This window comes from Nostoc sp. (assembly GCF_036918015.1).
GTDB lineage: Bacteria > Cyanobacteriota > Cyanobacteriia > Cyanobacteriales > Nostocaceae > Nostoc.
Genome location: NZ_JBALEO010000073.1, coordinates 1 through 57671 on the forward strand (window position 1 = coordinate 1; position 57671 = coordinate 57671).

General features: G+C 42.8%; 47 protein-coding genes and 1 pseudogene (1 of these 48 running past the window's edge). 33 read left to right on the plus strand and 15 right to left on the minus strand.

Annotated features, from left to right (window positions below):
* Positions 1 to 182: 182 nt before the first annotated feature.
* The 6 genes and pseudogenes from V7K61_RS19185 to V7K61_RS19210 all read right to left on the minus strand — a co-directional run bounded on the left by V7K61_RS19185 (position 183) and on the right by V7K61_RS19210 (position 9677).
* On the minus strand, positions 183 to 2207 hold the full coding sequence (locus tag V7K61_RS19185; protein WP_335055616.1) for a serine/threonine-protein kinase: 2025 nt from the start codon (positions 2205 to 2207) through the stop codon (positions 183 to 185).
* A 566-nt stretch (positions 2208 to 2773) separates the two neighbouring features.
* Complete coding sequence (locus V7K61_RS19190) at positions 2774 to 3868, minus strand: serine/threonine-protein kinase (protein ID WP_335055618.1); 1095 nt, start codon at positions 3866 to 3868, stop codon at positions 2774 to 2776.
* Between the two features lie 472 nt (positions 3869 to 4340).
* The gene (locus V7K61_RS19195) at positions 4341 to 4901 is read right to left on the minus strand and encodes a hypothetical protein (protein WP_335055620.1); all 561 of its coding nucleotides are present in this window, start codon (positions 4899 to 4901) and stop codon (positions 4341 to 4343) included.
* 121 nt (positions 4902 to 5022) lie between these two features.
* The gene (locus tag V7K61_RS19200) at positions 5023 to 6249 is read right to left on the minus strand and encodes a type II secretion system F family protein (protein WP_335055622.1); all 1227 of its coding nucleotides are present in this window, start codon (positions 6247 to 6249) and stop codon (positions 5023 to 5025) included.
* A gap of 172 nt (positions 6250 to 6421) precedes the next feature.
* A pseudogene (locus tag V7K61_RS19205) lies at positions 6422 to 7552 on the minus strand (type IV pilus twitching motility protein PilT); the annotation flags it as partial.
* A gap of 121 nt (positions 7553 to 7673) precedes the next feature.
* A complete protein-coding gene (locus tag V7K61_RS19210) occupies positions 7674 to 9677 on the minus strand; it encodes a GspE/PulE family protein (protein WP_335055626.1) in 2004 nt (667 codons plus the stop codon).
* A gap of 514 nt (positions 9678 to 10191) precedes the next feature.
* Between V7K61_RS19210 and grpE the strand changes: the two genes are divergently transcribed.
* Together grpE and dnaK are read left to right on the plus strand one after the other, a co-directional pair.
* Positions 10192 to 10938 carry a nucleotide exchange factor GrpE gene (gene grpE, locus V7K61_RS19215; RefSeq protein WP_335055628.1) on the plus strand — a complete coding sequence of 249 codons (747 nt, stop codon included), beginning with the start codon at positions 10192 to 10194 and terminating at the stop codon, positions 10936 to 10938.
* A 225-nt stretch (positions 10939 to 11163) separates the two neighbouring features.
* Positions 11164 to 13122: a molecular chaperone DnaK gene (gene dnaK / locus V7K61_RS19220; protein ID WP_335055923.1), complete on the plus strand. Its 1959-nt coding sequence runs from the start codon at positions 11164 to 11166 to the stop codon at positions 13120 to 13122.
* Positions 13123 to 13480: 358 nt separating this feature from the next.
* On the opposite strand, the gene V7K61_RS19225 is transcribed toward dnaK, so the two are convergent.
* Positions 13481 to 13759, minus strand: a complete 279-nt coding sequence (locus tag V7K61_RS19225) for a hypothetical protein (protein ID WP_335055630.1) — start codon at positions 13757 to 13759, stop codon at positions 13481 to 13483.
* A gap of 168 nt (positions 13760 to 13927) precedes the next feature.
* Here V7K61_RS19225 and dnaJ point away from each other — a divergent pair, with 168 nt between their 5' ends.
* The 6 genes from dnaJ to V7K61_RS19260 all read left to right on the plus strand — a co-directional run bounded on the left by dnaJ (position 13928) and on the right by V7K61_RS19260 (position 19289).
* On the plus strand, positions 13928 to 15058 hold the full coding sequence (gene dnaJ / locus V7K61_RS19230; protein ID WP_104909241.1) for a molecular chaperone DnaJ: 1131 nt from the start codon (positions 13928 to 13930) through the stop codon (positions 15056 to 15058).
* Positions 15058 to 15315: a sulfurtransferase TusA family protein gene (locus tag V7K61_RS19235; protein ID WP_099102520.1), complete on the plus strand. Its 258-nt coding sequence runs from the start codon at positions 15058 to 15060 to the stop codon at positions 15313 to 15315. The genes dnaJ and V7K61_RS19235 overlap by 1 nt, the downstream gene beginning before the upstream one ends.
* Positions 15312 to 16433 carry a small ribosomal subunit biogenesis GTPase RsgA gene (gene rsgA, locus V7K61_RS19240; protein WP_335055632.1) on the plus strand — a complete coding sequence of 374 codons (1122 nt, stop codon included), beginning with the start codon at positions 15312 to 15314 and terminating at the stop codon, positions 16431 to 16433. The genes V7K61_RS19235 and rsgA overlap by 4 nt, the downstream gene beginning before the upstream one ends.
* Before the next feature lie 820 nt (positions 16434 to 17253).
* Positions 17254 to 18843 carry a glycoside hydrolase family 57 protein gene (locus V7K61_RS19250; protein ID WP_335055634.1) on the plus strand — a complete coding sequence of 530 codons (1590 nt, stop codon included), beginning with the start codon at positions 17254 to 17256 and terminating at the stop codon, positions 18841 to 18843.
* Between the two features lie 73 nt (positions 18844 to 18916).
* Positions 18917 to 19108, plus strand: a complete 192-nt coding sequence (locus tag V7K61_RS19255) for a DUF6888 family protein (RefSeq protein ID WP_442936337.1) — start codon at positions 18917 to 18919, stop codon at positions 19106 to 19108.
* Positions 19092 to 19289, plus strand: coding sequence for a DUF6887 family protein (locus V7K61_RS19260; RefSeq protein ID WP_069070282.1), 198 nt, complete (start codon positions 19092 to 19094; stop codon positions 19287 to 19289). The genes V7K61_RS19255 and V7K61_RS19260 overlap by 17 nt, the downstream gene beginning before the upstream one ends.
* An 866-nt stretch (positions 19290 to 20155) precedes the next feature.
* On the opposite strand, the gene petA is transcribed toward V7K61_RS19260, so the two are convergent.
* Positions 20156 to 21157: a cytochrome f gene (petA, locus tag V7K61_RS19265; protein ID WP_181932931.1), complete on the minus strand. Its 1002-nt coding sequence runs from the start codon at positions 21155 to 21157 to the stop codon at positions 20156 to 20158.
* Between the two features lie 188 nt (positions 21158 to 21345).
* Positions 21346 to 21885, minus strand: a complete 540-nt coding sequence (petC, locus tag V7K61_RS19270; protein ID WP_335055642.1) for a cytochrome b6-f complex iron-sulfur subunit — start codon at positions 21883 to 21885, stop codon at positions 21346 to 21348.
* A 229-nt stretch (positions 21886 to 22114) separates the two neighbouring features.
* Between petC and V7K61_RS19275 the strand changes: the two genes are divergently transcribed.
* The 5 genes from V7K61_RS19275 (at position 22115) to V7K61_RS19290 (ending at position 27954) form a co-directional block, all read left to right on the plus strand.
* The gene (locus tag V7K61_RS19275) at positions 22115 to 22423 is read left to right on the plus strand and encodes a DUF3067 family protein (protein WP_335055644.1); all 309 of its coding nucleotides are present in this window, start codon (positions 22115 to 22117) and stop codon (positions 22421 to 22423) included.
* Between the two features lie 704 nt (positions 22424 to 23127).
* Positions 23128 to 26181, plus strand: coding sequence for an ATP-binding protein (locus V7K61_RS19280; RefSeq protein WP_335055646.1), 3054 nt, complete (start codon positions 23128 to 23130; stop codon positions 26179 to 26181).
* 325 nt (positions 26182 to 26506) lie between these two features.
* A complete protein-coding gene (locus V7K61_RS19285) occupies positions 26507 to 26674 on the plus strand; it encodes a DUF4058 family protein (protein WP_335055648.1) in 168 nt (55 codons plus the stop codon).
* 77 nt (positions 26675 to 26751) lie between these two features.
* Positions 26752 to 26952 carry a DUF4058 family protein gene (locus V7K61_RS34165; protein WP_442936338.1) on the plus strand — a complete coding sequence of 67 codons (201 nt, stop codon included), beginning with the start codon at positions 26752 to 26754 and terminating at the stop codon, positions 26950 to 26952.
* Positions 26953 to 26976: 24 nt separating this feature from the next.
* Positions 26977 to 27954: a GGDEF domain-containing response regulator gene (locus tag V7K61_RS19290; RefSeq protein WP_335055650.1), complete on the plus strand. Its 978-nt coding sequence runs from the start codon at positions 26977 to 26979 to the stop codon at positions 27952 to 27954.
* 186 nt (positions 27955 to 28140) lie between these two features.
* On the opposite strand, the gene tatC is transcribed toward V7K61_RS19290, so the two are convergent.
* Positions 28141 to 28935, minus strand: coding sequence for a twin-arginine translocase subunit TatC (gene tatC / locus V7K61_RS19295; RefSeq protein ID WP_335055651.1), 795 nt, complete (start codon positions 28933 to 28935; stop codon positions 28141 to 28143).
* 591 nt (positions 28936 to 29526) lie between these two features.
* On the opposite strand from tatC, the gene V7K61_RS19300 reads away from it, so the two are divergent.
* Both V7K61_RS19300 and V7K61_RS19305 read left to right on the plus strand, forming a co-directional pair.
* Positions 29527 to 29757, plus strand: coding sequence for a hypothetical protein (locus V7K61_RS19300; protein WP_335055653.1), 231 nt, complete (start codon positions 29527 to 29529; stop codon positions 29755 to 29757).
* A 57-nt stretch (positions 29758 to 29814) separates the two neighbouring features.
* A complete protein-coding gene (locus V7K61_RS19305; RefSeq protein ID WP_335055655.1) occupies positions 29815 to 30672 on the plus strand; it encodes an SDR family NAD(P)-dependent oxidoreductase in 858 nt (285 codons plus the stop codon).
* 19 nt (positions 30673 to 30691) lie between these two features.
* Here V7K61_RS19305 and V7K61_RS19310 read toward each other — a convergent pair whose 3' ends face one another.
* Positions 30692 to 31012, minus strand: coding sequence for a hypothetical protein (locus tag V7K61_RS19310; RefSeq protein WP_335055657.1), 321 nt, complete (start codon positions 31010 to 31012; stop codon positions 30692 to 30694).
* A gap of 839 nt (positions 31013 to 31851) precedes the next feature.
* On the opposite strand from V7K61_RS19310, the gene V7K61_RS19315 reads away from it, so the two are divergent.
* Both V7K61_RS19315 and V7K61_RS19320 read left to right on the plus strand, forming a co-directional pair.
* The gene (locus tag V7K61_RS19315; protein WP_335055658.1) at positions 31852 to 33183 is read left to right on the plus strand and encodes a P-loop NTPase fold protein; all 1332 of its coding nucleotides are present in this window, start codon (positions 31852 to 31854) and stop codon (positions 33181 to 33183) included.
* Positions 33159 to 38309 carry an nSTAND1 domain-containing NTPase gene (locus V7K61_RS19320; protein ID WP_335055660.1) on the plus strand — a complete coding sequence of 1717 codons (5151 nt, stop codon included), beginning with the start codon at positions 33159 to 33161 and terminating at the stop codon, positions 38307 to 38309. The genes V7K61_RS19315 and V7K61_RS19320 overlap by 25 nt, the downstream gene beginning before the upstream one ends.
* Before the next feature lie 192 nt (positions 38310 to 38501).
* Here the strand turns inward: V7K61_RS19320 and V7K61_RS19325 are convergent, their stop codons facing one another.
* Positions 38502 to 38774: a hypothetical protein gene (locus tag V7K61_RS19325; RefSeq protein WP_335055662.1), complete on the minus strand. Its 273-nt coding sequence runs from the start codon at positions 38772 to 38774 to the stop codon at positions 38502 to 38504.
* A gap of 242 nt (positions 38775 to 39016) precedes the next feature.
* On the opposite strand from V7K61_RS19325, the gene V7K61_RS19330 reads away from it, so the two are divergent.
* Positions 39017 to 39955 (plus strand): hypothetical protein, encoded by a 939-nt coding sequence (locus V7K61_RS19330; RefSeq protein WP_335055664.1) that lies wholly within the window; start codon positions 39017 to 39019, stop codon positions 39953 to 39955.
* 72 nt (positions 39956 to 40027) lie between these two features.
* Complete coding sequence (locus V7K61_RS19335) at positions 40028 to 40672, plus strand: Uma2 family endonuclease (RefSeq protein WP_335055666.1); 645 nt, start codon at positions 40028 to 40030, stop codon at positions 40670 to 40672.
* Here V7K61_RS19335 and V7K61_RS19340 read toward each other — a convergent pair whose 3' ends face one another.
* A complete protein-coding gene (locus tag V7K61_RS19340; RefSeq protein ID WP_335055668.1) occupies positions 40673 to 40801 on the minus strand; it encodes a hypothetical protein in 129 nt (42 codons plus the stop codon).
* Between the two features lie 427 nt (positions 40802 to 41228).
* On the opposite strand from V7K61_RS19340, the gene V7K61_RS19345 reads away from it, so the two are divergent.
* The 5 genes from V7K61_RS19345 to psb35 all read left to right on the plus strand — a co-directional run bounded on the left by V7K61_RS19345 (position 41229) and on the right by psb35 (position 44418).
* Positions 41229 to 42389: a KamA family radical SAM protein gene (locus tag V7K61_RS19345; RefSeq protein ID WP_335055670.1), complete on the plus strand. Its 1161-nt coding sequence runs from the start codon at positions 41229 to 41231 to the stop codon at positions 42387 to 42389.
* A gap of 65 nt (positions 42390 to 42454) precedes the next feature.
* Complete coding sequence (locus tag V7K61_RS19350) at positions 42455 to 42841, plus strand: SET domain-containing protein (RefSeq protein WP_335055673.1); 387 nt, start codon at positions 42455 to 42457, stop codon at positions 42839 to 42841.
* Positions 42842 to 42931: 90 nt separating this feature from the next.
* On the plus strand, positions 42932 to 43921 hold the full coding sequence (locus tag V7K61_RS19355; protein ID WP_335055675.1) for a D-alanine--D-alanine ligase family protein: 990 nt from the start codon (positions 42932 to 42934) through the stop codon (positions 43919 to 43921).
* Complete coding sequence (locus V7K61_RS19360; RefSeq protein WP_335055677.1) at positions 43915 to 44151, plus strand: hypothetical protein; 237 nt, start codon at positions 43915 to 43917, stop codon at positions 44149 to 44151. The genes V7K61_RS19355 and V7K61_RS19360 overlap by 7 nt, the downstream gene beginning before the upstream one ends.
* 39 nt (positions 44152 to 44190) lie before the next feature.
* A complete protein-coding gene (gene psb35 / locus V7K61_RS19365) occupies positions 44191 to 44418 on the plus strand; it encodes a photosystem II assembly protein Psb35 (protein ID WP_335055679.1) in 228 nt (75 codons plus the stop codon).
* 149 nt (positions 44419 to 44567) lie between these two features.
* On the opposite strand, the gene V7K61_RS19370 is transcribed toward psb35, so the two are convergent.
* The gene (locus tag V7K61_RS19370) at positions 44568 to 44984 is read right to left on the minus strand and encodes a cyclic nucleotide-binding domain-containing protein (protein WP_094347260.1); all 417 of its coding nucleotides are present in this window, start codon (positions 44982 to 44984) and stop codon (positions 44568 to 44570) included.
* 578 nt (positions 44985 to 45562) lie between these two features.
* Here V7K61_RS19370 and V7K61_RS19375 point away from each other — a divergent pair.
* From V7K61_RS19375 to V7K61_RS19395, 5 genes are all read left to right on the plus strand, one after another.
* The gene (locus V7K61_RS19375; protein WP_335055681.1) at positions 45563 to 46237 is read left to right on the plus strand and encodes a cadmium resistance transporter; all 675 of its coding nucleotides are present in this window, start codon (positions 45563 to 45565) and stop codon (positions 46235 to 46237) included.
* The gene (locus V7K61_RS19380; RefSeq protein WP_335055683.1) at positions 46227 to 46358 is read left to right on the plus strand and encodes a hypothetical protein; all 132 of its coding nucleotides are present in this window, start codon (positions 46227 to 46229) and stop codon (positions 46356 to 46358) included. Before V7K61_RS19375 ends, V7K61_RS19380 begins: the two co-directional genes overlap by 11 nt.
* Before the next feature lie 129 nt (positions 46359 to 46487).
* Positions 46488 to 47159, plus strand: coding sequence for a pentapeptide repeat-containing protein (locus tag V7K61_RS19385; protein ID WP_335055925.1), 672 nt, complete (start codon positions 46488 to 46490; stop codon positions 47157 to 47159).
* Between the two features lie 360 nt (positions 47160 to 47519).
* Entirely contained in the window at positions 47520 to 48500 is a 981-nt protein-coding gene (locus V7K61_RS19390; RefSeq protein ID WP_335055685.1) for a formylglycine-generating enzyme family protein, read from the plus strand.
* 392 nt (positions 48501 to 48892) lie between these two features.
* Positions 48893 to 52456 carry an AAA-like domain-containing protein gene (locus V7K61_RS19395; RefSeq protein WP_335055687.1) on the plus strand — a complete coding sequence of 1188 codons (3564 nt, stop codon included), beginning with the start codon at positions 48893 to 48895 and terminating at the stop codon, positions 52454 to 52456.
* 559 nt (positions 52457 to 53015) lie between these two features.
* On the opposite strand, the gene V7K61_RS19400 is transcribed toward V7K61_RS19395, so the two are convergent.
* Positions 53016 to 54701: a SulP family inorganic anion transporter gene (locus V7K61_RS19400; RefSeq protein WP_335055690.1), complete on the minus strand. Its 1686-nt coding sequence runs from the start codon at positions 54699 to 54701 to the stop codon at positions 53016 to 53018.
* A 404-nt stretch (positions 54702 to 55105) separates the two neighbouring features.
* Here V7K61_RS19400 and V7K61_RS19405 point away from each other — a divergent pair, with 404 nt between their 5' ends.
* The 4 genes from V7K61_RS19405 to V7K61_RS19420 all read left to right on the plus strand — a co-directional run.
* A complete protein-coding gene (locus V7K61_RS19405; RefSeq protein WP_335055692.1) occupies positions 55106 to 55339 on the plus strand; it encodes a hypothetical protein in 234 nt (77 codons plus the stop codon).
* Between the two features lie 6 nt (positions 55340 to 55345).
* Complete coding sequence (locus V7K61_RS19410; protein ID WP_335055694.1) at positions 55346 to 55606, plus strand: type II toxin-antitoxin system VapC family toxin; 261 nt, start codon at positions 55346 to 55348, stop codon at positions 55604 to 55606.
* 454 nt (positions 55607 to 56060) lie between these two features.
* A complete protein-coding gene (locus tag V7K61_RS19415; protein WP_335055696.1) occupies positions 56061 to 56924 on the plus strand; it encodes an alpha/beta fold hydrolase in 864 nt (287 codons plus the stop codon).
* A 95-nt stretch (positions 56925 to 57019) separates the two neighbouring features.
* A protein-coding gene (locus V7K61_RS19420) for a PspA/IM30 family protein (RefSeq protein ID WP_335055698.1) crosses the window boundary here: on the plus strand, positions 57020 to 57671 show its 5' portion. 8 nt of this gene lie beyond the right edge of the window; 652 of the gene's 660 nt are visible here — the first part of the coding sequence; it begins with the start codon at positions 57020 to 57022; its stop codon lies beyond the right edge, outside the window.

The window sequence follows — 57671 nt, forward strand, 5'->3', positions numbered from 1 at the left end:
GGATGAACGAGTCTTTTATATGGATTCATCCAGTTCAAAGGTGGATGAACGAGTCTTTTATATGGATTCATCCAGTTCAAAGGTGGATGAACGAGTCTTTTATATGGATTCATCCAGTTCAAAGGTGGATGAACGAGATTCTAACTCTCCTTCATCCCCAATCCTCAATCCCTAATCCCCATTCACTGAGACAACCGCCAAATCTTAATCGTGTTATCTTCACTACCGCTAACAAGGGTTTTGCCATCAGGAGTGAAGGTAACAGATGTGACGGTGTTGGTGTGCCCCGCCAATGTGAGAATTTCTTCTCCTGTTGCTGTATTCCACAGTTTGATAGTGCGATCGCGGCTACCACTAGCAATAATTTTACCATCGGTACTAAAGGCTACGGATGTGACAGTGTTGCCATGTCCCGCTAGGGTGCGAAGTTCTCTTCCGGTAGCTAAATTCCAAAGTTTGATGGTGCGATCGCGGCTAGCAGTGGCTAAAGTTTTACCATTTGGGCTAATAGCCACAGTTGTCACTGTTTGAGAATTTCCTTCTAGTGTGCGGATTGGGTATCCTTTTGCTAGATTCCAGATTTTGATCGTCTTGTCAAAACTGCCACTGGCTAGAATCACACCATTAGGACTAATAGCCACCGATCGCACCCAGAATGTATGCCCTGCTAGTGTCCGAATTTGCTCTCCTGTTGCCAAATCCCAGATTTTTATTGTGTTGTCATCACTGCCAGTCACTAGAGTCTCACTATCAGCACTGATGGCTAGGGCATGAACTGAGTCAGAATGCCCTATAAGAGTGCGAATTTGTTTGCGTGTTGCCAAATTCCAGATTTTAATGGTGTTGTCATCACTGGCACTAACTAGAAGTTTGCCATCTGGACTAATTACCACGACATTCACCTGCTGAAAATGCCCGTTGAGTGAAGCGATCAGTTTTCCGGTTGCGAGATTCCAAAGTTTGATTGTGCGATCGCCACTGCTGGCTATGGTTTTACCATCGGGGCTGATGGCGACAGATAAAACTGAGTTTTCGTGTCCTTGGAGGGTGTTATCTAAGGAAACCTTACCCAAGCTAATCTGACTCAAAATCGCGTCATTTTTACCAGGACTATTGTGTTGAATCAACCTGGAAACCAAACTGGTTTGAATCCGGCGAAAATTTTTATACCAAGATTCGCTGAATCCAAATAACAGAATGAAAGCACTTAACAAGATTAAAATTCTCAGTAAGGGATAACTTTTTGGTAAAACTGGTGCTTTAGTTGGTGGTAATTTCCCAGATGACTTACCCGCAGGTGGCAGGGCGAGGAGTTGTTTGGGAGTCAAGTCTCTCAGGACTTCTTCGGCTGACTGGTAACGTTCCTGGATATCTTTTTTTAAAAGCTTGTCAATGACAAAATCCAACTCAGGATTTATCGGACTCCGCAAATATTCCCGCCAATTACTTACCCAGGCGTATCCAGATTCCATCCACAACTGAAACGGGGAATTTCCCGTTAGCAGATGAAAGCAGGTAGCCCCCACACCGAACAAGTCGCTGGCGGGGAAAGCTTTCCCATCTCTAATTTGTTCTAGGGGAGAATAACCATGTGAACCAATGGATGTGCCAGATTTCTGCTGAACTTTGGCGGTAAATTGCTTTGAGGAGCCAAAATCAATCAGGCATAATCGCCCATCATTTTTATTGCGGATAATATTTTCTGGCTTGATGTCTCGGTGAATAACTTTGCGATCGTGGATAAATTTTAAGATGGGCAGTAAATCTAGCAAAATAGATTGAATGTCTCTAGCGTTATAAGTCTTGCGCTGTTGCAACTCCTTTAACAAATTATCTCCATTGATAAACTGCTGCACCAAATATAGGCAGCCGTCTTGCTCAAAGTAAGCTATCAAAGTCGGAATTTGGGGATGTTCCCCAAGGTCTTGTAGTCGCTGCGCTTCTTCGGCAAACAACTCCATCGCCTTTTTTTGCGACCAAGTTCCTTGGAATTTTGGAGCTAATTGCTTGATAACACAGCGTTCATTGAGTTTATCTACGTCTTCTGATAGATAGGTTCTGCCAAATCCCCCCTCATCTGAAAGGACTCGGATGACACGAAAGCGATTTCTTAAAAGTGACACCAGCGGGGTGCTACAACTTTGGCAAAACTTCTTTCCATTGGGATTCAGGGGATTTGAGCAATCGGGATTTAAGCAGCAGATCATGATCTGACAGGCGCGACTGCATGACAACTTAGGCTAAGTTTGCCCCGAACTTTCCCTTAAAATAATTGACTCTCGCTTACTTGTGGTAGATAAACCCTGTTCTGGGGATTGGGGAATTACTTATATAGTTAGCTTTTGTAAATAGTAGTCAGTCTTCCTCATCTGTGGAAAACTACGAGAGCCATAAGATTAATTATGCTATCGATTATATAATAATCTGAATAAAAATATTTTTTGGAACTTTTAAACCTAGTAATTTTGCTTGTATCTTGGCAAGCGAGAACTGACTAAGTATTGAAGATAAACCCCGATCAATTAATCATTACTGACTATCAAATATAGTTAAAATGCTTACTAAATTTGTTTTGGGTATTTTAAATTGCCCATAATTAATTATTCATTTGATACTTCAGGTAAAAAGGCTGCAACTTACAGCAGATTTCAAGTTGTTGAGGTACACAAGCTAAGTCTGTTACCCAGTTATAAAGCGTGTTTTACTCCTGTTAGCGCAGCGGGGCGTAGCCCATTCTGAATTCTGAATTCTGAATTCTGAATTCTGCTATATGTTATCTTGTTTCCTTGAATCTTGCTCTCCATTTCCGAATGGCACTAGCAGTTCTGGCTACAGGTGGCATATATACATCATAATTTTCGTGTTGTGTAATTTCATGTTGTGTAATTTTATTTTGTGTAATTTCGTGTTGTGTAATACTTTTATTATTTAATTTTTGGGTAGTTAGACAGTTAGCCAAAGTAGGCAAATAACTTTCACTACTTAAAGCTTTTATAACTTCATCGGCAGTCTTAAACCGATCCTCTAAAGTGATTTTCAGCATTTTTCCTAAAATCTGGGCAAAACTGTTGCTGATATTTACCTGTTTTTGCCAAGATATTTCACCAGTTTTTGGATCGTAGTCCAATTCTAAAGGACTTTTAGCAGTCAACATATAAATACAAGTTACACCCAGTGCATAAATATCACTGGCATAAACTGGACGTAGAGAGAACTGTTCTGGTGGTGCAAATCCTCTAGTCCCAATAAAGTTGGTATTTGCAGCTTGATTGATTGAGTTTTCACAAGCATCAACTAATTTCTCTTTCACCGCACCAAAATCAATCAGCACTATGCGCCCATCATATTCACACCGCAATAAATTCTGAGGCTTAATATCCCGATGAATCACATGATGTTTATGAAGATAGTGTAAGACAGGTAATAATTCCTGTAAGAACTGCTTAACTGAGGCTTCACTTTTAGGCCCATTTTGCCGCACTTCTCGCGCCAAAGTCAAACCCGGCACATATTCTTGAATTAAAAAGAACTCCCCATTTGCCTGAAAGTAGTCTAATAGCATGGGAATTTGCGAATGACTACCGAGTTGCCCCAAAGTTCTTGCTTCTTTTTCAAAGCGCATACACGCCCTTTGCCAACTTTGGGGACTAGTCACTTTTGGACAAAGCTGTTTAATGACACAAAGTGGATTCCCAGGTAATACGGCATTTTTGGCTAAAAATGTTACACCAAAACCACCTCTACCTAAAATTTGCAGTATTTCATAGCGATCGCGAAATAGCCGTTTGGAACCACACATCTGACTCAACTGAGTTTGTTGTGAAATGCTCTCTTGATAATTCGTTGTTTTTTGAGAAAAACGATTCATTAGTATAAAGTATCTGCTTTTAAATGTCTCTAATTCTATGACAATTCTTTATTGGCAACAGTAAGATTACTGAATCTTTGCCAAATCCTCATTACTCTTCAAAAAGTAGCAATAAATTTTTATAGAACTAGCCCTTTTACGGATGTGTCACAAGCTAATTTGTAGTTTGGTAGAGGTGAAAGTCTGTTGGTGGGTATTTATAACAATTTTGTATGAAGATGCACATAATAAAACCCCTCTAGTTTAGCAAAAGGGGGACGGCGTAGCCGGGGGTAAAATATGTAGTTTCACACTTAGTACATTTATAAAAATGCAAGTCCTTGCATTCTTTCGTTCGCGGAGCGTCCCGCAGGGATGGGATGTTTTTTTGACTATACAGCAGACTTCAAGTTAGTGAGGTACACAACGATTCGTCTGTTAGCTAGGTATAAAGCGTATTTTACTCTTGAATTCTGAATTCTGCTGTAAATACCTAAGCTGGTGGAGTTTGTGAAGAGAAAATATCTGTGAAATTATCTTCAACCAGCAAATCTGGTGTTTGTATAATAAATGGGAGTTCGGCTCCCACAAGACCTCTTTGGATGCGTTCTAAAGTCTCACTAAAAACGATAAACAGAGGATATATTGCATTAGCTCCTTCACTCAAAATATGACTGTGACGGAGAGGCATCAACCACTCATAATCGTTGTCCAGACAAACTTGGGTTTGTCGCCAACGTCCTAATAAATCAGAAAAATCTTCGTGAGCGCGATGAATAAAGACTAAAATTTCTGCTCCAGTTTTGATTTTCCACTCTGGATCGCACATCAAAATTGCCACATCACAGGGTAAGCAAATCGTTTGTGGGGCTGTTGTAGCAGTATTCCGAAGCCGGACAATTGGCAAAGGTATAGTGATCACACTTTCATCAGGACGGCGCAGACTGGGAATCATCTCCAAGTATGGCCGATATTGCTTTAATAAGGCGATCGCAGCTAGATGATTGCTGTACTCTGCCAAACTTGCTTCGTACTGAGATTTTTGCACAGTCATAGTTTATTAAATAGTGAGTAGTTAGCAGTTAAGAATAAAATTAATCAGTTAGAAGTTAAAAGTTATAAATAAAATGTTTCTATTCCTAACTCCTAACTTCTAACTCTTAACTATTAATCCTTTATCCCAGCTTTTCAAATACCGCAAACATCGGCAGATACATCGCTAGCAAAATGGTTCCCACCATTCCCCCTAGAACTACAATCATCACCGGTTCTAAAATACTAGTCATTGCTTTTACTGCTTGCTCAACTTCATCTTCATAGAAATCAGCAACTTTCATCAACATTGCATCTAATTCTCCAGTTTCTTCTCCGATACTAATCATCTGAATTGCCATAGCCGGAAAAACGCCATCACTTTGTTGTAAAGCAATGCTAATCATACCTCCTTGTTGAATTTCCATGCGGGCTGCATCTATGGCATTGGCAATTATTTGGTTTCCTGATGTATCTCGGACAATTTCTAAGCAAGTTAAAATTGGTACACCTGAACGAGTTAAAGAACCAAAAGTCCGGCTAAAGCGGGCAACTGAAGATTTTTGAATTAAGTCACCAAACAATGGCATCTTGAGGGAAAGACGATCAATTGTCATGCGACCAACAGGAGTTTTACCGTATTGTGTAAAGGCAATTTTCAGTCCTATAAGAGCAGCAAGCAGGACGAAAGCACCCGGACTTCTCAAAAACTTACTAGCATCCATCAAGAATTGCGTTAGAGGTGGTAATGAGATTCCAATTTGTGTAAAAATAGTGGCAAAAATCGGAATCAGAAAAATAGTCATGCCAAGAAAGATCGCAACTGCGATAAAACCCACAACCGTTGGATAAGACATTGCTGATTTAATTTGGTTTTGTAGACGAGCAACATCTTCTAACAACTTAGCTAAACGATTCAATACTTCGTCTAGAACACCACCAACTTCGCCAGCTTGAATCATACTCACATATAATCCATCAAAACAGTCAGGATGCTTCCGCATTGCCTCTGAAAGATTCATTCCACTTTGAACATCGGTGCTAATGTCCACAAGGGCTTGTTTCAATTTAGTATTACTACACTGTTCAGAAAGCACCCCCAGACTTCTAACGATCGCAACTCCCGCATTCATCAAAACGGCAAATTGACGCGAAAAAACGGCTTTGTCTTTCACAGAAACCTTAACTAAGGAATTCTGGAAATTTTTGAAGGCAACATCTGGCTGAAATCCCTGAGATTGCTTGAGTTCTTGGATTACAAAACCTTGATCTCTGAGATTAGTCCGAGCTTGTACCAAGGATTCGGCAACAATTTTTTCGGTTCGAGATTTTCCTTGCGAATCCCGAACACGGGCAACGAAGTTTGGCATAAAATAAATTCAAAATAGTTGTTATTAATTGGGCATGGGGCATGGGGCATTGGGCATTGGGAGGTGTGGGGGGTGTGGGAGGAGAGGGAAGCAAAATTCATCATCTCCCCACACTCCCCACACTCCCCACACTCCCTCATCTCTCCACACTCCCTTCTCATCCCCAGTTTCTTTAATGCGCTTTGGCAGCCGCACCAGGTTTCGCACCTGCTCCCTGTGGTGGCACAGAAGTACCGATGAGACGTTGGATTTCATCTGGCTTAGAAGTCTTAGACATGGCCGCTTCAAAGGAAATGGTTCCATTTTTGTAAAAATCGGCTAAAACCTTCTCTAGAGTTTGCATCCCCAATTTGCCACCAGTTTGAATAGCTGAGTAAATTTGAGATGTTTTGCCTTCTCGAATCAAGTTAGAAATAGCGGGAGTGACAATCAGAATTTCTTGAGCCATTACCCGACCATATTCACCAGGTTTAGGGCTTTTCTTGGACACTAAGGTTTGGCTAAATACCGCCACTAACGAGTTAGACAGTTGCACCCGCACCTGGGTTTGTCTTTCATGGGGAAAAACGTCAATAATCCGGTCAACCGTTTGTGCAGCAGAACTGGTGTGTAGCGTACCAAATACCAAGTGTCCTGTTTCTGCTGCGGAAATCGCCAAGGAAATCGTTTCTAAATCGCGCATTTCCCCTACCAGAACAATATCTGGATCTTCCCGCAAAGCTGCTTTCAAAGCATTAGCAAAGCTCTTAGTATCTTCACCTAGTTGCCGTTGGTGAACCAAACTTTTAATTGGTTCGTAGACAAATTCAATTGGGTCTTCCACCGTCAAAATATGCTCTGCTTTGGTGCGGTTAATCAAGTCAATCATTGCCGCTAGGGTCGTTGTCTTCCCGGAACCTGTAGGGCCTGTCACCAGAATTAGCCCTCTGGGCTTATCTGTCATTTCCCGCACGATATCTGGCAGACCTAACTTTTCAAAGTTAGGAATCTTAGAACTTAATGCCCGTAAACAAGCAGCATAAGAACCACGTTCTTTATAAACATTGACCCGAAAGCGAGCCAAACCCTTAACACCATAAGAACAATCCAACTCCCAGTTCTGCTCTAAGGTTTTACGCTGGGTGTTGTTGAGCATACTAAAAATCAGCCTTTGACATTGATCGGCTGTCAATACATGCTCACCTATGGGCGTAAGTTTGCCACTGATGCGGAAGTAGGGAGGCAAACCTGCGGATAAATGCATATCCGAGCCACCCAATTCAATCAACTGCTCCATCAAGTCTTCAATCATCATTTCCATAGTTCTGCTTCCTTTTAATGTTTTTTATTTGTCATTTGTCATTTGTCTGTTGTCATTTGTTTAAAGTTATTAAGCATTCACCAATGACTAATGACTAATGACCAATGACTAATGACTATTAGTCTTAAAACCGAGCTGTCATACAGTAAGGACAATCCAGCCATTCTTGTTTCAATGTGGCATCGCAACTCCGACAGGTAAGACCAGTCTTGCGTTTGGCTTTTAACTCTGCTTCCAAACCAGTATCAGTAAACGTCACTCGTTCTACTTCTTCTAAAGTGGTGGAACCTTGGCGCACTAAGTCTAAACTGTAAGACAGCAAGGTTTTCATCCCCTCTTCTATTGCCACTTCCTTGATGCGTTCGGTGGGTGCATCTTCGTTAATGAGAGTTTGCAGGTTTTCGGTGACTCGCATAACTTCATAAACACCACAACGCCCTTTGTAGCCGTTGCCATTACATTTTGGGCAAAGGTGATTTTTGGCTTTGGCATCTGCGATCGCATCTAATGTCAAGGTGTTAGCTTTGTAGAAGGTGACTCCGACATCAGAGGAAGCTGATAGACCATAACGAGCCAGTTCCTCAGTTGTGGGAGTGTAGGGAATGCGACATTCAGAACAGACACGTCGCACCAAACGTTGAGCTAGAACGCCAATTAGGGAACTAGAAATCATGAAAGGCTCAATCCCCATTTCTCCCAAACGAGCGATCGCACCTGGAGCATCATTGGTATGTAAGGTAGTTAACACTAAGTGACCGGTCAAGGCAGCTTCAATTGCTGTTTTTGCCGTTTCCTTATCCCGCGTTTCACCCACTAGTAGCACATCTGGATCTTGTCGCAAGAAAGCCCGCAACGCAGTAGCAAAATCTAGCCCTTTTTCCCGAATCACCTGTACTTGAGTAATCCCTGGAAGACTGTACTCGATTGGGTCTTCTACAGTACTGATATTAATTCCGGGATCGTTCTTTTCTGACAGTGCAGAATACAGCGAGGTTGTTTTCCCAGAACCAGTTGGCCCAGTTACCAAAATTAGCCCAAAAGGGCGGCTAACCATATCCTGGACAATATGTAAAGTCTCTGGATCGGTAATTAACTTATCTAATCCCAGTTGGGTTGAGGAGTTATCCAAAATCCGCAGTACCACCTTTTCCCCGTAGCGACTGGGTAAGGTATTCACCCGGAAGTCCACCTTACGTCCCTCAAACATCCGGCGGATACGTCCATCTTGGGGCATACGGCGTTCAGCAATGTCTAGATTGGAGATGATTTTAAATCGGGCTGTCACCGCCGGGATGATTTTTTTCGGTAGGGGATCGAAAGCTTCCTTCAGTACGCCATCTTTGCGGAAGCGAATGCGTAAGTTTTCTTCTTGCGGTTCGATATGAATATCAGAAACGCCCTCATGCAAGGCTTTAGCCAGGATTCTATTGACTAGGTTGATGACTGGGGCATCCTCTGCACCCTTCATCGCTGCCCCTAGATCGGCCTCCATTTCTTCAGGAGCATCCGAAAGATCGAGATTTCCGAGGTTTTCTAAATCCTGATTAATATCTGTAAACTTTTCTTGTTCCAGATGCTTCTGCTTAACAGCCATTTCATCCAAATATTGGTTGATTAGCTGCTGGTAATCTTCCTGGGTAATCACCATGCGCTGCAAGGCCAAACCTTGGGGGCGCAATATGCGGTTCAGGTCATCGGAAGCTTCTAGATTATCTGGAGCAACCATCGCCACTAAAACTGAGGGCGGGGTTTGGTCTTCGTGTTTCGACAGTGGTACTAAACGATGGCGACGGCAGATATCCACTGGGATGAGGGTTTCAATCAGGTTCCCCATCATCGTGTTGCCAACGGAATTGACTTCTGGATCGAGGAATTCAACTCCGTATAGTATTTTCAGTTCAAATAGCTGCTGTTTTTTGTATTGCCTGAGCAACTCAGGCGATAGTTGTTGTCCAGTAAGTGACTCTAATACTTCCGTTAAGGGTCTGCCAGATTTGCGGCTTTCAATTAATGCCTGCCTCATCTGTTCGGTATTGACATAGCCAGATTGTACTAGCTTGTTGCCGAAGGGCGAAAACTCTGTTCTGGTAGTTAGAGCGGTACTGCGCCGTTGTGGTGACGAGTTCATAAATGAGCGAATGAGTAGGGGGAACCTCTGCTTAAAGTATTCCCAGCCTGGGAGATAGAATTCTCATTTTCCAAAAAAGCGAGTAGAATTCGCTGCTACACAAACTCTCGTCCGCACAACTCTTGGAGACGCTGCGCGTAGCTTGCTTCCACGTTCGCGCAGCGAAGTGGTACGACAAGCTCAGTGACCACCTGCGCGGACTAAAGAAAAATTGAGTGTTTTAAGCCTCGTGTAGAGGCGGTTTCTAACTGCCCTTTTACTAAACCCCTACAGCGCGGATCTATTTACCAATTTCCCCAGTCCCTAATACCCAGTCCCCATTCCTACTCGTTCGGGTTCCCGCCTTAGTAGCGTCTGGGCTAACGTGTTCACCATTTGTCACAATAAGAGGACGGTTATATAACTTCCAGGAACTTGTCGGCAATAAAATCAGCCTCAGTTGCAAGTCGTGGATGACGACGGTTGCAAGCTGTAGAGATACACTGCCATAAATAGGATCTGGAATGAATAGACAATGATCGATGAAAATAAACAGATAAACAATACAAGCCAGCAATTGGGTGAACCAACAGAGGTAAAGCAAGCAATGAAGAGTGACTTCCCAGCCCAAACTAATTTCAATGAATCTGGCAGCGAGGTGACAGAGCAAGTGGCAGCCCAAACAAATATATCAGGCGATACTGCTGTCAATCCAGAAAATAGCGTCGCTGCAACTGAGAAAACTGAAGTAGAAAGGGCAGCTTTGGCAGAACTGAATCAACAAATCGAGTCCGTTAAAACGCAACTAGAAGAGCGTAGTACTCAATATATGCGGATTGCCGCTGATTTTGAGAATTACCGAAAACGCACTAGCAAAGAAAAAGAAGACCTAGAGTTGCAGGTGAAGCGGAATACGATTTTGGAATTGCTGCCAGTAGTCGATAATTTTGAGCGGGCGCGATCGCACCTCAAACCACAGTCTGATGGTGAAATGACCATGCACAAAAGTTACCAAGGCGTTTACAAACAATTAGTAGATAGCCTGAAACGCTTGGGTGTATCGCCAATGCGTCCCGAAGGTCAAGAATTCGATCCTAACCTGCACGAAGCAGTAATGCGGGAACCTACGGATGAACATCCTGAAGGAACAGTGTTAGAAGAGTTAGTGCGCGGATATTACTTGGGCGATCGCGTGCTACGCCATGCAATGGTCAAAGTAGCTGCTCCCAAGGAAGATACACCTTTTGCACCAGAAGATCAGTCGAGTTCAGCCAGCAGTTAGCTGTAGTCGCTCGCCTCGCTGACCTCAAGTGCCTGGGTTATAGCAAAGACGAGCATCGCGTACCTAAAACTTGGACAAGGCTTTGGATAACTCTCTGTGTTTCAACTTCTATCTTGCTATCAGCAACAGGGGTTCCACAGACGTTATCCGCTAGCCTTTGTTCTTAGCAAACAAGTTAGTCCGCGACATATTACAGCAGAAATTTCAGTAAAAATACTGGCAAATATGGGAAAAGTTATTGGGATCGACTTAGGCACTACTAACAGTTGCGTCGCAGTTTTGGAGGGTGGTCAACCACTTGTGATCTCCAATTCTGAAGGTGGACGAACAACTCCAAGTATTGTGGGATTTGGGAAGAGTGGCGATCGCTTGGTTGGTCAATTGGCAAAACGCCAAGCCGTAACCAATGCTGAAAACACGATTTACAGTATTAAACGATTCATCGGGCGGCGTTGGGAAGACACTGAAATAGAGCGCGATCGCGTCCCCTACAACTGTGTCAAAGGTCGAGACGAAACCGTTGATGTCCAAATTCGCTCAAAAAACTATACGCCACAAGAATTATCTGCGATGATCCTGCAAAAGCTGAAGCAGGACGCGGAAAACTTTTTGGGTGAAGAGGTTACTCAAGCAGTGATCACCGTACCAGCATATTTCACAGATGCCCAAAGACAAGCAACTAAAGATGCTGGCACAATTGCAGGTTTAGAAGTCCTGCGAATCATTAATGAACCAACAGCTGCGGCTTTAGCTTTCGGATTAGAAAAGCAAGACCAAGAGCAGCTAATTTTAGTATTTGACTTAGGAGGCGGTACCTTCGACGTATCGATCCTGCAACTTGGGGATGGCGTTTTTGAAGTGAAGGCGACTTGTGGTAACAACCACTTGGGTGGAGACGACTTTGATAATGCGATCGTCCTTTGGATGATGGAACGTTTCCAAGAACAAGAGAAAATCGACCTTTCCAAAGACAAGATGGCGCTGCAACGCCTGCGGGAAGCTGCGGAAAAGGCAAAAATTGAACTCTCCAATATGATGAATACCTCTGTCAACTTGCCCTTTATCACAGCGGATGACACCGGGCCAAAGCATCTGGAGATGGAACTCAGCCGCTCTAAATTTGAAGAACTGGCCGCGAAATTAATTGAAGCGACCATCGAACCACTGATGCAATCGCTCAAAGATGCGGATCTCAAACCAGAAGCCATAGATCGGATTATTTTGGTAGGTGGTTCTACCCGTATTCCGGCAGTCCAAAACGCCCTAATTAAGTTTTTCAACGGCAAAGCTCCCGATCGCTCCATCAACCCTGACGAAGCCGTAGCATTAGGAGCAGCTATCCAAGCAGGTGTGTTGGGTGGCGAAGTCGATAATCTTTTACTATTGGATGTCACCCCTCTGTCCTTGGGAATTGAAACTTTGGGTGAAGTGTTCACCAAAATCATTGAACGCAACACCACAATTCCTACGAGTCGGTCACAAGTTTTTTCCACCGCCGTTGATGGGCAAACCTCAGTGGAAATTCACATCCTCCAAGGTGAACGGGCAATGTCACGGGATAACAAGAGTCTCGGCAAGTTTTTGCTAGCAGGAATTCCCCCATCGCCCCGTGGTGTACCGCAAATTGAAGTATCCTTTGAAATCGATGTCAACGGCATCCTGAAGGTTTCTGCCCAAGATAAAGGTACTGGTAGAGAACAGAGTATCAGGATTACCAATACAGGTGGCTTGAGTACCAACGAAGTAGAACGGATGCGCCAAGAAGCCGAACTGTTTTCCGAAGAAGATAAAAGACGTAAAGAACTGGTTGAACTCAAAAACCAAGCAGATAATTTGTTATTCAGTTATGAATCCACCATCAAGGATAATAGCAACTTTATCGGCGACCAGATGAAAACCTTGGCCAGTGAAAAAGTTGAACAACTCCAAGCTGCAATGATTGACTCCAGCATTTCCACAGTGGAATTTAAGCAGCGCTTAGACGACTTCCAACAAACCTTATTTGCAATTGGTGCTGATGTTTACAATCGAGCTAACAGCCAAACTGATGAGATTGAGGGGGGTTCATCTGGTCACTTTACCCCAGAAGTAGACTCACCAATGAATGGCACACTAATACCACAATTCAACTTTGATTTTGACGAAGAAAGTACAGCTCAGGCTGATTATGAGGCGATAGATTAGGGGTTGGGCATCCCTTCGGCTTCGCTCAGGGCAAGTGGGTATTGGGCACAAGAGGCAGAGGGGCAGAGGGGCAGAGGGGCAGAGGGGCAGAGGGGAAAAACTTACTGCAACTTCTCCTCTGCTCCCCTGCTCCCCTGCTCCCCTGCTCCCCTGCTCCCCTGCTCCCCTGCTCCCCTGCTCCCCTGCTCCCCTGCTCCCCTGCTCCCCTGCTCCTCCAGTCCCCTGCTCCCCCAGTCCCCTGCTCCCCAATCCCCTAAGTTGCAAATTTTTATTAAGACATTTTTATATATCTAAATATTTAGCGAAGTTTCACAAGACCCCAGCGGTTTGCTAGATTGTAGAAGCAAATTACTTTGGGCTAGGCAATGTGCAAGTTCAGAGCCACTTCCATTGCATAAGGGTGGTTTTCCACACCTAATGGTGCGGCTAGCCCCTCTGGTTGATGGGCGAGGTTTTCCTCTCCTACGTAGCACAATTGTAAAAGAGACAGCCGACTCGGCAGTGAGAAGTCTGAGCAGAGGCTTCCCCTGTTCCTAACTTCTATAGCTTTTGTCGTCTCCCACGAGGAAAGCATCTGTTGCTCAAGATTTGTCGGTGATTTTTGTAAAAGGTAAAGGGTAAAATCAGTTATTAACAAAAATTAATTTTATCTTCTGCCTGCCTTCCGGCAAGCCACCCTCTAACAGGATAATGTATTGCTCTTGCATATCTGTAGGCAAAACACTTAATCCATAGGGTAGCAAGTGACCGTGAATGACGTTCTACTGACTTCTGCTTTCTTCCTTCTAACTTTTACCTTTGCTATATGGCCCGCGACTACTATGAAATCCTGGGTGTCTCTCGTGACACTGACAAAGAAGAAATCAAACAAGCCTATCGCCGTCTAGCCCGGAAGTATCACCCAGATGTGAACAAAGAACCGGGGGCGGAGGATCGCTTTAAAGAAATTAACCGCGCTTATGAGGTACTCTCAGAACCCGAAACCCGCGCTCGTTACGATCGCTTTGGCCCAGAGGGTGTATCGGGTGCTGCTGGCGCGGGCTTTCAAGATGTCGGCGATATGGGTGGTTTTGCCGATATCTTTGAAAGCATTTTTAGTGGCTTTGCTGGCGGTATGGGTAATCCCACCCAACAAAGACGCCGCAGTGGGCCTGCGAGGGGTGATGACCTGCGGCTAGACCTGAAGTTAGACTTTCGGGAAGCGATATTTGGCGGCGAAAAAGAAATTCGCATTTCCCATTTAGAAAATTGTGAAGTTTGTAGCGGTTCTGGTGCTAAACCTGGAACCCGCCCTCGCACTTGTTCGACTTGTGGCGGATCGGCTCAAGTACGGCGTGTGACTAGAACACCCTTTGGCAGTTTCACCCAAGTCTCGACTTGTCCCACCTGTAATGGAACAGGGATGGTAATTGAAGATAAGTGTGACGCGTGTGATGGTAAGGGCGCAAATCAAGTCACAAAGAAACTCAAAATTACCATTCCAGCGGGGGTGGATAATGGCACACGTTTACGGATTTCTAGTGAAGGAGATGCCGGTCAACGTAGTGGCCCTCCTGGGGATTTATACGTTTACTTGTTCGTGAATGAGGACGAGGAATTCCAACGGGATGGAATTAATATTCTCTCGGAAATCAAAGTTAGCTACCTGCAAGCGATTTTAGGTTGTCGGTTAGAGGTAGATACAGTAGATGGCCCGGTAGAACTAATCATTCCAGCTGGAACTCAGCCGAATACAGTGATGAAGTTGGAAAATCGCGGCGTACCCCGCTTGGGTAATCCCGTAAGTCGTGGGGATCACATGCTGAATGTATTAATTGATATTCCCAATAAAGTCACCCCAGAGGAGAGGGAACTGCTGGAGAAGCTAGCTAAAATTAAGGGCGATCGCACTGGTAAAGGCGGTCTAGAAGGATTCTTGGGAAATTTATTTAAGTGATGATGCCCTCTTCTGTTTTAACTCCCGATGCTCAACTTGATTTACGCGGCACCCCTTGCCCGATTAATTTCGTGCGGACAAAACTACGTCTGGAGAAAATGCCATTGGGAGGTTTGCTAGAAGTCTGGTTAGACCCTGGTGAGCCGATTGAGCAGGTTCCTGATAGTTTGACAATGGCAGGTTATCAGGTGGAACAAATTACAGACTGCACTAGTTATTTTTCTCTGTTAGTGCGCCGTCCAGTTGCTAGCCAATGACAGGGGAAAATTTTGCCGCAACTGGACAGTTATTGGGTACGGTAGTGGCTGTACAGGCTAATTTTTACCGAGTACAGCTGGATCAAGAGGCAGGGGAGCAGAGGAGCAGGGGAGCAGAGGAGAAACTGAATTTAAATGCCTCTTTGCCCTCGCCTCCTCTGTTGCTTTGTACCCGAAGAACACGGCTGAAAAAAATTGGGCAACAGGTGATGGTAGGCGATCGCGTTGTGGTAGAAGAGCCAGATTGGGCTGGAGGCCGCGGTGCGATCGCTGAGGTTTTACCCCGTCAAAGCGAGTTAGATCGTCCGGCGATCGCCAATGTCAATCAAATTCTATTGGTATTTGCCGTTGCCGATCCACCTTTGGAACCTTATCAGTTGAGCCGATTTCTAATTAAGGCTGAGTCTACTGGCTTGGATGTGCTTTTATGCTTGAATAAAAGTGATTTAATTTCACCGCAGGAGCAACAAAAAGTTAGCGATCGCCTGCTCGGTTGGGGCTATGAACCAATATTTATCAGTGTTAAAGATGGTATTAATACTGAGCAAGCAGCCAGATATTTGAGCAATAAAATAACTGTAATCGCTGGGCCTTCTGGTGTAGGTAAATCCAGCCTGATTAATACACTAATTGACACGGCGAAGTTGCGAGTTGGAGAAGTTTCTGGCAAACTAGCTCGTGGTCGTCATACCACTCGCCATACAGAATTATTTGAGTTACCTAGCGGTGGAATGCTTGCAGACACTCCCGGCTTTAATCAGCCGGATATGGATTGTGTCCCAGAAGAATTAATCCATTATTTCCCAGAAGCAAGAAAACGGTTAGCAGTTGCTAGCTGTCGGTTTAGTGATTGTCTGCACCGAGACGAGCCTGAGTGTGTGGTGCAGGGAGACTGGGAACGATACGAACATTATTTAGAATTTTTGGACGCTGCGATCGCTCATAAAACTCAGCTACATCAACAAGCCGATCCAGAATCTACCATGAAGTTAAAAAGCAAAAGCAAAGGCAAAGGGCAGAGTCAATACGAACCCAAGTTAGAAAGTAAAAAATATCGCCGAATTTCCCGAAAGACTCAGTTACAGGACTTGCAAGAGTTATATCGGGATGAGGAATAAAGGAGTGTGAGCGCACTTCTATGCAAAGGTTGGTCACGATAGCATAGATACAAATAGAAAAAATATCTTGTATGTCTCAGCCCCTTGCCATCACCCCTAGTTTAATTGGATTGCAAATTGGCAATTACAGCAGCTAGAAGTTTATCGCCGAGAAGCTGCCCAATTAAAACTGATCGCAACCTTGTTGGCTGATGACGAAATCACATCACCACTTTTACCAGATTTCGGCGTTCGAGTTCAGCGTTTTTTTGGATAATTTTAGCGTAGGCGTAGCCCGCTGTAGGCAAAGAGCAGAGCCAGTACAAACCCAAGTTAGAAAGTAAAAAATACTGCCAGATTTCTCGGAAGACTCAGTTATAAATGACGTTTTTTTAAACCTAAGTGAGTCTCTCACAGAAACGCACGTTAACCCAGAATATTGCCGGGAGAAGAAGCAAACCCGAAATTGAGTAAGTCGGCGCTCAAAAGTCAATGTATATGAAGAAATATAAACTTGAAGTAGGGTGTGTTACGCCGTAGGCTAACGCACCTTGAATTGTTGAGGTAAGTTGGCTGAAAAATTGGCATAACGCTTACTAGCCAAAGGTCTTGAACCGGAATAAATATTTTCAGTGCAGGATTATACAATAAACAAATAGGCAGATTTTACAACTAGTTAACAACAAAAGACGATGGAGGTATAACAAATGTTGTACCCTCACAAGCACTGTAATTAACTCAATTGAAAACTATTCTTACGATCCCCATAAAGTCTTAAAATATTGTTAATTTCAGCCAAACCTCTCGACCTTCAACTTACAAGTATCACCCCAAAATCACTATGGCTATCGGCTACGTCGCGCTTGTACTCCACGCACATCTACCCTTCGTTCGTCACCCGGAAAGTGACTACGTGCTGGAGGAAGAATGGCTCTATGAAGCCATCACAGAAACCTACATCCCCTTATTGAAAGTATTTGAAGGCTTAAAGCGAGACGGTATCGACTTTAAAATCACGATGAGTATGACACCCCCTCTAGTGTCGATGCTTCGCGATCCTTTGCTTCAAGAACGCTACGAAGCACACTTAGCTCAACTAGAAGAACTTATAGCACTAGAAGCAGAACATAATGTCAACAACGGGCATCTTCGTTATTTAGCCGAACATTACGCGACTGAGTTTAGCGAAGCGCGTCAGCTATGGGAACGCTACGGCGGGGACTTGGTAACAGCTTTTAAGAAGTTCCAAGATAGTAACAACCTAGAAATTATCACTTGCGGCGCTACTCACGGCTATTTACCGTTGATGAAAATGTATCCGCAAGCAGTGTGGGCGCAAATTCAGGTAGCTTGCGAACATTACGAACAAACTTTTGGAAAAGCACCCAGAGGCATTTGGTTGCCGGAATGTGCCTACTATGAAGGTTTAGAGCGGATGCTAGCTGATGCTGGGTTACGCTATTTTCTCACTGATGGGCATGGCATTCTTTACGCCCGTCCCCGTCCCCGCTTTGGTACTTATGCGCCAATTTATACAGAAAGTGGTGTTGCTGTCTTTGGTCGAGATCATGAATCTTCCCAACAGGTATGGTCTTCTGAGGTGGGCTATCCTGGAGCGGCAGAATATCGAGAATTTTACAAAGATTTGGGCTGGGAAGCAGAATATGAGTACATCAAGCCCTATATTATGCCCAATGGTCAACGGAAAAATACGGGCATTAAGTATCACAAAATTACAGGCCGTGGCTTAGGTCTATCAGATAAGGCACTCTACGATCCTTATTGGGCTAGGGAAAAGGCCGCAGAACACGCTGATAACTTTATGTATAATCGAGAGCGGCAATCTGAGCATCTCTATGGTATAATGCAGCGCCCGCCAATTATCGTTTCGCCTTATGACGCAGAGTTATTTGGACATTGGTGGTATGAAGGCCCTTGGTTCATTGATTACCTATTCCGCAAATCGTGGTATGACCAAAAAACATATCAAATGACCCATTTAGCAGACTATTTGCGAGATCAGCCAACTCAGCAAGTGTGTCGTCCTTCGCAGTCGAGTTGGGGTTTCAAGGGTTTCCATGAGTATTGGTTGAATGAAACGAATGCGTGGATTTATCCGCATTTGCACAAAGCTGCTGAACGGATGATTGAAATCTCCCATCTGGAACCAGAAGATGAGTTGGGGGAAAAAGCATTGAACCAAGCGGCGCGGGAATTGTTATTAGCACAATCTTCCGACTGGGCATTTATTATGCGGACGGGAACGATGGTACCCTATGCAGTTAGACGGACGCGATCGCACCTAATGCGGTTTAATAAGCTCTATGAAGACGTTAAAATCGGCAAAGTTGACAGTGGTTGGTTGGAAAAAGTCGAGTTAATGGATAATATCTTCCCCGAAATTAACTATCGCGTTTACCGTCCGTTGTAGTCTCACAAAAAATAATCAACAGCTGTAAGGTGGGCATTGCCCACCTTATATTAGTAGTGAGGAGCGTTCGTTTATTTTACCAACAACAGAGCAAGCCTTAGTCTGTGTAAGGGTTTGTCAAATGCTGTCAAATCTTTACAAAGACATCCGCTTATTTCGATTTGACGACAAAACAGGGCAAGTTTACATGCTAGCTGGAGATGAACTCCAAGTCATTGTACTAAGTAATGGAATCTGGGATTTTGTCAATGAACCAGAATTATGAGCAAATGAGTTTTACAGAGTTGAGAGCTTACGTGGTGGAAAATCGCGAAGACATTGAAGCTCTACGTTTTTTAATGAGCAAACGTGACCCTAATTCTAAAGGCTATCCTATGCCTGTGACAGAAGCTGATATGCAAGCCCAGATGGAAATTATCAGGCGTAAGATTAATGGAGAACTTTGAGATTATTGTCTAATTCACTGCTGCTTAGTCCAAGTTCCTGTCGTTCGGCACCCAAAAAACGCTACCAGTGCCATCCACCGAGGTTCTACGGAATCAACCGATCTGCGCGTAGTTGCTCGAACAGGTCAAAAAACGACTCGTCCATTTTCTGGTATATGGAGAAGCCGCCTTCTCTTCGAGACACTAGGTAAACGCGCAGCCTCTCGTAGAGAAGAGCGCCAAGAGAAGAAGGAAAGAAGTTCACTAATCATTTAGGACGGCTATATTTTACATCCAGATTTGGATATTATTGTACAAAATTTTTCCATATAACTACTCTTTAAAGGGTAATTATAGGGAAAAATTCCATATAATTCTTGGTGTTATGCATAATTTTATTTTTCTGTACAACATCCTGAGAGTATTAAACGGAAAAATTCTGGATAAAATTGCTTGGGAAAGTCGCCCAAAAAAGCTGCTGGCTGGAATATATGCAGAATTTTAATTGACATACATTAGTATGTTTAAAACACTATAGGATTACTATTTGATTTTTGAACAACACATAGGGTGTGTTATCGCGAAGCGTAACGCACCATTTTCAAGGGTTTGGTGCGTTAGACTAAAGTCATAATGCACCCTACAAATACTTAATTTTTTTCAGAAATAAAACCGGATTTCCATAGTACATTACTTATTAATAGATTTTATTTAAAACACTTATTCTTCCAGAAGTTATTTTTGAAAAAGGTTTATTTTGTTTGTGTTTTTAAAGCATTTACGCTCAAATACTAGCAGTTAAGCCCCAAATTTTTAGGCTTTGTGTAACTAACATTAAAAAAGACAGGCAAGATGCCTGTCCTACAAGTAATAATTTAGCAAAGAATTTAGAAATTCATTTCAGCAGCTTGAACTTTCTCAACCTGCTTCTTCTTCAGCACCAGCATAACTTGAGCTAACATTACAAGAGCGATGAATGCAATCATCCATTTGACTCTGGAAGCGTCTTGTAATACGATTTCTGCATCTATTTGACCGAATCCACCGACGTTCGGGTTGCTGGTCAAAGCATCACCAGTTTTAACTGCTTGCCCTTCGGAAACAAGCAAGTCTGGCCCTAAAGGAATCGTATCAACGACAACATCACCCGATTCCGGTTGGATGTTGACTAGATATTTAACGTTACCGTCTCCATCTTCCTCTTTGGCAATCTTGGTAATTGTGCCAGTAGCGGAAGCGTTGTAAACAGCGTTATTGCTCTTTTCGCCTGTGGGATAAACTTGTCCGCGTCCCCGATTACCACCTACGTGAACTGAATATTTACCGAAGTGGATGTTTTTGTCGGTTGCGGGGTTGGGAGAAAGAACTGGGAAGACGATTTCCTGATACTGTTCGCCGGGTAAAGGACCGACGATGACGACGTTATCTTTGCCTTCGCTGTAGGGTTGGTAGAAAGTGTCGCCAACTTCTTCTTTAAGTTCTTCGGAAAGACGGTCTTCAGGAGCAATCTTAAAGCCTTCGGGTAGCATCAGTACTGCACCGACATTCAAGCCAACCTTAGAACCATCGGCACCAACCTGCTGGGCGCTTAGATCGTAGGGGATTTTCACCACAGCTTTGAATACAGTGTCAGGTAGCACCGATTGGGGAACTTCCACTTCTGTAACCTTGGCGGCTAGGTGACAGTTGGCACAAACAATTCGCCCTGTTGGTTCGCGGGGGGTTTCGGGATAGGTTTGCTGTGCCCAAAAGGGATAGGCGGCAGCTGATTGGGGAAGGGCTAGATCGCTGGTGAAGTAAAATGTCACAGTAGCGATCGCTATGAGCAATGTTTTTACAATTGCTCTAGCACTGCGAGTTAACCTCGCTGTTAGGAAAACATTTCTCATCTCTAATAAGGGCGACGATTGAATTAGTCATTAGTCATTGGTCATTAGGAGTGCTGAGTACTTAGTGCTGAGTGCTGAGTTAGGAGTTAGCAGTTAGGAGTTAGGAGTTAGGAGTTACTATTATCTCCTCTGCCCCTCTGCTTCTTCACTCCCTTACTCAGCACTCAGCACTTTGCACTCAGCACTGATTAACCCCACCAAGGTGCATCACCTGTGCGGAAGTCGGTTTCAGTCCAAGGGGTTAAAACGATTTTGTCGTCGGTTACGTTGGTATGGGCTAAAGCCAGAGACAGAGGTGCTGGGCCCCGAACAACTTTACCAGTTTCGTCATACTGGGAACCGTGACAAGGACACTTGAATTTGTTCTCAGCAACGTTCCAGGGGACGACACAACCTAAATGGGTGCAGATGGCGTTAATGCCATAATCTTTGATCGCCTCTTTGCTATCTACCACAATATAGGTAGGATCTCCCTTTAGTCCTTGGACTAGGTTGCGATCGCCTGCATTCCGGTTTTCGAGAAATTTAGTGACGCTAACATCATTACCTAACTCATCTTTTGCCGTTACACCGCCACCTGCGCCACCTGCTGCTGGTGGAATAAAGTACTTGACAACGGGATACAATGCACCCAGAGCCACTCCAGTGACAGTCCCAAAAGTGAGCAGATTCATGAACTGACGACGCCCCATATCGGGCACGTCTGCTGATTCAGAAAATTGAGCCATAATCTACGCGCTCTTTGTGTATTTTGTTAAGCATTTTGACAAAAGTACTAGTACTTGAGCAACTCTTGTCTAAGTCGAAATGCTAGCGCTCACAACGATGCCATCATTCTTTGTTCCAAGATATAAAAAGCATCTTTTCTGTTAGCATTACATTTCTTTATATCCTTATCATACTGGAGTCACGGAACTTAACATCATAACTAAATGTAAAATCTGATTGAGAAAAGCTATGACAGGACAGGAATTACGTCAGATATTGCTTGAGAAGTGGGGATATTCTTACGATGTCCAGTTTCGGCGGGCACAGGGAAAGATATTTTTGCAAGTCATGTGGAAATATCTGGAGCAAGCTTCTTTTCCCTTGAGTGAGGCGGAGTACCAAGAGCATCTTGACACCATTGCCAATTATCTTCATGCCTTGGGCGGATCAACACAGGTACAAACTTTTATTTCCCAAACACGCGATCGCCCCCGACTCGGTAAAGCTGTCAGTATTCCTCTAGATTTGGGCGATCGCGCTTCGGAATGGATATTATGAAACTGATTCAAGGCAATTTTCGTTGTCTGAATTTTCAACTTAAGAATAAGAATTAAATAACACACAATTTATGTCCGGGACTTACCTCACCCTCAATCCCTCTCCTTATAAAGGAGAGGGAAGCTAGATACAGAATGAAGTTTTGCATTTTATTTAATCCACGTTCCTTAGCTGAACTTTATCCAAAATTAAGAACTCGGTTTTCTTTATCTGACTTTTCACGTTATGTGGAAAAGTCCACCAAAAACCTAACCCCCTAACCCCCTTCCCAACGCGGGAAGGGGGAAAATTCAAAGTCTCTCTCCTTTGAGGCTCGGTAATTACCCCCCTTAATCCCCCCTTATAAAGGGGGGAAACAAGAAATCTAGTTCCCTCCCCAATATATCGGGGAGGGTTAGGGTGGGGTAAAACCTTGGGTTTTTCATCTATTTCAGACTTGTGTGTACACCGTAGCCTTAAAGGAAGAGAGAAATAGAAGTGAGGTTTTCCAGATGACCTGAATTGTCAGTTTCTTTATCCGGTAAAAACCCTGGCTTTTTGGCTTTTTAGCAAATACTTTTTGAAGGTCATCGATTATCGATGAACTTCAAAAAGTAAAACTACTCTCCCACGGAGGTTTAGCGATCGCGATCGTGTAACGACTCCGCAGGAGTATCGCTCTGTTGAAAAAAAACTTTTTGATTTTTAAATTCACAATTTTAATTATGCAATCACCAAATCCGATCTCGCCCTCCTCGATCGCGTCTATATTGACGGCTTTAAAAGTGTGCAGTGATGAATCAGTGTATGCTCCCGGTTATATTCAGCCATACGGAATGTTGCTGATGCTGCAAGAGCCACAGCTAACAATCTTGCAGATTAGTGAAAATGTGGAACAGTTTTTTGGGATTTCGGCAGAAGCATTGCTGGGTCAACCTTTACAACGGTTGTTTTCCCGCGCTCAAGTGCAGCGACTTGCTGGCTATCTGGCTGAAGATAACTTAGAGTTTTGCAATCCGTTTGAGCTAGAAACGCGACGGGTTGCCGAGACTGATGGGCAACAGAAAAACCAGGCATTTACAGGTGTAATGTACCGGATATTAGATGGGTTGATCCTGGAACTAGAACCTGTGCGATCGCTCAAAAGCATCGATTCAATCCAATCATATCACCGGATGCAAGCCGTGATCGCCAATTTCCGTAATGCCACTAGCCTGACGAATCTAGCTCAAACCCTTGCCAGAGAAGTCAAAACAATGACTGGCTTTGATCGGGTTATGATCTACCGCTTTCTCGCAGATGACAGTGGCGTGGTGATTGCGGAGGAGAAACAGAGGCATCTAGAAAGCTACCTGGGACTGCACTATTTGGCCATAGACATTGCCGAACCAGCCCGCAAGTTGTTTTGCCGCAACTGGATGCGATTCATTCCCGATATCAATTACACCCCTGTCTGCCTGATTCGCACCAACCATGCTTCGACGGATACACCCCTTGATCTGAGTAATTCTGTGTTACGAGGAGTGTTTCCGTGTCATATTGAATACTTACAGAATATGGGCGTTACTGGGTCGATGACGATTTCGTTGATCAACGACAAAGGACTTTGGGGATTAATTGCCTGTCACCACTACAGCCCGAAACTAGTGGATTATGAAACTCGCAAAGCCTGTGAATTTTTAGGACAGTTTGCCTCGATCGAGGTGGTGCATCAGCAAGACCGAGAATCGGATGTTTACCGAACGCAGGTGAAAGCGATTCAGGATGAACTGCAACAGACGTTATTGCAGGAGTCCAATTTTATTGAGCAAGTGTTGATCCGAAATACTTCTTACTTGCTTTCTCTAGTTCATGCTCAAGGAGCCGCGATTTTACTTGATGGTCATCTGACATTAGTTGGTCAAACGCCATCGGCTACCCAGGTGCAGGAGTTGGTGATGTGGTTGGTGCAACACAAGGGGGAACGAGTGTTTGCTACCGATTCCGTCTCACGTTTATATCCAGAAGCGGAGGCATTTAAAGATCAAGCTAGCGGCATTCTAGCAATTTCAATTTTATTCAACCATGCCAAACGAAAGTCTTACCACATTATCTGGTTTCGACCGGAGCAAATCCAGACGGTGAATTGGGCAGGCAACCCCCAAGATACGATAACAATCAACGAAATTGGAGAGATGCAATTGTCTCCTCGGAAGTCCTTTGCAATGTGGAAGGAAACGGTGCGGGAAACTTCCTTGGCTTGGGAGGTTGCGGAAGTGGAAGCCGCTACTGAGATGCGAAATACGCTGATGCTGGCAGTGCTGGAGTTTTCCCAGATTGCTCTAGAACAAGCCGCAGAACAAGCCGCGATCGCTAACCGCGCCAAAAGTCAGTTCCTCGCTAAAATGAGCCACGAACTACGGACTCCCCTGAATGCCATTTTGGGATTTACTCAGTTGATGAACCGCAGCGACAAAATTCCATCGGAGTTTCAAGAAGATTTAGGCATCATCAGCCGCAGTGGAGAATACTTGCTAACTCTGATCAACGATGTGTTGGAAATGTCCAAAATTGAAGCGGGTCAGTTACACCTAACAGAAAACTCTTTCGATTTGCATCAGCTAATCCACTCCATCAGAGATATGGTTGCCCTCGAAGCTTTAGACAAAGGAATTGATCTCAGAACAGAACAGCATTCCAGCGTTCCTCGCTATGTGTATGGTGACGAATCAAAACTGCGCCAAATTATCCTCAACCTCTTAAGCAATGCGATCAAATTTACGACAACAGGCAGTGTCACCCTGCGATTACAAGCTTTGAACGGGAGAGTTGATTCAATTTCTACCGATGATTCCAAACCAATCATCACCCTTCATCTGGAAGTTGAAGACACTGGATGTGGTATCGCTCAGTCCGATATCGAGGCTGTATTTCAAGCCTTCACGCAAACAGAATCAGGTCGGCAGGCTAAAGGTACAGGCTTAGGCTTATCGATTAGCCGTCAGTTTGCCCGTTTAATGGGTGGTGATATTACAGCGCGAAGCATCCTGAATCAGCAGTCAACCTTCATTTGTGAGGTTTTACTGACTCTAGTAAACTCAGTGGATATCATCGTGCCGGAAACAACTGGCGCTGTTATTGGTCTGGAACCGGGACAGCCCACTTATCGGATTCTGGTGGCGGAAGACGTTAAAGAAAATCGTCTGTTGCTCGTCAGGCTATTAGAATTAGTTGGGTTTGAGGTTCGTGCAGTCGAGAACGGAAAGGAGGCGATCGCTCTCTGGTCAGAATGGCACCCTCACTTGATTTTGATGGACATTCAAATGCCCGTGATGGATGGCTATGAAAGTACCCGGCAAATTCGAGGGATGGAGGGAGGTAAAGAGGTGGTGATTATTGCGGTGACAGCTTATGCCTTTGAGGAAGACTACACCACCAGCATTCAAACAGGCTGCAACGACCACATCACCAAACCATTTATAGAAGCTATCCTATTTGATCGAATTGCTCACTACTTGGGAGTCCGCTATCGCTACAGCGAAGAAGTTTTACCAGGGTTAGACCAGCAAACCTTACTTCATAAATCCCTAAGCGCCAAAGATTTACAGGTAATGTCGCCAGAGTGGATGATTCAGGCACATCAAGCAGCCTTGGATCTCAACGATACCGAACTCTACAATCTCATTGCTCAAATCCCCAACCAGGAGCAAATTCTTGCTAACGATCTGAAATCTCTGGTGGATAACTTCCAGATGGAAGCGATCGCAACTCTGACCGAAACAGTGCTGAGTGCTGAGTAACGAGTGCTGAGTTCCGAGTTCCTCGGCTTAGAGTTAAAAGACCGCCCACGAACGCTAGTGCGTCTTGCAGAGAGGGGCGGGGCTTTGCCCATTGGTGTCAACTTAACGTAAAAGCCGTGTCCCGCAAGGAACTGAAGTTCCTTGCTAATAGCGAAAGTCATCTGAAGATGACTAAAATATACCCAAAATCCTTAGTCTACTTCAGTAGACTTTAGCTATTAGCCCTGAAATTTATTTCTGGGCGGGTATTGAACAACGTACTTATTTAATTGATGAACATACTACGGAAAATTACTTAGAAATTCGTGAAGTTTCTACAGGTTTTGTGCTGACATCTATCGAAATTTTATCGCCGAAAAATAAACGACTAGGCGAAGGTAGAAAAGCATATCGGCTGAAACGCAAACAAGTTTTAGCTCGTCTTTCTCACTTAGTCAAAATTAATTTACTCAGAATTGGAAAACCTATGTTAATTTTAGGGAAAATTCCGTAACCAATTATCAAATTATTGCTAGCAGAAGTGAAACACACCCTTAAGCGAAATTATACGTATTTAGTGTCAGAGAAAGGATTTCCGTATTTCCACTACCTTTACAATCAGAAGATATAGAACCGATTGTAGATTTGCAATTTTTATTGCATGGCATATACAATCGTGCAAGATATTACTTAGCAGTCAATTATAATAAAGAACCAGTACTACCCCTAGAATCGGAACATGCTGTATGGTCTGATACCCTTTTACGCAAACAAGGGTTAAGAAATAATTAGTTTTTTAATATTCCCCATTCTCCTATGGTTAATTTACTTAAATCCCCTTCGGAAACGAATATCCTCGTCGTAGACGATACCCCCGATAATCTACGGTTGTTAGCCAAAATGCTAGAGTTGCAGGGTTATACCATCCGTAAATCCCTCAACGGGAGAATGGCATTACAAGCTGCCGAGCGACATCCCCCGGATCTGATTCTGCTTGACATTAATATGCCCGGAATGAATGGCTATGAAGTTTGTCAACAGTTGAAAGCATCAAAAATAACAGATCAAATTCCGATTATTTTTATTAGTGCCCTTGACCAAATCAATGATAAATTGCAGGCTTTTGAACTGGGTGGACAAGACTATATCACCAAGCCATTTCAAGAACTTGAAGTGCTAATGCGAGTCAAAAATCAGCTACTCATCAAACAGCAATACCAACAACTTCTTGAACAAAATCAAAGCCTAGAGGGTGAAATTCAGGAACGCCTGAAGGCTGAAGCAGAGATAAGGCAGCTATCTTTAACTGATGAATTGACAGGATTATATAATCGACGTGGTTTCTTTTGGCTGGCAAATCATCAATTCAAAATTGCCCGACGCACAGAAATATTTTGCTGTCTTTTGTTTGTTGATTTAGATGGTTTAAAGCAGATTAATGATTCTCTAGGGCATGAAATAGGAGACAGAGCGATCTTTGACACAGCCCAATTACTAAAACAAAGCTTCCGTGAGTCGGATATTGTTGCTCGTATAGGAGGAGATGAGTTTGTAGTATTTGTTTCTGTCTGCTCCCCAGGCAATACAGATGAATTTCGTCCGCGATTGCAAGAAAATATTGATCGCTTTAATCAAGAGCATAATTACTCATATCAACTATCCATAAGTGTTGGTGCCACCCAATGTGCTTTAAATGAAAACGTTTCACTAGAAGAATTGCTAGAAGAGGCTGACAAGCTAATGTATGAGCATAAACGCGCTAAACGCCTTGTAGATTGGAAGCAAAGGGAATGACAATTCAAAATTCAAAATTCAAAATTAAAGACATTTTGCCGTAAGAATTCACGAGTCAGAATTCACAATTCAGAATAGTTAAAGAATCAGGAGAACATTTGATGAATAAATATACCAATCATTCTAGATTCCTGATAAATTCTGGCTCCTGACTCCTGGGTGCTGAATTCTTACTTATTCTAAATGTTATTTACCTGTGAGCTTCACCAGTCCAACACCGCCGAAATAAAGCGCTAAAACTGCTCCTGCTAAGAGACTTTGAGTCAAGGGGTCAGTAGAAGGCGTCAGGACGGCTCCTAAAACCACTGATCCCATAATTACGTAACGCCAACCAGAAACCATCCGTTCTGACGAGACAATGTTCAAATTACCGAGCAACAGTTGGATGATGGGAATTTGAAATGCTAAACCAGTGCTGAATAACAATAGCAGCACAAATTCAAAATATTTATCAATTGACCAAAGTTGTTCGACTACATCTGCTCCGTAGCTAATGAAAAATTTCAATGCGGCGGGGATAAGAAGTAAATAGGCAAATACTAAACCCGCTCCAAACAGCACACTCGAACCCAAAACCACAGGCCCCAGTAAACGGCGTTCGCGGCGAGTCAGTCCTGGAACCACAAACTGGATAATCTGGTAAAGAATGAAAGGACTAGTAAGTACGAAGCCAGTGTAGGCGGCAACTTTCAGGGAGACAAAGAAATATTCTCCAGGTGCAAGTTGGAGAAATTTTACTCCTTGTGCTGGAACCTCAAGTAACTGGACAATTGGCTTAACGGCAAAGAAACAGCCAATAATGCCCACCGCTACGGCAATCAACGAATAGAAAATTCGTTGCCGCAACTCTTCTAGGTGGTCGAAAAGGGACATTTCGATTTCACCTGGCAACTCATCAAGAGGATCGGTGTCTGAGTTGCCATATCCTTCTGGGTCGAGGTTAGGAACGTTTACAGTATCTACGTCTTGTGAAGGCGTCACGTCGCTTCGCTCCGAATTCAAAATTCAAAATTCAAAATTAACAATAGCCTAAATTTATTTATGGGCTTGTATCATGAGTGTTTGTCGGTCATCGACCATTTCGGTGACTCAGCATTCTTCATTATTTTATCTGGGGAATGCAGCTACTAAGATATGTTTTTGGGTGCTGTGGGTTTTTTGTCCTGTTTTTTGGGGTTGCTATCTGCATAAGTTAGTAGGAAGCCATCTTGTAGGCAATGCCTAACCTAAAAAAAGGTGGAACCATTGAAGAAGAATTCAGAAGTCAGAATTCAGGAGTCAGAATAAATCAGTCGGGGATTCAGACCCGTGACTTTCTTGTTGACCACCAAATTTTCAATTTGGTGGGGGTCTTAAACCCGATTATTCATCCGCCAGTCGCACAGAATTCATTCTGAATTCTGACTCCTGACTCCTGAATTCTGTTCGATAATTTAGAAATCACGTCTCTGCGGATAGTAGCGCTGCATAAATTAACACAACATCAACATTTAGTACTCAGTTTTAAAAATCCGGTTCGTCAAGGTGGCATCTATACATATCGTAATCGGAAATTGTTAGCTGAGGTTGGGTATGAACCGGATAATTTGCATTGTCCTTATGGCATTGCCTGTTTATTTATACAATGTTGAGCTGGGCAATACTTCTAGTAGTAACGTGACAATTGTTAAAAACCAGTTTCCCACAATAGCTGCTCTAATTGCTTATAGTACAAATGCTCAGTTAGGCATTTTGCCGTGGCAAATATCAGCTAGAGATGACCAAACTGAAGATTGCCTTCGGTTTGGTACTTGCAAAGATTGATACTAATTCGTAATTCGTAATTCGTAATTACGGCAGCCCCATCATCAAAGAAAATTAATGGTTGTAGAATATCAACGTACAGTAGTGGTTACAGGAGCCTCAACAGGAATTGGTCAAGCCACTGCTTTGCTTTTAGACCAGTTGGGCTTCTCTGTTTTTGCTGGAGTGCGTCAAGATATTGATGCTCAAACACTTAAACAGAAAGGATCGCCAAGGCTGATTCCAATTTTTTTAGATGTTACTGATGCTGAATCGATCGCAGATGCGGTTGATATGGTAACAAATGCAGTTGGTGGTACGGGAATTTTAGGTTTAGTGAATAATGCCGGAATTGCTGTGCCTGGGCCGTTAGAATTATTAGCGATCGCAGAATTTCAACACCAGATGCAGGTTAATGTCACTGGACAATTAGCTGTGACACAAGCTTTTCTGGGTCTTTTACGCCAAAGTCGGGGTCGAATTATCAATATGGGTTCCATTGCTGGTAGGAGTCCAACGCCGTTTTTGGGTGCTTATAATGCTTCTAAATTTGCCTTGGAAGCACTCACTGATGTGATGCGGATGGAGTTACGACCTTGGGGAATCTCGGTTTCAATTATTGAACCTGGTTCTATTGCTACCCCAATCTGGGAAAAGTCTCTTAGTCAATCTGAAGTAGCACAATACGATTTACCACAATCGGCACAAAATCTCTACGGTCAAGCGATGAATATTGTCCGCAAAAAAATGCAGATTCTCGCATCTAAGGGAATTTCTGCGGATATTGTGGCTCAAGTTGTTGTCCATGCGCTGACTGCAAAACAGCCCAAGACGCGCTATCTTGTTGGACAGGATGCCAAAATTGGAGCGCTGATCAAGCATATTTTGCCCGATCAGCTACATGACAAGATAATTTTATACTCAATGGGGTTGTAGATTACTGGTTGTCAATACTTCAGAGTTCGTCACTCTGAATGCAAAGGCTGTCATTAACAAAATCATGATTTTCATTGACAAAATCATGGTTTTCATTGACAAAATCATGATTTTCGTTAACAAAATCATGGTTTTCATTCACAAAATCATGATTTTCGTTCACAAAGTCATGATTTTCATTGACAAAATCATGACTTTCATTGACAAAATCATGACTTTCATTCACAAAATCATGATTTTCATTAGACCTCTTGCATAAATCAACAATAAGAAAGAACCCCACCCCGCCAAAGCTACGCTTTGTCTCCCCTCCCGAAGAGCGGCTACGGTGTACACACAAGTCGAATTACCCCCCTTAATCCCCCCTTGTAAAGGGGGGAAACAAGAAATCCAGTTCCCTCCCCTTTCTAAGGGGAGGGTTAGGGTGGGGTAAAACCTTGGCTAATCAGTATTTCAGACTTGGTGTACACCGTAGCTTGTAAGGGGAAACAAGAAATCCAGTTCCCTCCCCTTTCTAAGAGGAGGGTTAGGGTGGGGTAAAACCTTGGTTAATCAGTATTTCAGACTTGGTGTACACCGTAGCTTGTAAAGGGAAACAAGAAATCCAGTTCCCTCCCCTTTCCAAGGGGAGGGTTAGGGTGGGGTAAACCCTTGGCTAATCAGTATTTCAGACTTGGTGTACACCGTAGCCGCTCTTCGGGAGGGGTTGGGGGTGGGGTGTTAGGGACTTTTGCAAGAGGTCTATTGACAAAGTGACTCTAAACCCAAGTTGAATTAACCAATATTTTTGCTAAAAGTCTTATGCTACAAGAATTGTAGATTATTTTTTTGTAAAATTGACGAAAGCTCGTTAATAAATCAAGCTGATGATGAGTTCAAGAGAGCGACAAAATTGTACTTAACAGTACCTTTTTTTGTGTTGGATATTTTTAATATTCATAAGAGTACCTTATTTAAGCTTAGATATTTTTGCTATTTGTACTTATAGTAGTATTTCTGCTTACTTTAACTAAAACATCACCATTAATATGTGCTATATCGAACATAGATATAATTAATTATCCTGAATGCTGCTAGTTTAGTTAGTAGTTTGATTAAAATAAGGCATAAATTACCTTAAATCAATATATTTATCTAGTAAATTTTTGCATCCCCATTCCTGAGTGAACTTGATTAGTTATGCTCCTAGATTTAGAAAGATTTTATCAGGCTTGCAATCCGAGCAGACCTCTAATTATAGGAAACCCTAGCGATCGCAGGTACTATATCGATTTTGCTGCGGTGCGGGGTGGCAAAATTATCGAAGCTTTGCAGCGGACGATCGCTAAAATATCGCCGGATATCCCAACCTGTCAACTATTTACCGGACATCTCGGCTGTGGAAAATCAACGGAGCTGTTGCGCCTGAAAGCTGAGTTAGAAGTGCAGCAATTTCACGTAGTTTATTTTGAGTCTACCCATGTCTTAGAAATGGCCGATGTGGATGTGACTGATATTTTGTTGGCGATCGCTGGACAGGTGAGTGAAAGCCTAGAAGCGATGAAAATTAGGCTCAAACCTCGCTATTTTACCAAGTTGTTTGGTGAAGTTGTGGATTTCTTGCAGACACCAATTGACGTTGGGGTAGAAGCAGAGTTGTCTGTAGGGATTGCCAAAATTACAGCTAAAACAAAAGAAAGTCCCCAATTGCGGCGGCGGTTAAGAGATTATCTAGAACCACGAACCGCAAATATTTTACAGTCAATTAATCAAGAATTACTAGAACCTGCCACCAAGGAACTGAAAGCCAGGGGTAAAAAAGGATTGGTGGTGATTGTTGATAACTTGGATCGAGTCGCAATTCGACCTTTACCATCGGGGCGATCGCTGCCAGAATATTTATTTATTCAGCGTGGCGAACAGTTACGCAAACTAAGTTGTCATGTCGTCTACACTATTCCCCTAGCCTTGACTTTCTCTAACGATAGCGCCGAACTTCAGCATCGTTTAGGCGGTGGAGTCGCACCAAAAGTTTTACCGATGATACCTGTACGTCTGCGCTCTGGCGAGATTTTTCCTCAAGGGCTAGCAATGATGCGGCAAATGGTGCTAGCTAGAGGTTTTCCAGACATTTTACCTAGCGATCGGTTAGGCTTAATTACAGAGGTGTTTGATAGTTTAGAAACCTTAGATCGATTGTGCCTAATGAGTGGTGGTCATGTCCGCGACTTACTAGGTTTACTGTTTGACTGTTTGCGAGAACAAGATCCACCCTTTGAGCGGGAATGTGTCGAACTGGTGATCCGAAGACAGCGCGATTACCGAGCTAACGCTATCGACCCCCATGAGTGGGAACTAATCTTTCAGGTGGTGCAACAGCAACGAGTTAGAGGTGATATAGAATACCACACCCTCTTGCGAAGTCTATTTGTATTTGAATACCGCGATCATCAGGGAGCTTGGTTTGCCGTCAACCCAGTTTTAGCAGAGACGGAAAAATTTAAATCATGGTTGAACGACACGCACAAGTAGATATCAGAGCAGCTAATGAGCGGGCTTTACGAAGTTTGGGGAGAGCAATTACCCTTTCTAGCGGTCAATTTTCCCTGGTTTTGGTGTGCTGCAATTATCGAGTTTTGCAAGAGCAAATGCTGCAACGACTCGAAGAAATCTCTTCAGGAGTACACCACATTCAAAAGGTAATTCTGCCGCATAATGCCAGAAGTCTTTACACAAGTATTCATTTACAACTGCTAACCGAAGCTAATCCGCCATCGGCGTTGATGATTTTGGGTTTAGAGTCAGTAGATGGACTCGACGATTTACTGAGTTCTATCAATCATATTCGGGATGAATTTCGCAAACGCCACCCATTTCCGATGATTGTCTGGATGAATGAGGAAGTATTGCAAAAGGTAGTCCGTTTAGCACCAGATTTTGCTAGTTGGGCGGCGACACCGATTCGGTTTGAAATGACAACTCAATCACTGCTGGAATTTCTGCAACAGGAAACTGACTCTTTATTTGCCACGGTGTTACCAAACGATGCTGCACCACACCAACCTCCTCAAGTTGCAAAGCATTATTCCACTGTCGAGCAAGTCTGGGAACATAGCTATGAACTCCACTTTGCGATTAAAGAGTTGCACAATCGTGGTATTACCTTAGAGCCAGAATTACACGCTAGTTTAGAATTTGTTTTTGGTCTAGATAATTATATTAGCGATCGCATCAATACAGGTTTAAGTCATTTTCAGCAAAGCTTGCAAGTTTGGCAAAAGTTAGGGGAAGCAGGGGAGCAGGGGAGCAGGGGAGCAGGGGGAGCAGGGGAAGCAGAGGAAGCAGGGGGAGTATTTTCTTTCCCTACGGCTCCTAATCGCCCATCTCCATTACTGCTGCGACAGGGAATCTTGCTGTTTTATATTGGGCTGTGTTATTGCCGTTTTGCAGAGCAAAATCAAACAGAAAACCGCCGCCATTGGTATACAGCTAAATCTTATTTTCAGCAATGCTTGCATATCTTACAGGTGGCTGGGCGTTTGGATATAGTTGCTGGATTTATTAATCAACTTGCTGAGGTTTTGCAATATCTGCAAGAGTGGGAAGAATTGCAGACTGTTGCTCAAAAGTCTCTGGAGTTACATCAAACTTATGGTACTCAAATCCAATTAGCTTGTGATTACGGTTTTCTGGCGCAAGTGGCTGTGCAGCAGTCGCGGTGGGTACAGGCGAGTATCTTAGCACACGTATCACTGCTGAAATTAGGTGAGGCGCAAAAGCAGAACGACCCTTATAACTGCTTATTTCCATTATTATTGGCGCAAATTTACTATTTAGTATTGGCGAAAGCACAGCGAAATATCGGTGAGCTAGTAATCGCTCGTGAATACTTAGATAAAGCGACAAAAGAACTGCCAGCAGCCTTAGAAAGCAGTGCCCATCAATACGATGCCCATCGTTATATTCGCTTATTGCGGAGACTGCGATCGCTCTACTTTGAAGAAGGACGATATCTAGAAGCCTATCACATTCGACAGAAACGGCGTTCTGTTGAGCAGCAGTATGGTTTTCGGGCTTTTATTGGGGCTGGACGTTTGCAACCCCAAAGACAGGCGACAAACCCAGCGTTAATGTCACCTTCTGGGAGTAGTAGCGTTGCTCTAGAAATTGCGGCTTCTGGTCGAGAGCGTGATATTAATAACTTAATTGGCAGAATTAGCCGCGCCGATCAAAAATTGACGGTGATTCACGGTCAATCAGGGGTGGGTAAGAGTTCCACCGTGACGGCGGGTTTAGTTCCAGCACTGCAAACTCGTGCCATTGGCGATCAAATAGCCGTGCCTGTGGTACTGCAAGTTTATACCGATTGGGCACGGGAATTAGGGAAATCTTTAAGTGAGGCGATGTCTAGTGATCCATCCCTGGCGATTTATGCTGATATTAAGCTAGAAGCAGCCATCGAATCGGAGGCTTTGCCTTACTCTGACACACCGTTTACCATCGGTGGCATTTTACAACAACTCCAAGAAAATGCCGATCGCCATTTGATCACAGTTTTAATTTTTGACCAATTTGAAGAATTTTTCTTTGGTTATAGCGATCGCAATCAAAAGCAAGAGTTTGATAAATTTATTAGTGATTGCCTCAATATACCCTTTGTCAAAGTCATCCTTTCCTTGCGAGAAGATTATTTACATCGGTTATTAGACTTTAAACATCTTTCGGCACTGGAAGCGATTAATAATAATATTCTCGACAAGCATATTCGTTATCAGTTAAATAATTTTTCGCCGGAATATGCGAAAGCAATTATCCAAAAATTGACCGAGCGATCGCAGTTTAATTTAGAACCCGCTTTAATTGATGCCTTAATCGAAGATTTATCCACAGAATTTGGAGAAGTCCGCCCTATTGAATTACAAGTTGTGGGCGCGCAAATTCAAGATGAACGCATTACTACCTTAGAAGAATATCAGCCATATAGACCGAATAAACTCATCGAACGATATATTAAGGAACTGATTAAAGACTGCGGTCCAGAAAATGAACGAGCCGCGTTACTTGTCTTATACTTATTAACAGATGAAAGTAACAACCGACCTTTTAAAACTCGTGCTGAGTTAGCGGCGCAGCTATCAGAATTAGAAGATGCTGACAAATTAGAGTTAGTCTTAGAAATTTTAGTTAGCTCCGGTTTAGTAGTTATCTTTCCTGATGTACCAGAACGCTATCAACTGATTCACGATTATTTAGTAGACTTGATTCGCTATCTGCAACAACAAGAATCGAGCTTACAGGTACAACTAAATCAGTTGCGCTACAAAGTAGAACAAAGTAAAGCTGAGATTGAGCGACTTAAAAGCGAACTTAGTCAAAATAAGCAGCGTTCCAAATTGGTAGCTCCCCATCCCCAACAGGGATTAGACTTATTAACAGAATTGCGAGAATTACACAAACGGGAAGAATTAAGTCAGTTAGAAATTGAGCAATTACGAGCTGAACTTAAAGAAAAAGAGTTAACAGCTAAACTTGCAGAAAGTCAAAAGAAACAAAGGCTCAGTGAAGCTCAATTAAATCGTTCGCTGAAAATTGCCCTAACCGCTTCCGTTCTCGCCATCTTGGGATTAAGTGTTTCCATCGTGACAGCGGTAGATAGCGAAATTAAAACCCTCAGTGCATCCAGTGAAGCCCTCTTTGCCTCACAAAAAGGTATTGATGCTTTAAAAGAAAGTTTAAAGGCAGGGAGAAAATTACAACAAACAGTCTGGGTAGATTCCTATACAAGAGAGCAAGTACAGACGGCACTCTATCAAGCAGTTTCAGGGGTAAGAGAATATAACCGCTTGGACGGGCATATATCTGGGGTAAATAGTGCTACATTTAGCAGCGATCGCTCTTTAATTGCCTCAGCTAGTGCGGATAATACAATCAAACTCTGGCTTCCCGATGGTAGCTTAGTTAAAACCTTGTCGGGGCATGAAGATGTAGTTAATAGCGTCAGTTTCAGCCCAGATAGTCAAATCGTTGCTTCCGCCAGTCAAGACAAGACGATAAAACTTTGGAGTCGAGAAGGTCAACTGCTTGCTACCTTATTAGGTCATCAGGGTGTGGTGAATAGTGTGAGTTTCAGCCCAGATGGTCAGATTATTGCTTCAGCGAGTACAGACAAAACAGTGAAACTGTGGAGTCGCGATGGTAAGCTGCTCAAAACTTTGCAGGGATATAATGGTGCAGTCTTGAGTGTCGCTTGGTCAGCCGATGGTCAAACCTTAGCTTCTGGGAGTGCTGATAAGACGGTGAAACTGTGGAGTCGCGATAGTAAACTGCTCAAAACCTTGCAGGGACATGAGGATGCAGTCAAAAGTGTAGCTTGGTCGCCCGATGGGAAAACAATTGCATCTGCCAGTTTAGACCAGACAATCAAGCTGTGGAATGTTGAGGGGAAACTACTGCGAACCTTATCAGGTCATAGTGCTGGAGTTACCAGCGTCAGTTTTAGCCGCGATGGAAATACGATCGCTTCCGCCAGTACTGATGAGACAATCAAACTCTGGAGTTCTGAAGGTGTGTTGCTGGGAACCCTGAAGGGACATAATAATTGGGTTAACAGTGTCAGCTTCAGCCCAGACGGTCGCACCCTGATTTCCGCCAGTCGGGACAAAACTATTAAACTTTGGCATTGGGACGATGTGTTACTGCGAAAGCCGAAAGCTGAGAATGATGACTGGGTAACTAGCATCAGTTTTAGCCCAAGCGATCGCACCTTAGCAGCCGCAAGCCGAGACAAAACTGTAAAACTTTTCAGTCGAGACGGTCAACTACTGCGTATCTTGACGGGGCATCAGGGTCAAGTTTGGGGTGTAGCTTGGTCGCCCAATGGTCAAGTAATTGCCTCCGCTAGTAAAGATAAAACAGTAAAACTTTGGAGTAGTGGTGGTCAACTGCTCAACACCTTACAGAGTCATAATGATACCGTCTTGAGTGTAGCTTGGTCGCCCGATGGTCAAGTAATTGCCTCAGCTAGTAAAGATAAAACAGTAAAACTTTGGAGTAGCAACGGTAAACTACTTAACACCTTGCAGGGACATCAAGAAGCGGTGAATTGGGTAAGTTTTAGTCCTGATGGCAAGTTGTTAGCCTCAGCCAGCGATGATAAAACCGTGAAAATCTGGAGTATAGAGGGTAAATTACTATACACATTAACTGGTCATAGCCGCCGGGTAAATGGGGTTGCTTGGTCGCCTGATGGTCAAAGCATTGCCTCAGTTAGTATTGATAGCACGGTGAAGATTTGGAATCGAGACGGTAATTTACTAGATAATCTCACGGGCGATGGCGATAGTTTTATCAGTGTCAGTTTTAGCCCCGATGGCAAGACTCTGGCAGCTAGCAGTGATGACAAAGTGAGGATTTGGAACCGAGAAGGAACGTTGCTGATAGCTTTGAAAGGCGATAAAGATGAGTTAACCAGCGTCAGTTTCAGCCATGACGGCAAGACTCTGGCTGCGGGTAGTGGCAATGGCACAGTAATTTTCCGAGATTTAGCAGATATCCAACTGGATAAATTACTGGCGCGGGCTTGCGATTTGCTACATGATTATTTGCAGACTAACCAGAAAGTAATTAAGAGCGATCGCGCCTTGTGTTCTGGTAGGTGATGGAGATTTTGTTCCCATTCAGATCGTTAATTTAAATTGCGTGAGGGATTATTTGCGCTATTCTGCCAATGTGAAAGAGGATGAGTAGCATTTGTGTGATGAGTCTTTCATAGGCGATCGCATTACCAAAAGCTCTCATTAATTTAGCAGATGGGGCGATACTCACTAACAAATATTGCTTACTTAAAGCAATTAGCACCCAAATTCTTCTCTAAGCCTGCGCCTTAAATCTCCAGAGATAGGTAGCCAGTTAATTTCTTGGCAGATATTGTTACGAGTTTCCCCATTTTGTAGGCGCTGTCTATAGATGGCTATTAACAATGTCTCTAGGCCAAACTTAGATAACATATCAGCTGCCAAGCCTATTATTCCCAGCAGAACTATACCACCTATCATCCCTCCTGGCCCCAATATTGCTAAAGCTGCTGTAATAGCAGCAGCTCCGGTAAGACCTGTAGTAGCCAATCGTAATTATAAGTACAATTGCAGGCAAACCTATTCCAGCTGCTTTCCTTACGAATTCATCCATACTATATCCTCTAGTAAATACTGATATAACAGACTTATTGGGGTTTCAAGTTTAGTGTTCCCCGAAATTTGTACGGCTCAACATCAAATAACAATTGTTCTATAGCGCAGTGATTTGAGGTTGATTATGGGGAAATATATAACAGTACAATTTCTAGCAGTTATAGCTGTAATTACTCATGAGTATGCTTGTATTCTTTATCCACGGTGTCAACACTCATAATTCTAGATATGCTGACGTACTCATAAAAAAAATCCATAAAAAACTAGCAACACCTGCAAACTTTTACTCAAGTTTCTGGGGAAACTTATTCAATAATAAGAAACATCAAACTATTGGATGTATTGAAAAAGATTTTTCTAGAGTTTGTGAACACCATAAAGAATATAAAAGTTCGTATGATGATATTTACAGATACAAAAAACGAAGAAATGAGATAATCAGTAATTTTTTAGGTGATTTTTTAATCTATCAAAATCCTGATCGTGGTAAAGCAATACGTAAAGCTATCGTTGAACAACTGAGTCAGTTCTTAAATGACCACTCAAATCAACAAGAAATTCATTTGATTGCTCATTCTCTAGGTAGTTTAATTCTGTGGGATCTCATTTTTTCAGATACTTTAGGCAATGATGATCCAGCTTTTATTTTTCGTGAGAAACTAAATCTGTTAAATTTAGCTAGCATTACGACACTGGGTTCTCCTCTCTTATTCCTTAAGCAAATGCTAGATATTGATTTCTCGGTTATCAATTATTATTTTAAAAATTCTAATAAAGAAGAAACTGCTGGATTGCAGAAGTTGAGATGGGTAAATATAATTCATTCCTCTGACTTAATTGCCTATCCTCTCAAAGCTGCCATAGAAGATGAAATTAGCTCAGATTTATTATTCTGCGATCAGTATGTGTGGCAGTATGCAAACGGGATGGAGAAAACATTAATAAATATGGGTCAATCAGATATGGCAATGGTTGTTGGAGCAGAAGATGCTCATTCTTCCTACTTTTGCGATAATCTGGATGGTGATATCACATCAGAAATTATTGCATATAATTTGTTAGGAAAGACACAAAAACTTTTAGAAAGGTATGTGCATCCAAGACCTATGGGATGATTGAAGCCATAGACAAAGCTGTAGATATTGGTAGCATTGAGTGAAGTACCCGTCAGCAAGGGAGCGAGGGCGATGTACGCAACCGTCACACAACCACTGACTTTTGAAGAGTTTCTTGCCTGGGACGATGGTTCAGGCAGAGCGTTTGAGCTATTGGATGGGATTCCCGTGCCATTATCAGAACCAAATGCAAATCATGAGGATTTGATCGAGCGACTGTGTACCTACTTAGAAAATCACTGCCAAGAAAATGACCTGCCTTACGTGTCGCGCCAGTCCAAACAGGTTCGGCTCAAAATAGCACCAGGAGAAAAGGAAAAAAGCCGTAAAGCAGATATTGTCATATTTGCAAGAGTTGAATGGCAGAGGATGAAAACTAGCTCTAGTTCTGCTGCTGCATATATTCCACCACCCGGAATCATTGAGGTTGTTAGCAACAACTGGAAGGACGACTATCTGACAAAACTTGCTGAATATGTTCGCGTAGCGTCTCGAAGAGAGGACTTGGGCGTTTTCGAGTACATCATTGTAGACTATGCTGCTTTTGGTGGCATTCGGTTCATTGGCTCTCCCAAACAGCCAACTATTACAATCTACCAACTTGAAGGTGCAGAGTATTTACCCCCAAAGGTGTTTCGAGGGGAGGATCGAATTGATTCTAGATTGTTTCCTAACATTCCCTTAACGGCTGAACAGATTTTTGCAATGAGTCGCTGATTAGCAACGACGATTTTTAACTACCACTAACCAAATGCTTTCTGTCTCAGCTAACGTCGGAGCTGTCAGTTCAACTTCTGGCGATTCCACATTTTCTATTATTGGGATTTCTGGAGGATTTTCTGACATCACTCAAATTTACATAATACTTTGAGCAGATGCAGCGTGCGATCGCACCACAAAAAATCCTTACATAATTAAATATGCGACATTGGTGTATGTATTAATACGACACAACAACACGGAAAGCCGATTGCCTCAAGGTAACAAAGACACGTAAGAGCGATCGCTATTATCACAGCACAAGTATTTCCTGTATAGGAAGATACTTGTCGTAAACCTTGAAATAGATTTTTTTATTTTACCTAAAAATCTAGGTAAACATACTAATACACTGTGACGGAAATTTGCTTACCTTTAACAAGGGGTTTGAGTAGGGCAATTCATGAATTGCTCCTACTTGTCTGCTTGCTTAATTGAGATGGTAGCTGGATTTGCACCGCACTCTATTAGGCTGTGATTTGTTTTTTATTCTCAGCTTAATTTCTGTCTAATCATGATCAAAAACACTATTCTAAATCCTCTAGTAACTGATATTCGGTGTGAAGAAATTTGTCAGATTTTGGGAGAGACTTACAACCAGGAACACTGGAACGATTGGCGCTGGCAAATGCGGCATCGGTTGACTAAGCTGGAACACTTTCAAAAGTTATTAAGGCTTAGTGCTACCGAAGAACAGGGACTTTTAATTGCACCAGAAAAGTTTGCTGTAGCTGTAACCCCATATTTTGCATCGCTACTCGATCCAGAAGATCCGTTTTGCCCCCTACGGTTACAGGTGATACCACGGCAAGAAGAACTAATAGTTAGCCCAGCAGACATGGTAGATCCATGCGGTGAAGATAACGACACTCCAGTACCAGGACTCGTACACCGCTATCCTGATCGAGTGTTGCTGCTTGCCCTAGATAGTTGCGCTGCTTATTGTCGTTACTGCACCCGCTCTCGTTTGGTGAGCCAAGGTGAGATGTACCCAGTAACGCGACGGTTGGATGCGATCGCTGCTTACCTAGAGGAACACACCGAGATCCGTGACGTGCTAATTTCCGGTGGCGATCCTCTATTGATGGCTGATGAACCTTTAGACAATTTGCTTAGGCGGCTGCGTGCCATTAAGCATATTGAATTTATCCGCATTGGTTCTCGTGTGCCGAGTTTCTTACCGCAGCGAATTACACCAGAACTGGTTGCCTTGCTTCGTAAACATCGTGTATGGCTATCTTTGCACTTTTGTCATGTGCGGGAACTTACCCCAGAAGTCGCACAAGCTTGCGATCGCCTCGCTGATGGCGGCATTCCTCTAGGCAGTCAAACCGTGCTGTTAAAAGGTGTGAATGATTCTGAAAAAGCCCTGAAGAATCTGTTTCACGGTCTTCTTAAGCTGCGTGTGCGACCTTATTATCTTTATCAATGCGACCCTGTTGTTGGCACTGCACATCTGCGAACAAGTGTGCAAACTGGGCTTGATTTAATCTCTAAATTACGTGGTCATACTACTGGCTACGCTGTACCAACCTATGTAATTGATGCCCCTGGTGGTGGTGGCAAAGTCCCAATTCAAGCCGAGACTCTAGTTGCTTATGAGAATGGTACAGCTACAGTGCAAAATTGGGCAGGTAAGACGTACACCTATACAGATCCAGTGGAGCAGGGATAATATCGTGTCCGGCTAAAGGTTCTTGGCAAAGCAAAAAACTAAGTAATAGCAGGAGATTAGTTGGAATGTTGATTGTTGGTAATACAAACCTAAAAGGTCGAGGTGTCTTCGCACAGAAGCGCTTTTTGAAAGGAGAACTCATTGAGAGAGTGCCAGTTGTTGTTATACCCGCAGAACAGGTTGAATTCCTAGATAAAACAATTTTGGGCAACTATTACTACGATTGGGAAGATAAAGCTGCGGCGATCGCTCTAGGTTTATCTTCTTTGATCAACCATTCTTACCATCCCAATGCTTATTATGTGAAAAAATTCGCCGACCGAGAGTTGGATCTGATTGCCTACCGAGATATAGAAGCGGGAGAGGAAATTACTGCCAACTATAACGGTTCTCCTGATGATAAATCTCCTATATGGTTTGAGGTTGTTGATGAGATATTTTCACTTAATTAAGGATTTAGTAATCGAAATTCTTTAATTAAGACACCTAATTTGTACATTAAAGCTAACAGAGAAAGCTTTCTCACTGGGAATTATCGGGGTATGGGATTATTCATTGGTCTGTGTTTTGACCTGAAGGCAGACTACCTTAAGGCTGGTTTCAGTGCCTCTGAGGTGATGGAGTTCGACGATGAAGAAACTATCATCGGGCTGGAAACTGCACTATTTCAGTTAGATCATCAGGTTGAACGTGTTGGCAATGGTAGAGAACTTGCTGGACGCTTGGCAAAAGGCGATCGCTGGGATTTGATTTTCAATATTGCTGAGGGTTTAAAGGGTCGCTCTCGTGAAGCTCAAGTTCCGGCAATCTGTGAATTATTCGCTCAACCTTACACTTTTTCCGATCCGCTTACCTGTGCCCTGACGTTAGACAAAGCTCTAGCTAAAAGAGTAGTTCGCGATCGCGGTTTGCCGACAGCCCCCTTTGAGGTCGTAAATACTACCGCAGAAGCAGCATCTGTGTCGCTGCCAATGCCACTTTTCCTCAAGCCTATGGCGGAAGGCAGTTCTAAAGGGGTAACTGGTCGTTCTCTTGTCAAAGAACGCGAGGAACTAGTAAATACTTATCAAGCGTTACACGAACTTTTTCAGCAACCAATACTTGTAGAAACCTTTCTTCCTGGTAGAGAAGTAACAGTAGGCATTGTTGGCAACGGTAGCAACTCACGGGTAGTAGGTGTGATGGAAGTAATTTTTACAGGACAAGCGGAAGGCTTCGCCTATACCACCCTCAACAAGGATGAGTATCTAGAACGGGTATCTTATCGTTTACTCATAGATCCTGAACCACTGGCAGCACAGGCAAGGCAATTGGCGCTGGATGCTTACCATACTCTTGGTTGCCGTGATGCTGCCCGCGTGGATCTGCGTTGCGATGCTAGCGGTACGTTGCAGTTTATGGAGGTTAACCCATTGCCAGGGCTACATCATATCCGCTCAGACTTGCCAATGATGGGACGTTTGGGTGGTGTGAGATACACAGAAATCATTGCTCAAATAGTCGAGTCTGCATGGCAAAGATATAAATGCTGAACAAAAGGCAGGGGGACAGGCTGACAGGTGTGGGAGGTGTGGGAGGTGTGGGAGGATGGGGAAGAAGTCTTACCCCCCACACTCCCCACACTCCCCACACTCCCCTGCCTACACTATGCGTGAGAAATCCGGGTCAGTTACTTCCCCCTCATCTCTGCCCTTTTTTATGCAATATGAAGTTGCTCAAACTAAACTACAGAGGGATGTTAGGTGATACGCTCATCTTATAATGTGTTAAATAGTGTTACCTAACTGTGGAGAATATACTCATGAATTTATTATTTATGCAAACAGCAGCACCAGCTATAGATGCTGGCCCTCATTTTCCTGTTGCTTTTACCTTGGTGTATGTCGTTGGTTTTATTGCTGCTGTCACCATTGGGTCAATAGCTTGGTACAACTCAAAACGCCCCGCAGGTTGGGAAAGCAAAGAACGTCCTGATTTTGTGCCTAAAATTGATAAAGAAGAAACTCCAGGTCTGGGTGAACCTAAGTAATAAGCAGTGATGAGTGCTGAGTTTAATAATCAAACTTACAGCAGTTTTGATTTATTTTGAACCAAATTTTACATTATCCAGAACCCTTGTAGAGACGTAGCACTGCTACGTCTTTACATTTGTGTATTAACTCCGCAAAGAAGTTACATTCATATATCGTTCAATCTGCGAATCAGACGGGATAACTCACGAATGATATTGACCGCAATTTCGGGAGTTTCTTCAATCGCATCATACAGTTGCTCTTGCGTTAGTTCTAAAAATTCACAAGGTTCCAGAGTTGTGGCAGTGGCGGAGCGAGGTTGAGTATCAAATACTGCCATCTCACCAAAGTATTTTCCCTGTTCCACTTCTGCAAGTTGTTTGTTTCCAATGTGAACTTTAACTCGACCTGACACCACAATATAGAGCGATCGCCCTTCTTCTCCCTGTCGAAAGATGGTGTAATTAGCTGGGAATGACAATTCGTTCATCACTGAAGTGAGCCGCACAATAAAATCATCCCGCAATTCCTTAAAAATCGGGACTCGCCGGACAAATAATAAACGGTCAACACTGGTTAGCATAATTACAAGTTAAAATTCCAACATTACAGAACATCTCAAAACTGAAGTCAGAGGGCGATTAGTCATATTACCGATGTTGAATGCTAGCCGTCAAGGATATCTGAGGCTTTACCAATCTGACAAGGGTTCTCTTCAATAAGAGAAGAGCGATGCCTACGGCGGTAAACTACGCGCCTAAACTTCTCAGATATTAACTCAGTATTCGGTATGACGAACTGCTACTTTTCCCTATGCGGTTTAGCCGGAAGTGTTTTCGTCACTTACAGTACATTTGTCAATCACTTTTATTTATCCTTTTAAGAAACAAGAGTATTTGATCTTATTTCCTTGAAAGTCATAATATTGACTCCATGAGCTCCCAAGGTACCTTGCTGAGAAAAAAATCACCAATTTGATTGCAGGCGTAGTTTACCGCCGTAGGCATCGCCTCTAAAAATTGGGTAATTGGCTGATTAATAACGAATATCGATCGGTTGTCGTTAGGTGAAACAGCCACAAAATTTCCTTAACTGCTTCTCATTGGCAGAAGCGGAGAAGGACTAAGACAAACAGCATTGAATTACTGTGAGTAAGAATCTATGAGTTGGCTAATTAGTACGTTAATTATTGGGATCTCCGTAGCTTTTGCAACCACCTTTGACGATAACTTATATTTGACGGCTTTCTTCGGAAAAGTCAATCGCAGCTTTCGGCCTAAGCATATAATTATCGGTGAATTTCTGGGATTTACAGCCTTAGTGTTTGCTAGTCTGCCTGGTTTCTTCGGTGGTCTGATTATTCCAACTACCTGGATTGGTTTGCTGGGTTTGCTTCCCGTCGCCATTGGTATCAGTAATCTCATCAGTCGAGAAGAAGAGGGAGAGACAGTACAAGCTGTATCAGTTGACTTAACCTCTCCTGCAAAATCTGTACGCCAGAAGAAATCACTATTAGCAACCATCCGCGATCCGCAAACCTACCGCGTTTCCAGTGTCACCATTGCCAATGGAGGAAACAATATTGGAATTTATGTACCGTTGTTTGCCAGTAGCAATCTTCCAAGTTTGGGCGTAATTCTCTGTGTTTGCTATTTCACTGTTGGGGTGTGGTGTTTCCTCTCTTACAACCTGACTCGTAATCCTCTCATGGCTCCCGTTTTAACTCGCTACGGTCGAAAAATCTTCCCCTTTATCTTAATTTACTTGGGACTCTCCATCTTGATTAAAAGTGAAACATATCGACTTTTACCTAGTCTGGCAATGCTTGGGAACTAAGTATGAGGCGATGTATGAGGCGATCGCCCTCTCCAGTGGACGCTCCACGCGATCGCAATTCCTGATGTCAGCAAAAAATCAGCGATCGTTTGCCATCCAAAAAGATTTCTTAATCACTTAAATTTATCAATATGAATAACAATAATATTTGCTCTTATCAATCAAGTTATCTAAAGTGAGAATAAAGCACATTATCGATGGCTCTTATAAAAGCAAGCCCACCAATAGGAATCAGATTATGAACGAACTAATGAATCAATCAAACTCTAAAAAATTAACTCAGTGGCTCGTAAAAGCAGTGTTTCTGGTAGTTATAGCGGGATTTACTCTGCTTATCCAGCCCAGCGCTAAAGCACAAACACTAGCTCCATCCATAGCTACGGAATCTGAACTAGCTCCACTTGAATCACCAATGGAGCCTCTAACCGCACCAGCAATATCTCCGGTTGTATCACCAATGGAGCCTGTGACAGCACCAGTCATATCACCGATTGTATCGCCAATAGTGTCTGTAGCAGACAACGTTAGACATTTATTACAAACCAATGAATGTGTCGGCTGTAACCTTGCTGGAGCAATGTTAAAGGATGCAAACCTGCAAGCAGCAAACTTGGAAGGTGCTAACTTACAAAATGCAGACTTAGAAAGGGCTAACTTGCAGCAAACAAACTTACAAGGGGCTAACTTTCAAGGAGCAGATTTAGGCAAGGTAAACCTTTGGGGAGCAAACCTAGTAGGAGCAAACCTTTTTGATGCAGACTTAGAGAAAGCCAACCTCTTGGGAGCAAATCTGCAAACTGCTAACCTACAAAACGCAGACTTGGAAAATACAAATCTGACAAATGCAAACATCCAGGGAGCGAACCTAATGGGCGTTGATTTGGACGATGCAATCAGACCAGAAGGATTTGCTATTCAGTAACATCTTTTGTAAGGGCGCAAGGACTTGCGTCCCTAAGTGGAATGCCCCAGATTCTGAGTCTGTGACTTAACAGAAAGATGATTTTAACAGCGTAAGCCGTCGCATCAATCAAAAATTAAGAAACGCTTGTGATCTCAAAACTGTAGATAGCTGACCACAAGCGTTTTTGCTAGGTAATGCTGTGCAACACTTTTGCGCTGTCGGGGCTATTACTTTTGGTATTAACCACTCTCTACGCGCTTATAAGCGTATTATTAAGTGTATATAAACATTGGCAAATAATCCTGGTCGAAACGGATGATTGCAGACTGGTTGATTATAGCCAAAAAGTACACAACTAAATTTGAGTTTGGCAATACTATGATAGATACGCAAGAACAGAAATATCTCTACCGTTTCAGCAAAGCACAGTTATTCTTTGAAAGCGTTGGTAGTCAAGAGAAACTAGAAATGCTTGCAATTCCCAGCGGCATTTTTCAAATGGGATCTCCAGAAACAGAAATGGGGAGGGATGAGCATGAAAGTCCAAGGCACTTAGTAAAGGTAGCGCCTTTCTTCATGAGTAAGTATCCAATCACCCAGTTACAGTGGCGGCTCGTAGCAGCCCTACCCCAAATTAACCGCCCACTTGACCCTGAACCATCCGATTTTTTAGGAGACAACAGACCAGTCGAACGGGTCTGTTGGAATGATGCGGTAGAATTTTGTGCTCGGTTAGCCAAACAAACCGGACGAAATTACCGACTACCCAGCGAAGCTGAGTGGGAATATGCTTGTCGTGCCGGAACCACGACCCCTTTTCATTTTGGTGAGACTATAGTCACTGAATTAGCGAACTATAATGGACGCTTCACCTATGGTTCTGCCCCTAAAATTATATTGGCTCCTGAAACAGCAAGTTTTGAGACTTTTGCAAATGGCAATGGCACTGGACGTGGGGACGATGGCTCTGGAAGTGGGGATAACGATCGCTCTGGAAGTGGTGACAATCCCAGTTCAAAAAATCACTGTGGGGAAAATATATCTTCCTTTCTGCGGAAACACCAAGACGAATATCGTAAACAGACTACTCCAGTAGGAATTTTTCAGGTTACTAATGCCTTTGGCTTATGTGACTTACATGGTAATGTCAGGGAATGGTGCGCTGACCACTGGCATGATAACTACGAGCAAGCGCCGTCAGACGGAAGTGTATGGCTGTCTAATGATGAGAATCCATTCCGAGTGACGCGTGGGGGTTCGTGGAGTGATTACTCAGAGCTATGTAGGGCAGCAAGCCGCGCCAAGAGTGGATTGTACGACATAAGCTACTACATTGGCTTCCGAGTTGTGTTTACCTAAGCGGAAGTCTGTCAAGCTAGAGCCACTAGATAGAAATATATTGGCGTTGCTGAATAATAGGATCATTGAGGCAGACGCACAGACACAAAGACGCGGTGATTATTTATTGATGTAAATTCTCAAATCATCCCGCAATTATGCAACGCCAAATTATTAACAGACTTAGAAAGTCAGTGTGAAAAATGAAAGGTTTGCAGGGGAGCATCCCAATTTTGCACAAATAAATGCCGAACGACTATAAGTCGTGCCCCACATGATTGACTGCACCAAGCCACAGGGTGAGGCGCTCCCGCAGGGTACGGCAGTTCGCCCCCATCCGTGTACTTCATTTGCCAGAGAAATGCTATAAGTGCTTCATAACTATGCATAATATATTAAATAACTGATTAGTGATGGATAGACAGCTAAACCCGTCTTATGAGTATCAAGTTGGTGGTACTTTACCAAGCGATGCACCAACATATGTGCAACGGCAAGCTGACCAAGACCTGTATGAAAGCCTAAAAGCAGGACACTTCTGCTATGTCCTCAACAGTCGGCAGATGGGGAAATCAAGTTTGCGGGTGCAGACTATGCAACGTTTACAGAAAGAAGGAATTGCTTGTGCTGCTATTGATATCAGTGTTATTGATGCAACACAAGAGCAATGGTATGCTGGCATAATAGACAGTATTACTAATAGCTTGGAATTATATAGTTTTGATATAAACACTTGGTGGCAAAGCAATAGATTTTTACCATATGTTCAAATATTCAAAAAATTTATCCAAGAAGTATTACTAAAACTAGTTGAGACAAAAATTGTTATTTTTATTGATGAAATTGACAGTATTTTAAGCATAAAATTTAATACTGATGATTTCTTTGCAGTCATCCGAGAATGTTATAACAGCCGTGCAGACAAACCAGCATATCAACGCCTTACTTTTGCACTTTTGGGTGTGTCTACTCCTTCAGACTTAATTGAAGATAAGCAACGGACACCGTTTAATATTGGTCGAGCCATTGATATAACAGGATTTCGGCTGGAAGAAGCACAGTTACTAGCAAAAGGGCTAGCTGCAATAGGTAATTTACAAGACTTGATGCAAGCAATACTAGATTGGACTGGAGGACAGCCGTTTCTAACTCAGAAAGTTTGTAAACTGGTGGCACAATCTGCAAAGGAAATCAAAGCGAAAAATCGGAATATAGCAGAAGACACAGAAGCACTAAATCCTGATTTTCAATCTACAACATATAAACCGCAAGATTTTGTTGCTCATGTTGTACAAACTCATATTATTAAGAATTGGGAAATGCAAGATGAGCCAGAGCATTTGAGAACAGTACAACAAAGACTGTTGCAAAGTAGCGAGCAACGTACTGGAAGATTGCTAGCTTTGTGCCAACAGATTTTACAACAGGGAGAAATAGAAGCTGATGATAGCCCTGAACAAACTGAACTGCGGCTGACAGGAGTAGCAGTTAAACGCGATGGTAAGCTGCGAATTTACAACCGTATCTATGAGCAAGTATTTTCCCTAAATTGGTGCGAACGGGAATTAGTGAAACTACGCCCTTATGCTAATGCATTGAGTCAATGGCTCACTTCTGGATGTCAAGATGAGTCGCGTCTGTTACGAGGACAAGCCTTGCAAGATGCACAAGCTTGGGCAGCGGGAAAAAGCTTGAGTGATTTAGATCATCAGTTTTTAGCCGCCAGCCAAGAGCTAGACAAGCAAGAAGTCAAGAAACGTCTAGATGTAGAAGAAAAAGCAAGGCTTTTATTGGAGCGAGCCAACAATGTTTTGATAGAAGCAAATCAAAAAGCTAATCGGCTGATACGTATAGGTACTGTAATCTTTGGGCTAACTCTTGCAGGTTCTGTAGTACTGGGAATAGTTGTTCTACGGGGTATAGCAATACGTGATATTAATTCCCTTGTTAATGCTTCAGATGCTGCATTGTTGAACTCCTCTCCAGAGGAAGCTTTGAAAATAAGTTTAAAAGCTGTTGTGCAAATGCAACGTACACTGTGGGTAGATGCCGATACCCGCAGAGAAGTAGAACTAACATTACTGCACACAATTTACAACTTTGCGGTGCCAAATACTTTAGGAGGACATGCCAAGGGAGTTAGTAGCGTCAGTTTCAGCCCAAACGGTAAGATCCTGGCATCTGCAAGTAGTGACAACACTGTGAGACTGTGGGACATTGCCACTGGCAAAGAAATTAAAACTCTCACTGGACATACAAAGGGAGTTAATAGCGTCAGCTTCAGCCCAAACGGTAAGATCCTGGCATCTGCAAGTAGTGACAACACTGTGAGACTGTGGGACATTGCCACTGGCAAAGAAATTAAAACTTTCACTGGACATACAAAGGGAGTTAATAGCGTCAGCTTCAGCCCAAACGGTAAGATCCTGGCATTTGCAAGTAGTGACAACACTGTGAAACTGTGGGACACTACCACTGGCAAAGAAATCAAAACTCTTACTGGGCAGACAAATCCAGTTATTGGTATTAGTTTTAGCCCGAATGGTAAGATACTAGCAACTACAAGTTCTGATAGAACTGTGAAACTATGGGATATTACTACTGATAAATTACTCAAAACTTTTGAAGGACATAAAGACGGGGTTAATAACGTCAGTTTCAGCCCAAATGGTAAGATACTGGCATCTGCAAGTTCTGATAGAACTGTGAAACTATGGGATATTACTACTGGTAAGTTACTCAAAACTTTTGAAGGACATACAAACAGGGTTAATGACATCAGTTTCAGCCCAAATGGTAAGATACTGGCATCTGCAAGTTCTGATAGAACTGTGAAACTATGGGATATTACTACTGGTAAAGAAATCAAAACTTTTCAAGGGCATACAAGTAGGGTTAATGAAATCAGTTTCAGCCCAAATGGTAAGATACTGGCATCTGCAAGTTCTGACAGAACTGTGAAACTGTGGGACACTGCCACTGGTAAAGAAATTAAAACCCTCAGTGGACATACAGACGTAGTTCAAGACGTTAGCTTCAGCTTAGATGGCAAGATGCTGGCATCTGCAAGTCGTGACAGAACTGTGAAATTGTGGGATACCACTAATGGTAAGTTACTCAAAACTTTTATAGGACATAAAGAATGGGTTTTAGGTGTCAGTTTCAGTCCGAACGGCAAAATACTAGCATCTGCAAGTCTTGACACCACGCTGAAACTATGGGATATCACTACTGGCAAGTTACTTAAAACTCTTAAAGGACATATAAAGCCTGTTAATAAAGTTAGCTTTAGTCCAAATGGCAAGATATTGGCATCTGCCAGTGCTGACACAACGATAAAATTGTGGGACAGTGCCACTGGCAAACTACTCAATACTCTTAAAGGGCATAAACTTGAAGTCTGGGGAGTTGCCTTTAGCCCGGATGGTAAGGTATTGGCATCTGCCAGTGCTGACAGAACAGTGAAAATGTGGAATATTACCACTGGCAAAGAAATCAAAACTTTTAGTGGACATAGAGACGAGGTTAATAATGTCAGTTTCAGCCCGAATGGTAAGGTACTAGCATCTGCAAGTTCTGACAATACAGTGAAACTATGGGATACTACCACTGGCAAAGAAATCAAAACTCTTAAAGGACATACAGAATGGGTTAGTCGTGTTAGTTTCAGACCAGATGGTAAGGTACTGGCATCTGCAAGTGCTGACAATACGGTAAAACTGTGGGATGTTACCACTGGTAAGTTACTCAAAACTCTCACTGGACACACAAACTGGGTTCATAGCATCAGCTTTAGCCCAGATGGTAAGGTATTGGCATCTGCAAGTGCTGACAATACCGTGAGACTGTGGAGATGGGATTTTAATTATTTACTGAACGAAGGGTGCAATTTTATTGGCAAGTATTTTCAAACTAATCCTCCTGACGATCAAAGTGACATGCATATATGTGACGGTTTAAAGAGAAACTCTGACTAAGTGTTACTTACCTTAAAATACATATTCTTATGCCCTAAACAGTACTAACATAATTTTATAACTAACGAGATTTAAACATCTGAAATTTTATTATTTTCAAATACTTTTAGGAATATTTTGGAGTAGAAATTTTATAGTCATACTAGATAGTGAACATACTACGAATCAGTACATTCGTTGATTGAATTTTTAAATGTCAAAAAATAAACATAATAAAATTTAAAATTAATCTATTAGCGTATCCTAAATTAATCCATGATTTCTAGTGAGAGTAATGTGAAGGGCGTGATGTACAAAGTCGAATATTAGAAGTATAATCCCTCTTTTGTCACTTTCGGCAGAGAATAATCTGTAACTCTTGCCCAGACAAGATTTTGCCTATAGAGCTTTGTTTGGAGGTTTCTATTAGTTTGCGATCGCTAATCTTCTCACTAAATCTAGGTTTCATCATTTAGGCTCAATTTTTATTTCCCCAGAGTGACAAAAGAGGGATTAGGCTTGCTTTTAGGGAAAACAAAGCATCGCTTTAGTTATTTGGGGTTGAATTAGCAAAATATTTTCAGTCATTTAATTCCATCAATTCTTTTGTTTTCAAATCATCTGCTATGGGTTGAGAACACGCAATCTGAGGAGAGATAGAGCAAATCGCCTCTGTGGTTGTTTCAAAACAATTTGATAACCCAATTGTATTTAACAATCCTGTACGTTCTAGTAGTTGTTGGACTTCGGGTTGTAAACCTGTGAGAATTAAGCGGCAATTGTGCCGTTCTAAGTCGTGATAAATATCTTCTAAAGCTACTAACCCAGTTGTGTCCATATTTGGTACAAATCGCAACCGCAGAATTAAATACTTTACTTCCGGTTCATCGCGGAGGAAGGTAGCAAACCGTTCAGCAGCACCAAAAAATACCGGGCCATCTACCCGATAAACGGCAATTTCCTTACCTAATTCCAGAGGAGTACCAGGGGGAAATACTTCGGTTTCAGGTATTTTAACTAAACTTAAATCGCTCATCCGTTTGATGAACAAGGCTCCGGCTGCAATTAATCCCACTTCGACAGCGAGAACTAAGTCAAACAAGATTGTCACTAGCCAGGTGAGAATCATCACCGCAAAGTCTGAGTAGGTAGCACGCATTAATAAACCAATGGCTTCCCACTCAATCATCCGCAGGCTAACCACCATGAGAATGCCAGCAAGTGCTGCTAAAGGAATCTGTGCTGCTAGGGGTGCTAAAGTTAAAACAATTATGGCTAAAGCAAGTCCGTGAATTACCCCAGATAGTCGGGTTTTGCCGCCAGAACGGACATTCACAGCAGTCCGAGCGATCGCACCTGTGGCGGGAATGCCACCAAAAAATGGCACAATCATATTAGCCAAACCTTGACCAATTAATTCGCGATCGCTATTATGTTTCTCGCTGACAGTCATCCCATCAGCCACCACTGCCGATAGCAACGATTCAATACTTCCCAGCGCCGCTAAAGCCAAAGCCGGGTTAATTAGTTCTCGAATCACACTAAAATCATTCCAGTGGGGAATACCTTGAGGCATCGGTAAAGATTGAGGAATCGTGCCAATTGTTGGTACATTTAGATGAAAAGCAGAAGCGATCGCAGTTGCTAACACTAGTCCCACTAAAGAACCTGGTATTGTCGTATTGATTCTGGGCCATAAAACATTAGTTGCAATCACCACAACTGCTAAGGCAACTGCTGCCCAATTTAGAGCTTCTACATGAGTTAGACTTTGCCAAAGTCCGGGTAAAAAATGTTCGCTACGTGGTAATTTTAAACCAAAGAAATTATTTAACTGACCACAAAAAATAATGACGGCAATACCATTAGTAAAACCCGCCGTCACCGGATAGGGAATAAACTTCACTAACTGTCCCAGTTTGGCAACCCCCAAGGCAATCTGGATAATCCCAGCCATTACCCCAGCAATCCAAACTTTCTCAAGGCCGTACTTGGCGACAATTCCCACCAAAACTACAGCCATTGCGCCTGTTGGCCCTGTAATCTGTACTGACGAACCACCAAAAATTGCGGCGACAATTCCCGCCACAATCGCGGTGTAAAGTCCGGCCTTTGGTTCCACGCCACTGGCCACCGCAAAGGCTAAAGCCAAAGGCAATGCTACCACTGCTGCTGTTAGTCCTCCCGTCAAATCGCCACGCAGTCCACCAAACAAGCGACTCAAGCGCAAAAGCAATGGTTCTTTGAGGATATTAGATGTTGCCATATCGTCATTTTCAACTCTTGTATACAATTTGTTGAAGCACACACAAATGTTATTCCATCTTTTCGGTAGATTTCATCAGGGTTGTTGATAATTTCCCGATTGCGTATGGGTTTTGGTTCAAGTTTGCCTATTTGCTGATTAATAAAAGTGCAGGTTTGCTTGACATGGTGTATATAGTGTGTATTGTATGGTGTGCGATCGCTACAGAGTTACTTAGCAGAGCTACTGCTGGTTGGTTTGATAGCTTTGCGTGTTTTGGCAGATAAGCTCGAACATGGGGAAGTAAGGCACGGTAGCAGCTAGCGTCAGTGCAGCCTAACTAAAAATTTGATGTTTTTAAGCAAATTGGTATATTTTTAGTATTAACTTTATAATTTATATGAGTAGAAATTTGGTAAATACTAATGTTGCAATCGATTGAAGGAGTGTACAAGAACGGTAATATACAACTTTCAGAATTACCATCTGATGTATCAGAAAGCCGTGTTATTGTAACTTTTTTAGAACCCGACAAATCTCAAATCAAAAAGCAGATAATGCGGTTTGGTATGTTTTTTGGACATCAACAATCAACAGAAAAAGATTTTCAAATTACTGAATTTCATGGAGATACTGAAGACGGCTTAAACTGGTCATAGGTAATTATGAAGTATGTGATTGATACTCATGCTCTCATTTGGTTTCTCGAAGGAAATTCGCGGTTGGGTGCGAATGCCAATGCTATTCTTTCTAACCCTGATTCCCAGTTAGTTATACCAGCTACAACATTAGCCGAAGCTGTGTGGATTGTTGAGAGAGGAAGAACATCTATTTCTTCTGCTAAGAATTTACTTTCAGTAGTTGAATCTGATCCTCGTGTCGTAATTTATCCACTTGACAAAGATGTAATTGAAAAAACCATATAGCGTTTCCTAATCACATGAGGTACATCTTAGCCCCCTCCTCGCTTGCGGGGAGGGGGTTGGGGGTGGGGTTCTTGTACCTAACTCAACCGAGAACTGCTATAAGCTTATCTGCTATTAATGAAATGCACGATAGGCAAATTGCTGCAACTGCGCTAGTTTTAGCAAGTAAAGGTGATGAAGTGCAACTATAGGAATCCGGTTTGATTTCTGAAAAAAATTAAGTATTTGTAGGGTGCGTTATGACTTTAGTCTAACGCACCAAACCCTTGAAAATCGTGCGTTACGCTTCGCGATAACACACCTTACGTGTTGTTCAAAAATCAAATAGTAATCCTATATTAACCTGTGATTCAAATATAATCGCATCAGGATTAGTTTCGATTATTTGGTAATGAATGCGTAAAATCGTAATGAACAACGAACATTGCGGTAAAGCTTTAAGTCTTTTCTCAAAATGAATTCATACACTGAAACAGAATTCTTTGTTGGTGCTATTCCGTACCAAATGTACGTTCGATATTACCGGCCAAGTCAAGACCAAAGTTTAGTTCCGATTGTGCTTTTACATGGTGCTTTTCATACAGGTATTTGCTTTGTCAAAACACCCGATAATCGTCAAGGTTGGGCAGCATACCTGGCAGAACTTGGCTACCCAACCTATATTGTTGACTGGCCAGGGCATGGTCGCTCGGGCTTTGTGCCAAACTTCCCTATGATGTCATATCAACGGGTAATCAATGCTACAGTCGCCCTACTCCAACAGATTGGCCCGGCTGTGATTCTTACCCACAGTATGTCTGGTATCGTTGGTTGGCAGACGGCACAAACTCATCCCAAACTTGTTAAAGCTATTATAGGCATTGCACCAAGTCCACCAGCCAATCTATTACCAGTTATCACAAAAAACTCTTCTTTGGCTTTTCCCGAAGACCGTCCACGTATCCAGTCGCGTGAAGATGCTAAAAAGTACTTCACCAACTCAGATAGTTTTCCGCAAGAGGTATTTGAGAATTACTTTTGTAGTTTGATTGCTGAGAGTGCGCGGATGAGCAATGAACTCAGAAATGTTGAAGGACAAGGGCTTTATATTGGCGACCCTCAGATACTATATGGTATTCCCATTTGTGTGATTACGGGCGACCAAGACCCGCGCCATCCTCGTGAGATAGATGCAGAAACTGCAAAATACTTGCGGGGTGATTTTATTTGGCTTCCTGAAGTTGGACTCCCTGGCCACGGTCATTTGCAAATGCTTGAACATGGTAACTTAGCGATCGCTGACCTGTTTATCAATTGGCTGCATAGCAAAGGGTTATAGTTAAAAGCAAAAGTCAAGGCTTAAGTAATTTTTACGAGGACGCAACAGTATTAATTAGTCTAGGCTCTGGGTAATAAGCCTACTCAGATAAATTCATGGGACTTTACGACCAAAATCAATTATCACAGGATGCGTTACGAAAGTTACGCGAAGGAGCAAGCCACTCCAGAGTAGCCCAAGAAATTGCTCAACGAGACTATGCAAAAGCTCAAGCCGAAGCTGATAAATGGGAACAAGAATATCAGCTTGCTTTGCAAGGAAGTAATCAGGATTTAATTAGTAAAGCAAAATTCCAAAAGGAACGATACCAAGCAATTACTAGTAGACTAAAAAAACTTGTAGGGGAGCAACAACCACAAGTAGACGCAATTAAAAGTAGTTTGAAATCTTGGGAGCAAAAGGTTTCAGAAGCAGAGAATGAAGTATTAAGTAGCAAGCCTAGTAACAGTGAGTTTTCACCGACATTCATTAAGTTTGAACATGAAGATATTAATGTATGGGTTGATGATGAATTACAGCAGATGAAAGAAGCATTATTGCTACCATCTAAACCTCAAGAGCAAACTAAAGCTAAAAACGACAGCAAAGTGCTTTTAGCAGAGGCTATTCATGAGACACAAGAAGCTGTGAACAGTGCTGTTACTAATCAAGAAAGTATTGAAAAAGATTTTGAAAACGCCCAGAAAGAAGCTAAATACTGGAACGAAACATCTCAGACAGCTTTGAGAAACAATGATGATGATTTAG

Coding starts and splice junctions, on each gene's coding strand:
- V7K61_RS19190 (WP_335055618.1), bottom strand. CDS start 3,868: ATGAATCGTTTTTCTCAAAAAACAACGAATTATCAAGAGAGCATTTCA.
- V7K61_RS19195 (WP_335055620.1), bottom strand. CDS start 4,901: ATGACTGTGCAAAAATCTCAGTACGAAGCAAGTTTGGCAGAGTACAGC.
- V7K61_RS19210 (WP_335055626.1), bottom strand. CDS start 9,677: ATGAACTCGTCACCACAACGGCGCAGTACCGCTCTAACTACCAGAACA.
- V7K61_RS19340 (WP_335055668.1), bottom strand. CDS start 40,801: ATGTCAGAAAATCCTCCAGAAATCCCAATAATAGAAAATGTGGAATCG.
- V7K61_RS19345 (WP_335055670.1), top strand. CDS start 41,229: ATGATCAAAAACACTATTCTAAATCCTCTAGTAACTGATATTCGGTGT.
- V7K61_RS19235 (WP_099102520.1), top strand. CDS start 15,058: ATGATGCCCTCTTCTGTTTTAACTCCCGATGCTCAACTTGATTTACGC.
- V7K61_RS19400 (WP_335055690.1), bottom strand. CDS start 54,701: ATGGCAACATCTAATATCCTCAAAGAACCATTGCTTTTGCGCTTGAGT.
- V7K61_RS19335 (WP_335055666.1), top strand. CDS start 40,028: ATGTACGCAACCGTCACACAACCACTGACTTTTGAAGAGTTTCTTGCC.
- V7K61_RS19280 (WP_335055646.1), top strand. CDS start 23,128: ATGCAATCACCAAATCCGATCTCGCCCTCCTCGATCGCGTCTATATTG.
- dnaJ (WP_104909241.1), top strand. CDS start 13,928: ATGGCCCGCGACTACTATGAAATCCTGGGTGTCTCTCGTGACACTGAC.
- V7K61_RS19300 (WP_335055653.1), top strand. CDS start 29,527: ATGAACCGGATAATTTGCATTGTCCTTATGGCATTGCCTGTTTATTTA.
- V7K61_RS19315 (WP_335055658.1), top strand. CDS start 31,852: ATGCTCCTAGATTTAGAAAGATTTTATCAGGCTTGCAATCCGAGCAGA.
- grpE (WP_335055628.1), top strand. CDS start 10,192: ATGATCGATGAAAATAAACAGATAAACAATACAAGCCAGCAATTGGGT.
- V7K61_RS19200 (WP_335055622.1), bottom strand. CDS start 6,249: ATGCCAAACTTCGTTGCCCGTGTTCGGGATTCGCAAGGAAAATCTCGA.
- V7K61_RS19395 (WP_335055687.1), top strand. CDS start 48,893: ATGGATAGACAGCTAAACCCGTCTTATGAGTATCAAGTTGGTGGTACT.
- V7K61_RS19275 (WP_335055644.1), top strand. CDS start 22,115: ATGACAGGACAGGAATTACGTCAGATATTGCTTGAGAAGTGGGGATAT.
- V7K61_RS19370 (WP_094347260.1), bottom strand. CDS start 44,984: ATGCTAACCAGTGTTGACCGTTTATTATTTGTCCGGCGAGTCCCGATT.
- V7K61_RS19305 (WP_335055655.1), top strand. CDS start 29,815: ATGGTTGTAGAATATCAACGTACAGTAGTGGTTACAGGAGCCTCAACA.
- V7K61_RS19390 (WP_335055685.1), top strand. CDS start 47,520: ATGATAGATACGCAAGAACAGAAATATCTCTACCGTTTCAGCAAAGCA.
- V7K61_RS19350 (WP_335055673.1), top strand. CDS start 42,455: ATGTTGATTGTTGGTAATACAAACCTAAAAGGTCGAGGTGTCTTCGCA.
- V7K61_RS19355 (WP_335055675.1), top strand. CDS start 42,932: ATGGGATTATTCATTGGTCTGTGTTTTGACCTGAAGGCAGACTACCTT.
- V7K61_RS19375 (WP_335055681.1), top strand. CDS start 45,563: ATGAGTTGGCTAATTAGTACGTTAATTATTGGGATCTCCGTAGCTTTT.
- psb35 (WP_335055679.1), top strand. CDS start 44,191: ATGAATTTATTATTTATGCAAACAGCAGCACCAGCTATAGATGCTGGC.
- V7K61_RS19330 (WP_335055664.1), top strand. CDS start 39,017: ATGAGTATGCTTGTATTCTTTATCCACGGTGTCAACACTCATAATTCT.
- V7K61_RS19385 (WP_335055925.1), top strand. CDS start 46,488: ATGAATCAATCAAACTCTAAAAAATTAACTCAGTGGCTCGTAAAAGCA.
- V7K61_RS19360 (WP_335055677.1), top strand. CDS start 43,915: ATGCTGAACAAAAGGCAGGGGGACAGGCTGACAGGTGTGGGAGGTGTG.
- V7K61_RS19410 (WP_335055694.1), top strand. CDS start 55,346: ATGAAGTATGTGATTGATACTCATGCTCTCATTTGGTTTCTCGAAGGA.
- V7K61_RS19185 (WP_335055616.1), bottom strand. CDS start 2,207: ATGATCTGCTGCTTAAATCCCGATTGCTCAAATCCCCTGAATCCCAAT.
- V7K61_RS19405 (WP_335055692.1), top strand. CDS start 55,106: ATGTTGCAATCGATTGAAGGAGTGTACAAGAACGGTAATATACAACTT.
- rsgA (WP_335055632.1), top strand. CDS start 15,312: ATGACAGGGGAAAATTTTGCCGCAACTGGACAGTTATTGGGTACGGTA.
- V7K61_RS19290 (WP_335055650.1), top strand. CDS start 26,977: ATGGTTAATTTACTTAAATCCCCTTCGGAAACGAATATCCTCGTCGTA.
- V7K61_RS19260 (WP_069070282.1), top strand. CDS start 19,092: ATGAACCAGAATTATGAGCAAATGAGTTTTACAGAGTTGAGAGCTTAC.
- V7K61_RS19320 (WP_335055660.1), top strand. CDS start 33,159: ATGGTTGAACGACACGCACAAGTAGATATCAGAGCAGCTAATGAGCGG.
- dnaK (WP_335055923.1), top strand. CDS start 11,164: ATGGGAAAAGTTATTGGGATCGACTTAGGCACTACTAACAGTTGCGTC.
- petA (WP_181932931.1), bottom strand. CDS start 21,157: ATGAGAAATGTTTTCCTAACAGCGAGGTTAACTCGCAGTGCTAGAGCA.
- petC (WP_335055642.1), bottom strand. CDS start 21,885: ATGGCTCAATTTTCTGAATCAGCAGACGTGCCCGATATGGGGCGTCGT.
- V7K61_RS19250 (WP_335055634.1), top strand. CDS start 17,254: ATGGCTATCGGCTACGTCGCGCTTGTACTCCACGCACATCTACCCTTC.
- V7K61_RS19415 (WP_335055696.1), top strand. CDS start 56,061: ATGAATTCATACACTGAAACAGAATTCTTTGTTGGTGCTATTCCGTAC.